Raw genomic sequence first — 57,400 nt, 5'->3', positions numbered from 1 at the left:
GTTCGTCTCGCGCGACGGCCGCACGACCTTCGCGCTCGTCGCGATCCCCCCGACAGGCGGCGTCGACCCCGGCCAGGCCGAGGCACGCGCGGCGCAGGCCGCGGTCGACGGCATGACGGTCGGCGGGGCGCCGGTGCGCGTCACCGGCCTCGACGCGCTGCGGGCGGACGCGGCGCACGGCGGGAAGAGCGGGGGCGCGAGCATGGCCGTCGAGGCGCTCATCGCCGGCGTCGGCGCGCTCGTCGTCCTCGGGCTGGTCTTCGCCTCGTGGATGGCGATCGTCCCGATGCTGATGGCGCTCGTCGCCATCCCCACGACGTTCCTCGCCGTCTGGCCGCTCGCCTCCGCGACCGACGTCTCGGTGATCGTGAAGTTCCTCATCGCGCTCGTCGGCCTCGCGATCGCGATCGACTACGCGCTGCTGGTCGTCGTCCGCTGGCGTGAGGAGCGGCAGCGCGGCGCGGCGCCGGAGGCCGCGGTCGTCAAGGCGATGGAGCACGCCGGCCGGGCCGTCGTCTTCAGCGGCACCACCGTCGGCATCTCGCTGCTCGCGCTCGTCGCGCTGCCGGTGCCGTTCCTACGGAGCATCGGCATCGCCGGGATGCTCATCCCGCTCATCAGCGTCGCCGTGGCGATCACGCTGCTGCCCGTCGTCCTCGCCACGATCGGCCCGCGCCTCGACCGCCGCCACGCGCGGCGCGAGGACCACGCCAGCCGCGGCTGGTCGGCGTGGGCGCGTCTCGTCGTACGCCATCGCGTGGCCGCTGCCGTGCTGTCGACCGCGGTCCTCGCCGGCCTCGTCTTCGCGGCCTCGACGATCCAGCTCGGCGACCCGCGGGCCGAATCGCTCGCCCAGTCCGGTCCGGCGCGCACCGCGCTCCAGCAGCTCGAGCGGTCGGGGATCGGCACCGGCGCGCTGTCGCCGTTCGACACGCTCGTCACCGCGGACAGCGCGGCGCGCAGGGCCGCGGCGATCGAGCGCGTCGACGGCGTGAGCGGCGTCGTCGCACCGTCCGACTGGCGGCGCGACGGCACGTCGCTGCTCGCGGTCATCCCGGCCGAGGACGGCAACTCGCCGGCCGGCCGCGCGACGCTCGACCGCGTCCGCGCCGCGGCCGGGCACGATGCCCTCACCGGCGGCGCCGCCGCGCAGAGCGCCGACTTCCTCGACGCCGTCTACGGCAACTTCGTCCTCGTCATCGCGCTCATCGCGGGCCTCACGTTCCTGCTGCTCGCGCGCGCGTTCCGGTCGATCATCATCCCGCTCAAGGCGGTCCTCCTGAACCTGCTGTCCGTCGGCGCGGCCTGGGGGCTGCTCGTGCTGGTCTGGCAGCACGGCTTCGGCTCGGACGCCGTCTGGGGCATCGAGGCGACGAACGCGATCAACGTCGAGATGCCGATCGTCGTCTTCGCGTTCCTGTTCGGCATCTCGATGGACTATCAGGTGTTCATCCTCAGCCGGATGCGCGAGGCGTACGACCGGACCGGCTCGACCGACGCCGCCGTCGTCGAGGGCATCGGCCGGACGGGCCGCCTCGTGACGAGCGCCGCGCTCATACTCGGCCTCGCGTTCGTCGCGATGAGCGCCGGCCCCGGCACGGAGGCGAAGATGTTCGCCACCGCGCTCGGCGGCGGGATCCTGCTCGACGCCACGCTCATCCGCGGCGTCCTGGCCCCCGCCGTCGTGGCCCTGCTCGGCCGGTGGAACTGGTGGATGCCGCGCCGCGCCGCCCGCGCGCTGAGAGTCAGCGAAGGTGACGCGTTGGCGCTCACTGGAGCGAACGCGACTTCCGGGTAGCTCTCCATCCGTCGCCCGGGGGATATCTCCCCTGTAGTCATCTCGTGGGGTGGGGGAGCATCGGCGCTCCCCCTGGCCAAGGAGCCCTTGGATGCAAGCCAGTCTGCCCTCCCGTCTCCAGCTTGCGGCGACGCTCGAGCTGGATCGCCTTCACCACCGCGAGCGGCGCCTCGAGCTGGTCGTGCGCGAGCTGCGTGCCCGCGCCGAGGCCCGCCGCGCGCAGTCGGGGAAGGTTCCGGGGCCGCTCGGCATGGCGCTCGAGCAGTTCGAGGCGGAGCTCCGAAGCGTGCGGGTCCGGCTGGGGCCGCGGCACACGAACATCGCGGCCTGATCGCCGGGTGTCACCCTTGGTGGGTGCCCGATGACATCACGACCTTCGCCGGCCTAGGGCTCGTCCCCGAGCTGCTCGAGGCGCTCGGCGCCCTGGGCTACGAAGAGCCCACGCCGATCCAGCGCGAGGCCATCCCGCCGCTGCTCGAGGGGCGCGACCTCCTCGGGCAGGCGGCCACCGGCACGGGCAAGACCGCCGCGTTCGCCCTGCCGATGCTGCAGCGGCTCGCCGCCGAGCCGGTCGCCGCCGCGGCGCCACGGGGCCTGGTGCTCGTGCCGACGCGCGAGCTCGCCGTGCAGGTGTCCGAGGCCATCCACAAGTACGGCCGCGCGCTGGGCACGCGCGTGCTGCCGATCTACGGCGGTCAGCCGATCGGCCGCCAGTTCAAGGCGCTCGAGCGCGGCGTCGACGTCGTCGTCGCCACGCCGGGCCGCGCAGCCGACCACGCCGGCCGGGGGAGCCTCGATCTCGCGCAGCTGAGCGTCGTCGTTCTCGACGAGGCCGACGAGATGATGGACATGGGCTTCGCCGAGGACATCGAGGCGGTGCTCGAGCGGGCGCCGAAGGAACGGCAGTCGGTGCTCTTCAGCGCGACGATGCCGCCGCGCATCGCGCGGCTCGCCGACGCCTACCTCGACGAGCCGGTCCGGATCGAGCTCGGCCGCGCGACGACCGAGCGCGGCGAGGAGCCGCTCGTGCGCCAGAGCGCCTACATCGTCCCCCGTGGGCAGCGCACGGCCGCGCTCGGGCGCGTGCTCGACGTCGAGCAGCCCTCCGCCACGCTCATCTTCTGCCGCACGCGCGCCGACGTCGACCAGCTGACCGAGACGCTCAACGGCCGCGGCTATCGCGCCGAGGCGCTGCACGGCGGCATGGACCAGGCCCAGCGCGACCGCGTGATGGGCCGGCTGCGCAGCGGCGCCGCCGAGCTGCTCGTCGCGACCGACGTCGCGGCCCGCGGGCTCGACGTCGACACGCTGACCCACGTCGTCAACTTCGACGTGCCGTCGGCGCCGGAGACGTACGTGCACCGCATCGGCCGCGTCGGGCGGGCCGGACGCGAGGGGGTGGCGATCACGCTCGCGGGACCGCGCGAGCACCGGATGCTCAAGATGATCGAGCGCGTCACGAAGCAGCCGATCGCCATCGAGAAGATCCCGACGATCGCCGACCTCCGCGCGCGCCGGCTCGAGCTGACGCGCGCCGCCCTGCACGCGAGCCTCGTCGAGGACGAGCTCGAGCACTTCCGCGTCGTCGTCGAGACGCTGGCCGACGAGTTCGACGTCGTCGACATCGCGCTCGCGGCGGTGAAGCTCGCGCACGAGGCGACCGGCGCGGCCGCCGACGAGGAGGAGGAGATCCCGGACGTGCCCCTGCCGCGGGAGCGGCCCGACCGGCCGTCGCGCCCGAAGAAGACCGGGGGCCGTCCGGGGAGCGAGGGCACCACGCGGATCTTCGTCGGGGCAGGGCGCACCGCCGGCATCCGCCCACAGGACCTGGTGGGCGCGATCACCGGCGAGTCGCGCCTCGGCGGCCGTGACATCGGGGCGATCGAGATCGCCGACCGGTTCGCGCTCGTCGAGATCCCGGACGCCGCGGCCGATGAGGTCATCGCCGCGCTGCGCGGCACCACGCTCAAGGGCCGGCGCCCGACCGTGCGGCGCGAGCGGTTCGAGCGCCGCTGAGGGGGTACGATCCCGGCGTGGTTCGCGTCGGCGTCGTCGGCTGCGGGTTGATGGGCTCCGGCATCGCGGAGGTCGCCGGCCGCGCGGGCTGCGAGGTCTTCGTCGTGGAGTCCTCGCCGGAGGCCGCGGACGCCGGGCGGCAGCGGATCGAGAAGTCGCTGGGGCGCGCGGTGCGCAGCGGCAAGCTGAGCGACGACGACCACCGGGACGTGCTCGACCGCATCTCCGTCGGCACCGACTTCGACGCGCTCGCCGACCGCGAGCTCGTGGTCGAGGCGGTCATCGAGGACGAGGCGACGAAGGTCGAGGTCTTCTCGGCGCTCGACCGCATCGTGACGGCCGACGACGCCATCCTCGCCTCGAACACGTCCGCCATCCCGATCATGAAGCTCGCGATGGCCACGCAGCGCCCCGAGCAGGTGCTCGGCCTGCACTTCTTCAACCCGGTCCCGGTCCTGAAGCTCGTCGAGGTCATTTCGTCGCTCATGACCGCCGACGAGGTGCGCGACCGCGCCGAGGCGTTCGCGCGCGAGACGCTCGACAAGGTCGTCGTGCGCTCGCAGGACCGCGCGGGCTTCGTGGTCAACGCGCTGCTCATCCCGTACCTGCTGTCGGCGATCCGGATGCTCGAGTCCGGCTTCGCCTCGGCCGAGGACATCGACGCCGGGATGGTCGAGGGCTGCGCGCACCCGATGGGCCCGCTGCGCCTCACGGACCTGATCGGCCTCGACACGACGATGGCCGTCGCGCGATCGCTCTACGAGGAGTTCAAGGAGCCCCTCTACGCGCCGCCGCCGATGCTCAGCCGGATGGTCGAGGCGGGCCTCCTCGGCCGCAAGGCGGGCCGTGGCTTCTACTCGTACAGCGGCTAGGCGCGCAGGCCGTCATCCTCTGGTTCAACCGATCAGACGGTGCGCGTCAACCACCGCTGCGCCGAACATCGAACCACCCGATCGACGTTCAGCGTAGTTGGCGGTGGATCGGGGAAGCTCAGGGCTCATGCATCGTTCCCGCACCACGGTCTTCGTCGCGGACGACCATCCGGTCTTCCGCGAGGGGCTCGTGCGCGCGCTGAAGTCCCGCCCCGAGTTCGAGCTCGTGGGGGAGGCGTCCGACGGGCGCGAGGCGCTGGGCGCGATCAAGGACCTGACGCCGGCCGTCGCCCTGCTCGACGTCAAGATGCCCGGCCTGGACGGCGCGACGATCGCGCGCGCCCTGCGCCGCGACGGCGTCCCGACGCGCGTCGTGCTCATCTCGGCGCACGCCCCCAGCGAGCTGGTCTACCGGGCGATCTCGCTCGGCGCGGCCGCCTACCTCTCCAAGGAGGCCAGCCGCGACGAGATCTGCGACACGGTCGCGGCGGTGGCGCGCGGGGAGACGAGGCTGAGCCCGGAGATCCAGGGCGAGCTCGTCCGTCAGATCCAGATGCGCGCGGTCGGCGACCGGCCGGTGCTCTCCCAGCGCGAGCGCGAGGTGCTCGAGCTCATCGCAGAGGGCCTGTCGGCGCCGGACGTCGCCAAGCGGCTGCACCTCAGCCCGGCGACGATCAAGACGCATCTGCAGAGCCTGTACGAGAAGCTCGGCGTCTCCGACCGCGCCGCCGCCGTGGCGAGCGCGATGCGCAACGGCCTGCTCGAGTGACGCGGCCGGTCCCCGAGCTCGTCGTCAGGCTGCTCGACCAGGCGGGCGTCGGGGTCGCGGTGCTCGACGGCGAGCTGCGCTACCGGTACGTCAACGATCGCTTGGCGGCGATCAACGACGCGCCCGCGGCGGACCACTCCGGGCGGACGGTCCTAGACGTGCTCGAACCCGGCCTCGGCGATCGCGTCGCGTCCCTCGTGCGCGAGGTGCTCGAGACCGGCACACCGGTGCTCTCGACGCAGGAGCACGCCGCGCGCGCCGGGCGGCCGAGCGCCCTCGACGTCAGGTACCTGCCGTTCGACGTCGAAGGGGAGCGGCTCGTCGGCGTCGTCCTGCTCGACGTCACGGCCCGCCAGCGCGCGATCTCGACGGCCGAGCGGCGCCTGCGCCAGCAGGCCGCGCTCGCGGACCTCGCGCAGCTCGCGCTGCGCGAGACGGATCTCGAGAAGCTGCTCAACGCGACGACGGAGATGCTCGCGACGGAACTGGAGTCCGAGCGGGCCGGCGTCCTCCAGTTCGCGCCGGGGCGCGACCGCTTGCGGATGGTCGCCGGCACCGGCTTCCCGCCCGGTGCGATGGAGCGGATGAGCGCCGCGACCGGCGCGGGGTCGCAGGCCGGCTTCACGCTCGAGACGAACGCCGCCATCATCACCGACGACACCCTGAGCGAGACGCGGTTCACGTACACGGAGGGGCTCCTCCGGCTCGGGGTTCGCAGCGCGATCTCCGTGCCGATCCCGGCGGAGCTGGAGCCCTTCGGCGTGCTCGGCGTGCTCGCATCGCGGCCCGGGCACTTCGACGACAACGATGCGAGCGTCGTGCGCGCCGCGGCGAACATCCTCGGCGCAGCCGTCGTGCGGCTCGCGCAGTCCGCGGAGCTGGCGGAGCTCGCCGAGCAGCGCGGCCGGCTCGTCGCCCAGGCGCTCGACGCTGGCGACCGCGAGCGCCGGCAGGTCGCCGATGTCCTGCACGACGAGGTGCTGCAGCAGCTGCTCTTCGCCCGGCTCGAGCTCGACATGCTCGACGGCGACGACGACGCGAAGGAGCGCGTGCTCGGCTCGATCGAGACCGCGACGCGAACGCTGCGCGGCGTCGTCGGCGGGCTGCATCCGGTGACGCTCGCGCACGCCGGCCTGACCGCCGCGATCGAGAGCCTCGCCGCCGAGCACACCGCGCGCAGCGGCGTGCGGATCGAGACCGAGGTCGCGCCGTCGGCGGAGGGACCGGCCGACCGGCTCGTCTTCAGCATGGTCCGTGAGCTGCTGACGAACGTGCTCAAGCACGCGGAGGCGACGGCGGCGAAGGTCGTCGTGCGCGAGGCGCAGGACGCGCTTCGCGTCCAGGTCTCCGACGACGGGCGCGGCCTGCCGGACCACGCGCTCGAGGTCGCGCTCGCCGGCGGCAACGTCGGTCTGGCGAACATCCGCGAGCGCGTGGTCGCGGTCGGCGGATCGTTCACGACGTGCGCGGGGCTGGGCGGCCGCGGCACGTGCGTGTGCATCACCCTGCCGCGCGTCGCCGCCTCCGCGCGCTGAGCCTCTCACCTACCGGCTCAGCCGATCGGTGGATGGGAGCGGGCGCCCCGGCATCCGATCTTCCCGTGCGTGGACAAGATCCGCCAGCTTCCCGTGCCCGTCGCCGGCGCCTCGTTGGTGAACGCCGGCTGATGCGGCTCTTCATCGTCGACGACGTGGCGGCGGCCCGCGCGATTGTGCGCGCGGTGGCCGAGGAGCTCGGTTACGAGGTCGTCGGCGAGTCGGAGAACGGCGCCGACGCGTGCGACGTCATCCCGTCGGTCGGGCCCGACGTCGTCGTGATGGACTGGCAGATGCCACAGATGGACGGGCTGCAGGCGACGCGCTTCCTCGTCGACCGCCTGCCCCGAATGGCGGTCGTCGCCTACAGCGCCATCGACGGCGCCGGGATCGCCAAGCACTTCGAGGAGGCGGGCGCGATCGCGCACGTCGGGAAGGGCGACATCACGCTGCTGCGCAACGTCCTGCGCGACCTCCAGCTCTACTGAGCCGCGCGCGTCGTCGCCGGGCCGCGCGGCAGCTCGACCCGGATCCGGACGCCGGACTCCGAGGCATCGATCGTCAGCCGCCCGCCGATCGCCTCGACGCGCTCGCGGCTCGACGCGAGCCCGATGTGGCCGGCGCGCAGCGCCTCGGCCGGCCGGTCGGGCGCCATCCCGCGACCGTCGTCGGAGACCTCGAGCACGACGTCGTCGCCCTCGTCCGCCAGCCGCGCGACGACGAAGGTCGCGTCGGCGTGCTTGGCCGCGTTGTGGACGAACTCGCGCAGGAGCGAGAGCACGAGCTCGTCGACGTCGCTCGGCACGTGGTCGCCGATCACGAGCCGGTGCCCGAAGCCCGCGCGCTGCCCGCCCTGCTCGAGCACCGAGCGCATCCGCTCGGCGAGGTCCTGGGCCGCCGCCGCGGCGGGGTGCAGGTCGCTGACCGCGTCGCGCAGCCCGCGCATCGCGGCGTCGATCGCCGCGCGGGCGCGCGGCCCCGCCTCGGCGTCGAGGGTGAGCTGCTCGAGATCCAGGCGGGCGGCGTAGAGCTCCTGCAGCGCGTCGTCGTGCAGCGCGTCGGCGATCTGGCGGCGCATGCGCTCCTCGGCATGCAGCACCTCGACGAGCAGGAACCGGCGCGCCGCCGCGAGCTGCTCGACCTCCTCCGCGCGCGAGCGCAGCTCCCGCTCCGTGCGCTTGCGCTCGCGCAGGTCGTGGTGGACGACCGCGGTGCCGATCGGCCGGCCGGTGAACGGGTGGCGGATCGTGAAGGCGTCCATCGAGACGGGGATCGCCTCCCCCGTGACGGCGTGGCGCAGGGTCGTCTCGCCCATGTAGCTGCCCTCGCGCCGGGTGGCCGGCCCGGAGACCGCGGTGAAGTGCTCGAGGCCCTCCTCGGTGAAGCAGTCCATGTACGTGCGCGTCCGCGCGTCGTCGACGCTGTCGAGGCCCAGCAGCCGCCGGCCGCCGCCGTTGAGGTACGCGATCCGGCCCTCGAGGTCGACGATCGCGATGAAGTCGTCGACGAGCTCAACGACCGTGGCCAGGCGCTCGTTCTCGATGAGCTGGCGGACGAGCTGGGTGCGGGCGTCGACGTTGGCGAGCGCGACGCCGCACAGCTCCGCGCAGCGCTCGACGCGGCGCCCGGCGTCGGGCGGCAGCGCGCTGCCCTTGTCGGCGGCGACGACGACGACGGCCCGCGGGTCGTGGCCGATGAGGATCGGCGCCGCCCACCAGACCTCGCGGTCGAGGATCACGCGGTCGACGGCGGGCGCGGTGGCGTCCGGGTCGCCCTGCTGGAGCAGGCCGCGGCGCCCGATCACCTCGGCGGCGAGCGCGAGCTCGGCGTCCGCGGTCGTCACGCCCTCGGGCCAGGTGCCCGCGACGCGCAGGCCGTCGTCCTCGAGGGCCACCACGGCGCCGGCCGCGGCTCCCACCACCTCGGCGCCGGCGCGCGCGATCATCGCGTAGACGGCGTCGGCGGGGGCCTGCTGCAGGACGAGCCGCGCGACGTCCATGAAGGCGGCCTGCTCGAGCGTCTGGGACTCGAGCTGCGAGCGGTCCTCGGCGCTCGCCACCGCGAGCGCGCACAAGTCGGCGAACGCGTCGATGCCGTGCTCGGAGCCGGGCGGCAGCCGGTCGGGATGGCTTGCGCCCGCATAGACGACGCCCCACAGCTTGCCCTCGAGGCGCACCGGCGCGCCGATCACGACCGCCATCCCGATCGCCTTGATGCGCCGGGCGGCGTCGCTCGGGTCGCTCTCGTACTCGGCGGCTCGCAGCGGGCGCGCGTGCTCACGGATGCCCGCCGCGAGCATCTGCGGCTCCACCTTGAACCGCGCGCCACGCAGGAACGTCTGGGCGCCCGGCACGCTGCTGCCGCCGACGACCACGATCTCGTCGCCGTCGAAGCGGAACACGGCGCTCGACTCGGCGCCGAGCACCTCGATGATCTCGTCGGCGATGGCGCCGGCGAGGTCGGCCGCAGGCGCGCCGTTCGCGGTCAGCACGGCGAGACGCCGCATGGCGCCGAGCAGCACGTCGTCGGGAACGCCCTTGTCCCCGCTGTGCGCGGTCGTCACGACGTCCCTCTCCGGTCGTGCACTCGGGGAAGGATCGTAGACGCGAGCGCGGCCGGTGCGGTCCGCAGTCCGGGGCGGAGGCCGGAGCTCCCCCGCCCCGGGACACGGAGCACCCCATCGAGGGGGTGTACGGAGTACCCGCCGCGCATGCTCCCCGCGGCGCCGGGCAACGCCAATCCACCGATCGGGGGGTCGTGCGGGTGACGAAGCACGTTGACAACGCATAACCGACCGGTAATGTGTTGCGCGTGTCCGCCGCCGCGTACGCCGCGATCGCCGAGCCGTCCCGCCGCCGGATCCTCGATCTGCTGCGCGAGCGCGAGCGGCCGGTGGGCGATCTCGTCGCCGACCTGCACCTGAGCCAGCCCGGCGTCTCGAAGCACCTGCGGGTGCTGCGCGAGGCCGGCCTGGTCGAGGCCCGCGCGGAGGGGCGGCAGCGGCTCTACGCGCTGCGCCCCGCGCCGCTCGCCGACGTGGACGCCTGGCTGGCGCCGTACCGCGAGCTGTGGGAGCGGCGCCTCGACGCTCTGGAAGCGCACCTGAAGGAGAACCCGTGATCGAGATCGAGCGGCATCTGCCGCACTCCGCCGAGCGCGTGTGGCGCGCCATCACCGAGCCCGAGGAGCTCGCGATGTGGTTCGTCGCGCCGGTGTCGTGGACGCCGGCGGTCGGCGAACGGATCGATGCCTTCGGCCAGTCGGGCGAGGTCACCGAGGTCGAGCCTCCGCGCGTGCTCGCGTGGACCTACGGCGTCGAGCGGTACCGGTTCGAGCTCGAGCCCGACGGCGATGACGCCTGCCGGCTGCGCTTCTTCCACCTCTCGGATCCGAAGATGGGCCCCGAGGAGCAGCATCGCAAGGGCTGGCTCATCTACTTCGGCCGGCTCGACGGCTGGCTGGGCGGTGCGCCGGTCGGCGAGGTCGAGGCGCACGTCGCGCTGCTGGAGGAGGGGCCGTCGGTGCGGCTCGAGCGGCATCTCGACGCGCCGGTCGAGCGCGTGTGGCGCGCGCTGACGGAGCCGGAGGAGCTCGCGCACTGGTTCCCCGACGGCAACGTGCCGGAGGTCGTCGTCAGCGATCCGCCGCGCATGATCGCCTGGGACTTCTCCGGCGATCGCGTGCGCGTCGACCTCGCGCCGGACGGCGACGGCTGCCTCCTGCGGCTGACGCACGCGTTCGACGAGCGCGAGGTCGCGGCGCGCAACGCCGCCGGCTGGGACCGCTGCCTCGCGCGCCTCAAGGCGCTGCTCGGCGGGACGCCGATGGACGAGGCCGCGTCGCTGCGCGACTGGCCCGCGGTCCACGAGCTGCTCGCCGACCGCTGGGGCCTCGATCCCGAGATCGGTCGCCGGGCCTTCGCGCAGCACCCCGCGACGTAGGACCCGCGCCGTACCCTCCCGCGGGTGCTCGGCGCGATCTTCCTCGGAGGCTTCGCCGGTGCGATCGCGCGGGCGGGACTGGTCGAGGCGCTGCCGCACGATCCCGGCGCATGGCCGTGGGCGACGTTCCTCGTGAACGTCGCCGGGGCGTTCCTGCTCGGCGCGCTCGCGACGCGCTGGCCCGCGTCGCGGTGGCGCCGGTCGCTGCTCGGGACGGGGCTCTGCGGCGCGTTGACGACGTTCTCGACGCTGCAGCTCGAGCTCCTGCGGATGCTCGACGACGGCGACGCCGGGCTGGCGGTGGGCTACGCCGCGGCGAGCATCGTCGCCGGGCTGCTCGCCGTCGTCGTCGCGGAGCGCTACGTCCCCGAGGAGCCGGTGCCCGCGTGAGCCCGGGCGTCCTCCTGCTCGTCGGGCTCGTCGGCGGCGCCGGGGCGTGCGGCCGGTTCCTCGTCGACGCCGCCGTCGCGCGACGCACCGGCGGCCGGCTGCCGGTCGGGATCTTCGTCGTCAACGTCACGGGCGCGTTCCTGCTGGGGGTGCTGTTCGGCGCGGCGGTCGACGGCGACGCATGGCGCGTCTTCGCCACCGGCCTGCTCGGCGCGTTCACCACCTTCAGCACGTGGATGCTCGAGTCGCATCTGCTCATCGCGGGCGGACGGCCGCGGGCCGGCGCGGCCAACCTGGTGGTCAGCCTGATCGCCGGCCTGCTCGCCGTCTGGCTCGGCCGCGAGCTGGGCGGCCTGCTGTGACGTTCAGCCTCCGTTGCGCTCCCGGGTGCTGACGAACACGTCGCCGGTCGGCGGCGCGCCCGGCGCGCGGCCGAAGTAGAGCGTCGTCCCGTCGCGCGACAGGGACGGGCGCGTCTCCGCCGCGGGCGTGTTCACCGCCGGACCGGCGTTCACCGGCGTGGACCAGGGGGCGGTCACCCGCTCGCGCGACGCGCTCCAGATGTCCTGGGTGCCGGCGCGGTTGGAGGCGAAGACGACCTCGAGGCCGTCGCGGCGCACGTTCGGCTGGATGTCGGCGGCGGCGCTGTTGAGCGCCGTCACCGGCGTGCCCGGACCGAACTCGCCGTTGCGCAGCTGATCGCTCACGACGATGTCGGGGCCGCTCGAGAAGTACAGCGACGGCCCGCCGGTCTCGAGGTACGACGGTCCCATCTCGTCGAGCGCGGTGTTCGGCCCTCCCTCGCCGGCGCACGGGAAGTGGCGCGGCGCGCCGTAACCGTGGACCGGGTGTTCGCGGGTGTAGTAGAGGTCGGCTCCGCCGCACACGCCGGTGCCCGCCCGCCGGCTGACGAAGAAGAGCCCGCCGGCTCGCACCGGCGTCGGGCAGAAGTCGTCGGCCGTCGAGTTGACCTCGTCGCCGAGGTTGCGCGGCGCGCCCCACGGGGCGTCACGGCTGTCGCGCTCCGCGACCCAGATGTCGATGTCGGTGCGCAGGTCACCCGCCGAGCGCGGGCGCGTCGACGCCAGGAAGAGGCTGAGGCCGTCGGGCGACTCGATCGGGCAGCCGTCCTGCCGGTCGGAGTTGAGCGCGTCGCTCGTGCCGGGCACCGACTCGGCGTTGACCGCGGTCGACCACGGCCCGTAGGTGGGCGCCGCGGACGCCGCCGGCGCGGTCGCGCCCGCGAGCGCGAGCACGACCAGCGCGAAGGAGGCACGCTTCACGACGCACCGCCCGGGGTGTCGAGGCGGTGGTGGCGCGCGACGGTCAGCGCGGCGCCCGTGGCGAGCAGCACCATCGCGGCGGCGATCGCGGCGCCGATGACGGCCGAGCCCCAATCGAAGCCGGACTGCTCGTCCGCCTCGACGACGACCGACGGGGCGGCGACCCGGACGGGCTGCGACGCGCGCTCGGCGGCGGTCGGCGGCGGCGCGACCTCGATGACCTTCGGGTCGGACGGCGTCAGCGGGTAGTCCGGCATCGCGCTCGCGGCGGGCGCCGCGACGGCGGCGGCGACGAGAGCGATGGGAAGGAAGCGGGTGATGCGGCGGGTCATGACGACCTCCGTTCGATGGACGCCGCCGTTGTCTCGCAGCCCGGTCGAGGCCCGGTCTAGATCCGGTCTACCGCGAGGAATAGGGTCGGCTCTGCGGCATGGACGTCCACCTGCTTGGGCCTGTGGAAGTGCTGGTCGAGGACCAGCCGGTGACGCTCGGCGCGACGAAGCAGCGCGCGCTGCTGGCGATGCTCGCGCTCGAGGCGGAGCACACGGTGCCCGCCGACCGGCTCGTCGAGGGGCTGTGGGGGGAACGGGTCCCGCCGAGCGCCCACAAGATGGTCCAGCACTACGTCTCGCAGCTGCGGCGCGTGCTCGGCGGCAACGGCGCGGCGATCGTGACCCACGGCCGCGGGTACGAGCTGCGCCTCGGCGGCGGCGTGCTGGACGTCGCGCGGTTCGAGGACCTCCTCGACCGCCGCGACCCGCGCGGGGCGCTCGGGCTGTGGCGCGGCCCGCCGCTCGCCGACGTCGCGGACGAGCCGTTCGCGGCCGACGAGATCCGCCGCCTCGAGGACCTGCACGACCGGGCGATCGAGCTGGCGCTGGAGGCCGACCTCGAGGCGGGCCGCCATCGCGAGGCGCTGCCCCAGATCGACGCGCAGCTGCGGCACGTGCCGCTGTCGGAGCGCCTGCACGCACTGCGGATGCTCGCGCTGTACCGGTCGGGCCGGCAAGCCGACGCGCTCGAGGCCTACCGCGCGGCGCGCCGCGCGCTAGTCGAGGAGGCCGGCGTCGAGCCGGGCGCCGCGCTGCGCGACCTGCACGAGCGGATGCTCCGCCAGGACCCGGCGCTCGATGCGCCCGCGGAGCGGGTCGTGGTGGAGACGCCCGGTGCGGTGGCGCCCGCGCAGCGGGTCGTGGTGGAGAGGCCCGCGGAGGTGGCGCCGGCGGAGAGCGGCCGCGGGTGGCGGCGGCGCCCCGTCCTCTTGGCCGTCGCGGCCGCGTTCCTCCTCCTCGTCGCCGCGGTCGCCATCGTCGTCCGGTCGTCGGGTGACGACGGTCTCGAGCGGATCGGTGCGGACCGGGTCGGGCGGATCGGCGGCGACGGGCGGATCGAGGCGCGCTACGCCGCCGGCCGCGATCCCGGCCCGGCCGTCGCCGGCGGCGGGTCGGTGTGGGTCACCAGCGAGGCCGACCGCGCGGTGACGCGCATCGACCGCGCCGCCGACCGCGTGGTGACGATCCCGCTCGAGGCGCAGCCGGTGTCGCTCGCGTACAGCGCAGGCGCCGTCTGGGTCGCCGACGGCAGCGCGCGGCAGGTGCTCCAGATCGACGCGCGGACCGATCGCGTCGCCCGCACGTTCGAGCTGGCGAACGTCCCGCGCGCCGTCGCGACGGGGTTCGGCGCCGTGTGGGTGGCGACCGCGGTCGACGGCGGCCTCGCCCGCATCGATCCGAAGCGCGGCGTCGTCGGCCGGTCGTTGCGAATCGGTGGCAGCCCGACGGCGCTCGCTGCCGGCGCCGGAGCTCTGTGGGCCACGAGCGAGGCCGGCGGCAGCCTGACGCAGGTCGATCCCACGACCGGCGCCGCGCTGCGCCGCATCGCCGTCGGCGGCTCGCCCGTCGCGGTCGTCGTGGGCGCCGGTGCCGTGTGGGTGGCGAATCGCGACGACGGCACGGTGAGCCGCATCGACCCGGCGCGGGGCGCCGTCACCGAGACCGTCCGGGTGGGCCGCGAGCCGTCGGCGCTCGCGGTGTCCGGCGACGGCATCTGGGTCGCCAACCGTGGCGATGGGACCGTCTCGCGCATCGACGCCGCGAACCGGCAGGTCACGCGAACCGTCGCCGTCGGCGGCGGGCCGGACGGTCTTGCGGCTGACGGCAGCGGCGGCGGACTGTGGGTCTCGGCCGCCGGCGACGCCGCCGCCCACCGGGGCGGGACGCTGCGCGTGGCGCTGACCGACGAAGACGAGCCGGTGGAGTTCGATCCGGCGTCGCCCGCCACCTACATGCCGACGAGCTACCCGTTCGTCTCGCTGGTCTACGACGGCCTCGTCGCCTACCGCCGCACCGGCGGCGTCAGCGGGTCCGAGTTGGTCGCCGATCTCGCCGAGAGCGTGCCGGCGCCCGCCGGCGACGGCCGGACGTACGCCTTCCGGCTACGGGCCGGCCTGCGGTACGCCGACGGCACACCGGTCCGCGCCGGCGACGTCCGCGCGTCGCTCGAGCGCACGATCGCGCGCAACCGCGTGATCCCGCCGCTGTACGACCGGATCCGGGGCGCCGCGGCTTGTCGCAGCCACCCCGGCGACTGCGACCTCTCCGAGGGCATCGCAACCGACGACCGGACGCGGACGGTCGTCATCCGCCTGGTGCGACCCGACGCCGAGCTGCTGCACAAGCTCGCACTGCCGTTCGGCTCCGTCCTGCCGAGCAGCGCGCGGACGGCGCGCCCGGGCTCTCCGATCCCCGGCACCGGGCCGTACCGCGTCGCGCGGATCGACGCGCAGCGTGGCGCGCTGCTCGTCCGCAACCCGCGGTTCCGCTCGTGGTCGCCCGCGGCCCGCCCGCCGGCGCTGCCCGACGCGATCCAGCTCGGCAGGGGACGCGATGCAAGCGACGCGGACGTGCAGTTCGGCTACCTCTCGCAGGACGCCGCCGAGCTCGGCCGGCTGACGGCGCGGTACGGCGGGCGGGTGCGGTCCGAGCCGCTGCAGGCCACCCAGTACCTGTTCCTCAACACGAGGACGCCGCCCTTCGACGACGTGCGCGTCCGCCGCGCCGTCAACTTCGCGATCGACCGCCGCTACGTGCAGTCGCTCGTCGGCGGTGACGTCGCCGCGGCGATCACCTGCCGGATCCTGCCGCCCGGTCTGCCGGGCCACCGGCCGTCGTGTCCCTTCACGCGCGATGCGACGCCCGCCGGGGCGTGGACCGCTCCCGATCTCGAGCGCGCGCGCCGGCTCGTCGCGGCGTCGGGGACGCGCGGCGCCGCGGTGGCGGTGTGGACGTCGCCGACCTTCGGCCGGATCGGACCGTACGTCCGGGACGTGCTGCGCGAGCTCGGCTACCGGGCGCGGCTGCGCGACGTCCGCGACCAGGGCAAGTACTTCGAGGCGATCACCGGGGGGCGGCAGGACCCGCAGGTCGGCATCACCGTCTGGTTCGCCGACTCCCTGTCGCCGTCGAACTTCATCGACCCGAACTTCACGTGCTCGGGCGGAATGGCCAACCTCTCGCGCCTGTGCGATCGCCGGCTGGACGGGCTCGCCGCCCGCGCCCGGGACGCGGTGGACCCGGCCGCGGCCGACGCGCGGTGGGGCGCAGTCGAGCGCCGGCTGGAGCGGCTGGCCCCGGCCGTGCCGCTTCTGCACACCCGCCAGCTGACCATCCTCGGCGAGCGAACGGGCAACTTCCGCAACCACCCGCTCTGGGGGCCGCTGCTCGATCAGCTGACCGTGCGCTAGTGGTGGTGCGGGCCGCCGCCGTGCAGCTCGACGTCCTGCTCCCAGAGCTCGACCGACATCACGTTCTCGCTGTCGCGGACGATCGCGAGCGCGACCGCCCTCGCGGGCTCGTCGGTCGAGAACGTGCCCGACTCGTCGTCCAGGCCGGTGCGGATCATCCAGCGGCCGTTCTCGTACGGCGGCTCCTCCGCGGCGCTGCGCGCGTCCTCACCCGCGCGGCCCGACGCCATCGCGACGGTGTCGCCCGGCCCGTTCTGGAAGAGCCAGATCTGCATGGAGACGACGGTCGCGCCGTCGTCGATCGGACCGCGACCACAGGGGCCGGCGCGAAGACCGGCCACGGGCGCCTCATGCTCCGGGTCCATGAGGTGCAGAACCTCGTCGAACCGCGACACCATCTCGGTGCCGATGCTCTCAGACCCGCGGGCGCGGAGCAAGGTGCTCGGCCGCGCGCGCGGCGGCGACGACGTTGCCCTTGCGCTCGTAGCGCCTGATCGCCTCCGCGAGGAGCTCCTCGACGCCGTGCGTGCGGCCGCTCTCGCGCAGCACGCGCGCGAGGTCGAGGAGCGCGTCGGCCTGGTAGGAGAGGAAGTCGGTGCGCTCGAGGATCGCGACCGCCTCGCGGGCGAGCGTCTCGGCCTCGGCGCCGCGCTTGCCGCACGCCGCGAGGCTGCGCGCGCGGACCTGCCGCCACAGCGCCTCGGTCACGAGGTCGTCGGGCGAGGCGCGGTCGCGGCTCGCATTCGCGTGCTCCGCGGCCTGCTCGTGCCGGCCGAGCGCGAGCAGCGCCTGGCCGAGCATCGCCTCCGTCGTCGAGACCAGCGCGGTGTCGCCCATGGCCTCGAGCGTCGCGAGCCCGGTGCGGAGGTGGGCTTCGGCCGCCGCTGGATCGCCGGCGAGCAGCTCCACCATCGCGGTGTGGTGCGACACTGCCGAGTGCAGGCCGAGGCCGAGCTCGTGCAGGAGCGCGTCGCGGCGGGCGACGAGCGCGCGGGCCTCGTCGATGTGGCCGCACATCGCATGCAGTCCGGCCAGCGGCTCGAGCAGGCCGGCCTCCGCCTCGGGGCTGTCGCCCGCCTCCTCGGCGAGCTCCGCGCAGCGCCGAATCCCCTCGGCGGCCGGCGTCGGGCCGAAGAAGAGCGACGAGGCGAGCCACGCGACCATCTCGATGTGGTCGTGCTGCGAGCCGGCGCGCGCCGCGTGGTCGGCCGCCGGCCTCCATGCCTCCGCGGCGGCCTCCGCGTGCGCCTCGATCCAGTGCCGCCAGCCGCGCAGCCGCCAGGCGCTGCACAGCCCGAGCTCGTCGCCCGCGCGGGTGAAGACCGGGATCACGCGGCCGACCACGGCGTCGGCCTCGGCCACCCCGGCGCCGTCGTTGAGCTGCAGCGCGAGGAACACGCGCTGCACGTCGGCGTGCGCGGCCGCGACCTCGTCGCCGGCCGCCGCGGCGACCGCCGCCGCCTCGGTCAGAACCTGCGCGGCCCGCGGCAGCTCGCCCGCCTCGAACAGCGCGCCGCCGAGCACGGGGAGAAGCGGGGCGCGCGTCGCCGCGTCGTCGCCGCGCAGCGCGATCGCGCGGTCGAGCAGCCCGATCGCCGCGCGCCGGTCCCCGCGGCCGAGCGCCCGCCGGCCCGCCGAGGCCAGCCGCTCGGCGGCCCGCGCGGCCGGGTCCGCCGCCGGCTCGCCCAGCTGCGTGAGCAGCCCGGCCGCGCTCTCGAGGTGGTAGCCGACGATCTCCTCGAACTCGGCGACGCGATCGCGCGCGGTGTCCGTCAGCCAGTCGGCGAAGCGCTCGTGCAGCTCCGCGCGGGTCGCCTTCGGCAGCGAGCCGTACGCGGCATCGCGGATGAGCATGTGGCGGAACCGGAAGGCGTCGTCGTCGGCGAAGCTCGACCGGTCCGGGCGGATGACGTCGCGACGCTCGAGCCGCGCGAGGCAGCGGTCGACGTCGCCCGCGAGCGCGGCGGGCGCCAGCGCGTGCATCGCGCCGCGGTGGAACGCAGCGCCCTCGACGGAGACGCGCGTGAGCAGCGCGCGCTCGTCGTCCGGCAGCTGCTCGAGCCGCGCCGCCACGAGCGCGTGGATCGACGGCGGGACCGGCAGCGCATCCTCTGCCGCCACCGCGGAGTCATCGCCGGCGAGCATCGCGACGAGCTCCTCCGCGAAGAGAGGGTTCCCCTCGCTCGCCGCCGCGACCCGCGCGGCCAGAGACCGCGGCGCCGCGCCGCTCCCGTCTGCGGGCGCGGCCGGCGACCTCGGCACCCCCGCGTCTTCGAGCAGCGTCGCGGCGAGGCGCTCGGTGATCGCGGCGGGGAGGGGCTCGAGGTGGATGGTCGTGGCGGTGCGGCGGCCGCCGCCCCATCCGGCGCGGCGGTCGAGCAGCTCGGTGCGGGCCATGCAGACGAGGAGGAGCGGGGCGTCGCTGGTGAGGTCGGCGACGTGCTCGACGAGGTCGAGGAAGGTCGGCTCGGCCCAGTGGAGGTCGTCGAGGACCACGACGACGGGGCGGTGGCGCGCGAGCGCCTCGAGCAGGCGGCGAACGGCGCGGGCGATCGCCTCGGCCGAGCTGCTCGGCGCCTCGCCCAGCGCGGCGGCGACGTCGGCGGCGATCCGGGCGGCGTGCGGCTCGCCGGGCAGCGCGGCGGCGAGCGCCTCCGCCGGGTCGGCGTCGCTGCCGACCAGGTCGCGGACCAGTTCGGCGACCGGCCAGTACGTGATCCCCTCGCCGTAGGGCAGGCAGCGCCCGCGCAGCACGAGCGGATCGCCCCCGAACGCGTTCAGCGCCTCTTCGACGAGCCGCGACTTCCCGACTCCAGCGCTGCCGAGCACGGTGACGAGGTGGCAGCAGCGCTCGGCGACCGCGCCTTCGTGCGCGAGCGTCAAGGTCGCCAGAGGGCGCTCGCGGCCGAGCAGCGGGGCGTCGTGGCGCGTCACGCGCAGCCCGCGGCTCTCCCGCACCCCGGTCACCCGGATCCCCGCCGCGGTGCGCTGCACGTCGACCGCGTCGCGCACCAGCCGGTGGGTTCGCTCGTCGACGAGCACCTCGCCCGCGCCCGCGACGGCCTCGAGTCGCTTCGCCGTCGTGACCGGGTCGCCGGTGGTGAGCGTCGCGCCCGCCGACGTCCGCTCGGCGAGCACCTCGCCGGTGGAGATGCCGGCGCGGGCGACCCCTCCGCTCACCGCTTCGCGGATCTCCGCCGCCCCGCGGACGGCGCGCGCGGCGTCGTCCTCGTGGACGACCGGGACGCCGAAGACGGCCATCAGCGCGTCGCCCGGGTAGGCCTCGACGGTCGCGCCGTGGCGTTCGAGGACGGCCTGCATCTCCTCGAGCGCCGCGACGGTCGCGCGGCGGCGGACCTCGGGGTCGGCGTCGCCGCCGGGCGGCGCGGCGAGGCCGGCGAAGAGGACCGTGACCGTCTTGCGCTGCGCGCCCGCGCTCGGCGGGGCGGCGCGGAGCCGGAAGACGTGCTCGGGGCGGGCGAGACCGCGCAGGGCGCGCTCACCAAGGTCGACGAGCTCCGTTCCGGCGGGCATCCGCTCGCGGACGATGTCGGCCGTCGCGCGCGACAGGACGACCTCGCCGCCGGCCGCGAGGCTGCGCAGGCGCGCCGCCCGGTTGACCGCCGGGCCGTAGAAGTCGCCGTCGCGCTCCTGCGCCTCGCCGGTGTGCAGGGCGACGCGCACGCGCAGCGCCGCACCGGCCGGCCACCGGGTGCTCGCGATCCCCTCCTGCAGCGCCGCCGCGGCCCTCACCGCGGCGGACGCGCGCGGGAAGACCGTGAACGTCGAGTCGCCCTCGCCCTTGGCCTTCAGCAGCCGCCCCCCGTGCGCGGCGGCGACCTCGGCGACGAGCGCGTCGTGCCGCTCGAGCGCCTCCTCCATCGCCGCCGGTTGGGCCTCCCACAGCGCCGACGAGCCCTCGACGTCGGTGAGGAGGAACGTCACGACGCCGGTCGGCAAGTCGGGCGCAGCGGACACGCCGCGACCCGCCGGGCCGGTGGCCGCCGAGGGCGCAGACGCTTCGGCGGGTGCCTCCGCCGGGGCGGGCTCGGCCAGGAGCAGCGCGGGATCCTGGGCGAGGATCGCGGCCTCGAGGTCGCGCAGCCGCTGCCCCGGCTCGATCCCGAGCTCCTCGACCAGCCGGTGCCGCGCGTCCTGGTAGGCCTGCAGCGCCTCGGCCTGCCGGTCGGACCGGTAGAGCGCGAGCATGAGCTGGCCCCGCAGGCGCTCGCGGTACGGGTGCTCGGCGATGAGCGCCTCGAGCGGCCCGATCACCTCGGCGTGCCGGCCGACGGCGAGCCGCGCCTCGACGAGCTGCTCGTGGACGCCGGCGCGCAGCTCCTCCAGCCGCGCGATCGCCTGCTGGGCGAACGGCTCGTAGGCGACGTCGGCCAGCGGCGGCCCGCGCCACAGCGCCAGCGCCTCCTCCAGCAGCGCCTCGCCGCGGGCCGACTCGCCGGCGGCGAGCGCCCGCCCGCCCTCCTCGGCGAGCCGCTCGAACCGGTGCGCGTCGATGCGCTCCGGGTCGAGCCGCAGCGTGTAGCCGTGGTCGTGCGTGACGACCGGCGACGCGGCGCCGCCCAGCGCCTTCCGCAGCCGCGAGACCGTGACGTGCAGCGTCTTCGCGGTCCCCGGCCGCGGGCCCTCGCGCCACAGCTCCTCGAGCAGGCGGTCGGTGCTGACCGGCTCGTTGACGTGCAGCAGCAGGAACGCGAGCAGCGCGCGCTGCCGGCCGCCCGCGGGCAGCACCGGCCGGCCTCCGGCGAGGACGTCCAGCGGGCCGAGGATGCGGAACTCCACATGCGCAGTGTCAGCGCGCTGTAGCCGCGGTGCAACCACCCGGGCGCACGATGCGAACCGTGTCGATCACCACCCCCACGGAGGAAGTCATGAGCGCCTCGATCCCCAAGCAGCACCCGGCCGTCGTCCTGCGGTCGCAGTACCAGCACATGCGGGCCTTCCTCGGGCTCGCGCTCGTCCTCGTCGTCGCACTCGCCGGGACCGTCACGGTCCTCGCCGTCAACGACGACGACCCGGTCGTCAGCAAGAGCGAGCCGGCCGCGGCGCTCGGCGTCGGTCCGACCGGCGCCCCCGGCGCCACCACGAGCCCGCGCAAGGAGATCGCCCTGCGCCGCAGCACCGTGCGCATCCCCGTGACCGCCACGCCGCGGTACGACGGCGGCCCCGACGAGGGCACCCGCGGCCCCGGTCACTGAAGGAGCCCAAGCGCACCCGGCGCGCTTCAGCCGATCGGCTCGAAGCGCGCCGTGAAGTGCCGGAGCACCGGAGGCTCGTCCACGATCCGGTACCCCGGCAGCTCCGGCGCCCGCGCCGCCACCCGCTCGCAGACCTCGATGACGTAGTCGATGTGGCTCTGCGTGTAGGTGCGGCGCGGGATCGCCAGGCGGACGAGGTCCATCGGCGCCGGATGCTCGCTCCCGTCGGGCCGGCGGCCGAACATCACCGTCCCGATCTCGCAGGACCGGATCCCGCCCGTCTCGTACAGCGCGACGGCCAGCGCCTGACCGGGATACGACAGCGGATCCAGGTGGCCGAGCAGCGCCCGCGCGTCGAGGTACACGGCGTGGCCCCCGATCGGCGTCACCACCGGGATCCCCGCGCTCTCCAGCGCCTCGCCCAGGTAGCCGGTCGACCGGATCCGGTAGCGCAGGTAGTCGTGGTCGACCACCTCGCGCAGCCCCTGCGCCAGCGCCTCGAGATCACGGCCCGCGAGGCCGCCGTAGGTCGGGAAGCCCTCGGTGAGGATGAGCATCGTGCGGCACTCCTGCGCGAGGGCGTCGTCGTCCAGCGCGAGCCAGCCGCCGATGTTGCCCATCGGGTCCTTCTTCGCGCTCATCGTCATGCCGTCCGCGAGCGCCGCCATGTCGCGCACGATGTCCGCGACGTCGCGCTCGCCCTGGCCCTCCTCGCGCGAGCGGATGAACCACGCGTTCTCCGCGAAGCGGCACGCGTCCAGGAAGAGCGGCTTGCCGTGCGCGTCGCACACCGCCCGGACCGCGCGCAGGTTCTCCAGCGACACCGGCTGCCCGCCGCCGCTGTTGTTCGTCACGGTGACCATGACGCACGGCACGTCGCCGCCGCGCGTGCGCAGCAGCTCGTCCAGCGCGCCGACGTCCATGTTCCCCTTGAACGGGTGGGCGCTGCGCGGGTCGTGCGCCTCGGCGATCACGAGGTCGACCGCCTCGGCGCCGGTGAACTCGATGTTCGCGCGCGTGGTGTCGAAGTGGGTGTTGTTCGGGACGACCTTGCCCGGCCCGCCCAGCACGCCGAACAGGATCCGCTCCGCCGCGCGGCCCTGGTGGGTTGGGATGACGTGCTCGAACGGGAACAGCTCGCGCACCGCGTCGCGGAACACGAAGTAGGACGGCGACCCGGCGTAGGACTCGTCCCCACGCTGGATCGCCGCCCACTGGTCGCGGCTCATCGCCCCCGTGCCGGAGTCGGTCAGGAGGTCGATGAGCACGTCCTCCGCGCGCAGCTGGAACAGGTTGAACCCGGCCTCACGCACGGCTCGGCGCCGTTGCGCCGGCGTCGTCATGACGAGCGGTTCGACCGCGTGGATGCGGAAGGGCTCGATGACGGTGCGGAACGGGGGCTCGCTCATGCTCAGCAGCCTGACACGGCAGGGCGCGTCGCACCCAGAGCGCGCCGACCAGCGCGACCGCACCGGCGACCGCGAGGGCGATGCCGAGCGCGGCGGTGAACGCGGCCGGGTCCTCCGCGGCGGTCGCGTCGGGCGACGCGTCGTAGAGCGTCGTCACCAGCGACCCGATGACCGCGGTGCCGAGCGCGCCGGCGACCTGGCGGGTGACGTCGTTCATCGCCGACGCGACACCGGACTTCTCCTCCGTCACCGCGCCCATCACCGACGCGGTGCACGGCCCCGCGATCCAGCCCATGAACAGCGCTATCGCGAAGAGGTTCACGCCAACCGGCCAGTACGGCATGCCGTCGCTCCAAGCCAGCGTCGACGCCAGCGCGACGCCGAGCCCCACCATGCCGGCGGTGACGATCCGCGCGGTGCCCGCCCGCTCGACGAGCTTGGTGCTGGACCCGGCGCCGAGCAGCAGCCCGAACGCGAGCGGGATCATCTGCACGCCGGCGGTGAGCGCCGACGCCCCCCGCGCGTCCTGGAGGAACTGGGTCATCGCGAACGACGCGCCGAACAGGGCGAACGACGACAGCGCGATCGCGGCGGCCGCGACGCCGAAGCGCGGCTCGCGCAGCAGCTTGAGGTCGAGCATCGGCTCGGCGCGCCGCAGCTCGACGGCGACGAACCCGGCCGCGCAGGCGAGGCCGGCGGCGAAGCAGCCGAGGACGAGCGGATCGGTCCAGCCGCGCTCGGGCGCCTCGATGATCCCGTAGACCGCCACGAACAGCGCGGCGGCCGACAGCGCCATCCCCGCGAGATCGAACGAGCCGGGGCGTGGGTCCCGGCTCTCGGGAACGAGCCGCATGCCGAGCACGAACGCGACCGCGACGATCGGGACGTTGAACAAGAACACGGCGTGCCAGTCGAACCACTCGAGCAGCAGGCCGCCGAACAGCGGCCCCAGGCCGACGCCGATCGAGGCCATGGCGGCCCAGATGCCGATCGCCTTCGCGCGCTCCTCCTTGGGGAACACGTTGGCGATGATCGACAGGGTCGCGGGCATGATCGTCGCGCCGCCGACGCCCATCAACGCGCGGACGGCGATGAGCTGGCCGGAGCTGTCGACCAGCAGCGCTGCGAGGCTTGCGGCGCCGAACAGCAGGAGGCCGGCCTGCAGCAGGAGCTTGCGCCCGAAGCGGTCGCCCAGCACGCCGACGGCGAGCAGCAGCCCGGCGTAGACGAGCAGGTACGCGTCGACGATCCACTGCAGCGTCGAGCTCGACGCGCCGAACGCCTCCTGGAGGCTCGGCAGGGCGACGTTGAGGATCGTGTTGTCGAGCCCGATGACGACCAGGCTCAACGAGAGGACGGCGAGGATCTTCCAGCGCCGTGCGTGGATGGCGGGATCGGTGGTCATGGCAGTTTCGGGTCTCGAACCGCGCGAAGGCGGGGCCGCCGGCTCGGCCGGCGACCCCGCCGCTCGCGATGCGCTCAGGACGACACGCCCTCCTGGAAGCCGTCGTAGAACGCCTGCGTGACCTCGGGGGCCGACGACCGGAAGTCGCTCGCCTGCGACTCGAGGTCGTTCAGCGCCTCGTCGAGCTCGTACTCGTAGAGCTCCTGGTCCCACTCGTCGTCCGTCGAGACGGACCCGGCGAACCCGTTCAGCGCGTGCGAGAGGGCGTCGCCCTGCTCGGTGATCTGCTCGTCGAGCTCGTCGCTCGCGTGGTCCTTGGCGTCGTTGGTGGCGTGGCGGACCTCGGTCAGCGCGTCGTCGACCTCGTAGTACGACTCGGCGTCGCGCAGCTGGACGACGGCCTCGCCGAGGCGCTCGCCGTCGGCGCGGGCGGTGTCTGCCGCTGACGCCGGCCACACCGCGACGGTGACGGCGGCGACGGCGGCCAGCCCGATGACGAGGGCGATGACACGGCGGCTGAGGGTGTTGAACATGGACATGGAGGGATCTCCTTGTGGGGTGGTTGGACTGCGGATGGGTTCTGGGGTGGGGCGCTCAGGCCGCGTGCGGCGAGGGCGCGGCATCGGTGGGGCGTTGGGCCCCCTCGACATCGAGGTGCGGCAGGATGCGGTCCAGCCGCTTCGGCAGCCACCAGGTGAGGCGGCCGCAGAGGAGCATCACGGCGGGCAGGAGGAGGCAGACCATGCTCCCGGCGATGAGGATCGCCGAGGCCAGGCCGACGCCGAACTCCTTGACGGTCGGGTCGCCGCTGAGCACGAAGCTCGCGAAGACCGCGACCATGATCGCCGCCGCCGACGCGATGACCTTGCCGGTGCCGGCGAGGCCGTCGATGACCGCCCGGCGCGGCGACTTGCCCGCGTCGAGCTCCTCGCGAACCCGGCTGACGAGGAAGACCTGGTAGTCCATCGCCAGCCCGAAGAGGATCGCGAACATCATCATCGGGACGTAGGAGACGATCGGGATCGCGCCGTCGAGGCCGATCGCGGTCGCGCCGGTGCCCTCCTGGAACACCGCGGTCACGACGCCGTACGCCGCGCCGACGGACAGGAGGTTCACGAACGCGGCCTGCAGCGGCACGAGGACCGAGCGGAACGCGATGAGCAGGAGCACCATGCTCAGCCCGACGACGACCGCGATGATGAGCGGCAGCCGCTCGGCGATGCGCTCTGCGAGGTCCAGCTGCTGCGCCGTCGAGCCGCCCACGTGGGCGTCCAGGCCGGTCGCCGGCAGCGTCGTCGTGCGGTACTCGTCGACGAGGTCCTTCGTGACGTCGCTGGTGGGCGACCCCTCGGGGATGACGTTGACGAGCAGCGCCGTGCGGTCCTCGGACACCTGCGGCGTCCCGACCGACTGCACGCCGTCCGCCGAGGCGAGCGACTTCTGCAGCTCGGCGATCCGCGGATCGTCCTCGCTGGTCACCTTCTCGTCACCGAGGTCGGCGGTCACGAGCAGCGGGCCGTTGACGCCCGCGCCGAACTCGTCGGTCAGGCGGTCGTAGGCCTGCCGGACCGTCGTCTCCTTCGGTGCGTTCGACTGGTCGGTGAGGCCGAGCTCGAGCTTGGCCACCGGCAGCGTGCACACGACCAGCAGCAGCGTCGAGACCAGCGCGAGGCGGCCGGGGCGCTTGGCGAGCCACGTGCCCCAGCGCTCCCAGCGGGCGCTGTGCCCGAGCGAGCTGCGGCGGTCCGGCCCGATGCGCAGCCGCTCGATCCCGTCGCCGCACAGCGACAGCAGGGCGGGCAGCAGCGTCGCCGACGCGAGGACCGCGACGATCACGACGATGGCGGCCGCCTGGCCGAGCATCGTGATGAGCGACAGGCCGGACACGGCAAGCGACAGGAGCGCGATGACGACCGTCGCCCCGGCGAACGCGACTGCGGCGCCGGACGTGCCGGCGGCGTGGCCGATCGCGTCACGCACCGACCGGCCCTCGTGGCGTGCGGACCGTGCGCGGGTGACGATGAACAGCGAGTAGTCGATGCCGACGCCGAGGCCGATCATCGTCCCGAGCGTCGGGGCGACGTCCGGCACAGGAGCGACGTGGCCGAACAGCGACACGAGGCTCAGGCCCGCGATCAGGCCGGCGATCGCCGCGGCGATCGGCAGCGCCATCGCGGTGACGGTCCCGAAGACGAGGACGAGGATGAGCATCGCGGCGGCGATGCCGATGAGCTCGCTCGACCGGGTCTCGGCCTTCGAGAGCTTGGTTCCGAGCTGGCCGCCGGCGTCGACCTCGACGCCCGCCTTGGCCGCCTGGTCCTCGGCGGTGGTCAGGATCTGCTCGGCCTCCTGCTCGGAGACGTCGCCGAGCGCCTTCGACGGCACGACGGTCGCGTAGGCGGTCTTGCCGTCCTCCGAGATCGTGCCGGACTCGTACGGGTTGGAGACGCCCTCGACGAGGGGGTCCTCGGAGACTGCCTTCAACGCGTCGCCGACGGCTGCCTTGTGGGCGTCGTCGGTGAGGGTTCCCTCCTCGGTGTGGAACACGAGGGGGCTTGCGTCGGAGAGCTCGCTGGAGAACGAGCGCCCCATCACGTCGGTCGCCGCCGCGCTGTCCGAGCCGGACACGGTGACCGAGCTCTGGTACGTGCTGCCCGCCATCGTGCTCCCGACGGCGAGGCCGACGACGGCCACGAGCCAGACGGAGATGACGAGCAGGCGACGGCGTGCGGAGAACGTCGCGATGCGGGTGAGCAGAGCGGACATGCGCTGCTCCCTATGCCGCGGCCAGCGCGCGGCGGACGACGACGATCTCGAGGCCGAGGCGGTCGAGCCCGTCGAGGACTGCGAAGAGCTTCGCCTGGTCGGCGATCTCGCCGTGCAGCACGGTGTGCGCCGGCGAGCTGTGGGCGCGGAGACCCTCGAAGGAGCTGACGAGCCCCTCGCCGAGGCGTCCGCGGACGATGATCTCGTAGTGGTTGGGCTTCATGGCCGGGAAGGCTCCGGCCGACCCGTATGACGGGTCATCGCACGATGGGTGTGAAGCGTGTGAGGCGCCGTCTCAGGCGGCGCGGCGCGGGGGTGCGAGCAGCCCGAACGCGCGTCCCCGCTGCACGGCCTCGCCGCGCGTGTGGGCGTCGAGCTTCGCGTACAGCTTGCGCATGTGCGTCTTGACGGTGTGCACCGACAGGTAGAGCTCGCTGCCGATCTCCGCGGCCGACAGGTTCGTCGGCAGCAGGCGCAGGACGGCGAGCTCGCGGTCGGTGAGCGGCTCGCTGATCGGGGCCGGCGCCGTCGTGGGCTCGGCGCCGCCGAGGAGGTCGAGCAGGTCGCGCAGGAACGAGCCGTGGACGGAGCGGTGCGGCGGCTGGGCGGCGAGCACCTCGCGCGCGCCCGGCACGGTGGTCGTGATCCACATGCGGCCCTGCGGCTCGCACAGCGCGAGCGCGCGCTCGACCGACGTCATCGCCCCCTCGCGCTCGCCGGTCCGCGACCGCGCGACGGCGTCGAGCAGCAGCGCCTCGACGACCATGTTCACCTGCCAGGCCGGCGCGCTTCCGTCCAGCGACGGGGCGACCGCGGCGACCGCAGCCTCGGGATCGCCGTCGCTCAGCGCGACGCGGGCGGCGAGGTTGCACCAGATCGCGAACGGCTTCGCTTCGGCGAGCGCCTCGCGCACCGCGTCGACGTCGCCGGCGGCGAGCGTCGCCCTGAGCACCCACTGGCGCTCGACGCTCGCGAGGAAGTGGGCCTCGCGCAGGCTGACCGCCTGGCGCGCTCCGTCGCTGAACGCGGCGATCGCCGCACGCGCGTCGCCCGCCGCGATCGCGAGCATGCCGCGGGCGTGGTGGAGGCCGACGAGCGCGGCCGGCTCGGCGGAGCCGTCGAGGCGCGGGGCGGCGCGGTCCAGCCACTGCTCGCCCTCGGCGAAGCGGCCGCGCTCGACGAGCGTGACGCCGAGGTTGAGCGCGGCCACCGCGGTGACGGGATGCGTCGACCAGCCGACGCGCTCGCTGACGGCGAGGACGCTGCGCAGGCGGTCCTCCGCCTCGCCGAGGCGGTCGGTCACGAGCAGCACGGTGCCGAGCGCCGAGACGCAGGCGACCTCGACGAACGGGCGCCCGAGCCGGCGGCCGAGCGACAGCGCCTCCTCGAGGTGGCGCTCGCCGTCGTCGAGGCGCAGGCTCCACGACTCGCCGATCCCGAGGTTCATGAGCGCGAGCGCGCGGAGCTCGTCGCCGGCGTCCTCGTCGACCGTGACCGTCGTGACGCCGCCGAGCCGCCGCGCCCGGAGCAGCCGCACCGCGCCGACGGCCGTGCGCGCACGGGCGCGCCGGCTCTCCGGCACGTCGTCGAGGCGGGCCTCGGCGCGGTCGATGAGGCGGTCGGCGTCGGTCCAGCGCGCCTGCCAGAGGCGGTCGGCGGCGGCGATCGCCGACAGCTCGGCGTCGGCGGCGACGACCTCCTCGGGGATGCCCTCGAGCAGCGCGCCGAGCGTGGCGTCCTGGCCGTCGAGGACGAGCCCGACCCAGAGGTCGCCGAGCAGGTCGGCCACGAGCGCCCAGTCGCCGCCGCGCGCGGCGTGGCGGGCCGCCTCGACGCGCTGCCCGTCCTTCGCGAGCCACGTGGCGGCGCGGCGGTGCAGCTCGTCCACCTCCTCGCCGGCCGTCTCGCGGCGCAGCTCCAGCCGCAGCAGGTCCGCGAGCAGGTGGTGGTAGCGGAACCACGTGCGGCCGACGTCCGTCGCGACGACGAGCGCGTTGGCCTCCTCGAGCGCGAGCAGCAGCCGGCCGCTGTCCGTGCGGCCGGTCAGCGCGTCGGCGAGCGGGCCGCAGACGCGGTCGAGGATCGCGGTGCGCAGCAGCAGGTCGCGGACCTCGGGCGGCTGCGTCGCGAGGACCTCGCTGACGAGGTAGTCGGCGATCGTCCGCTCGCTGCCGGAGAACTCGTCGACGAAGCGGTCCGGATCGGCGTGGCGCTCGAGCGAGAGCGCCGCCAGCCGCAGCCCGGCCGCCCAGCCCTCGGTGCGCTCGTGCAGCCGCTCCGCGTCCTGCTCGCTCACCCGGACGCCCGCGCCCGCCAGCAGCTCGGCCGCCTCGTCGCGCGTGAAGCCGAGGTCGGCGTCGCGGATCTCGACGAGCCGTCCCTCGAGGCGCAGGCGGTGCAGGCCGACGCGCGGCTCGCGGCGGCTCACGAGGAACCAGCGGACGTTCTCCGGCGTGCTCGCGAGCAGGCGCTCGATGCCGGCCAGCGCCTCGTCGGAGCGCAGCTGGTGGACGTCGTCGAGGACGACGTCCAGCGGCGTCCGCAGCGCGGCGAGGCCGTCGCCGACGCGGTCGAGGAACTCCGCCCACGCGCCGTGCGCGGCGGGCACGAGCGTTCCGAGCGCGTCGTCCGGCCCCACCGCTCCCGACGCGCGCAGAGCCTCCATCACCGCCGACCAGAACCGCGTCGCGTCGACCTCGTCGCGCTCGATCGCGACGCGGGCGACCCGGGCGACGTCGCCGCGCTCCTGCAGCCACGCCGACAGCAGCGTGCTCTTCCCGCTTCCCGCGGGCCCGCACACGAGGGTCACGCTGCCCGGCCCGCCGCGATCGAGGAGCTCGAGCAGGCGTGGCCGTTGCACTGCGACGACCACGACCTGACCCTACCTCCGCGTCCGAAGCTCTTGCATCCGGTGCCGCGACGAGCGTACGGTCGGCACGCATCTCGTCCCGCAGGCCCCCGAGAGGAGAACGGATGAAGGCCGACGAGAAGATCCAGCACGGAGCGCAGCCCTACCTCGAGGACGGCGAGCAGGTGCTCGCGGCGTTCGTCGCCCGGCCGCGCGGCTGGACGCAGACGAACGCAGGCGCCATGCACCTCGGGATCCACCAGCAGTCGAAGTCCCGCGAGGGCGCCGGCGAGGCCGGGTTCGAGCTCGCGAGCCCGATGGCGCTGGCGATCACGCCGCGCCGGTTGCTCTCACTGGAGCTCGGAGCGGCGAAGACCGGCGTGGGGGCGGGCGACGTCAAGCGCCTCGTTGCCGCCGTGCCGCTGAGCGAGGTCGAGGAGCTCAAGGTCAAGCGGCTGCTCGTGGGCCGCGTCACCACGCTCAAGATCAACGGTCACGAGTTCAAGCTCGAGTCGGGCGCGGGCGCGAACGTCAAGGGCGTCCAGGAGGCGTTCGAGCAGCACCGCGGCGCGCTCGCCTAGCGCCGCCGGTCGTCCGCCGCGTCGGCGAGCAGGGCGCCGACGGAGGCGGACACGCGGTCCGCGTCGCCGGTCGCGAGGAGGTCCAGCAGGCCGCCGCGCAGGACGGCGAGCACGCGGGTCGCGGCATCGCCGCCGCCGAGCAGCGCGAGCCAGTCCTCGACGGTGCACCGCGCGAAGTCCGCCCACGGGCCGTCGGGCTCGACGAGCGACCTGGCGTACGCCTCGACCCAGAGGATGAGCAGCCGTCGATGCTTCGGCGCGGCCAGCCAGCGCCAGAGCTCGGCCGCGAGCGATGCGAGGTCGTCGCCGCCGTCGTCGCGGATGCGTGCCAGCGCGCTCAGCTCGTCCGCGCGGGCGCGGGCGAGCAGTGCGCGGACGAGGTCGTCCTTGCTGCCGAAGAGGAAGAGCAGCACGCGCGGACTGCTGCCGATCTCGGCAGCGAGCGGCCGCAGCGAGACACCGCTCAGCCCATGCTCCAGAGCGTGCTGGTAGGCACGTTCGAGCAGCTCTTCGCGGCGCGCGGAGGAGACCGGAACCGGTGGCACGATGCCATGGTACGGTGGAACTGAAACGACCGTTTCAGTGACTCGATGACCGCGTCGACCATCCGCTCGCTCGGGAGGCCCGGAGACCTCGGATGGGTGGTCATGGCCCACGGCGAGCTCTACGCCGCCGAGCACGGGTGGTCGACGGAGTTCGAGGCGCTGGTGGCGCGGATCGTGGCCGACTTCGCGGAGGCGCCGGCCGACGGGCGGTCGGCGGCGTGGATCGCGGAGCGCGACGGCGAGCGGGTCGGGTGCGTGTTCTGCGTTCCCGACCCCGACGATGCCGGCGTGGCGAAGCTGCGGCTCCTGCTCGTGCACCCGGATGCGCGCGGCGAGGGCCTCGGCGGCCGCCTCGTCGACGCATGCCTGGACCATGCGGCGGCGACCGGCGCGGCGAAGGTGCGCCTGTGGACGAACCACCCGCTCGTGGCGGCGCGGCGGGTCTACCTGGCTCGCGGGTTCGTCCTCACCGGCGAGGAGGCGCACCGCAGCTTCGGTGCGGACCTCATCGGTCAGACGTACGAGGTCGCTCTGCGCGCACCTGGTAGACCGACGTGAAGCCCGTCCGGAAGCCGTTGCGCGCCGCGCGGAGGTAGAGCCGCCAGACGCGGACGCGCTCGCCGCCGGCGAGCTTCTCGGCCTCGCCGAGGTTCGCGTCGAGGCGCTCGATCCAGTGCGTTAGCGTCTCCGCGTAGTCGGACGCGAAGCCCTCGACGTGGTTCGTCGCGAAGCCGGCGCGCTCCAGCGCGAACTGGATCCGCGACAGGTGCAGCGGGGCGGCGTCGGGGAAGACGTAGCGCTCGGAGAACGGGCCCGCCTCGGGGTCCGTGTGGCGCAGGCGGGCGATGCCGTGGTTCAGCACTTGGCCGCCGGGTTTGAGCAGGTCGAACAGGCAGCGGGCGTAGACGTCGATCTGCGCGACGCCGACGTGCTCGACCATGCCGATGCTCGCGATCTTGTCGAACGGCTCCGCCTGCAGGGCGCGGTAGTCGGCGACCTGCACGTCGACGCGATCCTGGAGGCCGGCCTCGGCGACGCGGCGGCGGGCGATCTCCGCCTGCGGCGGCGACAGCGTGATCGCGGTGACGTCGACGCCGTGGTGCTTGGCGGCGTGCAGCGCGAACGAGCCCCAGCCGCAGCCGACGTCGAGCAGCCGCTCGCCGGCCTTGAGCCCGAGCTTCGTGCACACGAGCTCCAGCTTCGTCTCCTGCGCCTCCTCGAGCGTCTTGGCGCCGCGCGAGAAGATCGCGCAGCTGTACGTCATGGAGTCGTCGAGGAAGAGGCGGAAGAACTCCGGCGGGAGGTCGTAGTGGTGGCGCACCGCGCGGGCGTCGCGCTCGGGGCTGTGGCGGCGGCCCTTGGGCTTGAGCTCCGACTGCGGGACGGGCGGGGGCTTGCGCACACCCATCGCGCGGATCGCGGCGAGCACCAGCCGCCGCTTCGCCGGGGCGTCGATCGGCGGCGCCTGCCAGCCGTCGAGCAGCGCCATGACCTCGTCGAGGTCGTCGACCGCGAGCGCCCCGCTGACGTAGGCTCGGCCGAGGCCGAGCTGGCCGGGCGCGCGCAGCACGTGCCCGATCGCGTCGGGCGTCCGCGCGCTGAAGGTGGGGCCTCCGCCGTTCGTGGCGGGAACGCTGGAGCCGTCCCACAGCTCGATGTTGAACGGGCGATCGGGGAGAGCGGTCGTCAGCTCGCGTCGCAGCGCCGTGGTGCTCATGCCGCGCAGTATCCCCACAGGACCGACGTCGTGATCAACTGCGGCGATGCGAACACTGGAGATCACCTGGGACGACCCGCAGCAGCTCGCGCAGGCGGGCATGGCGTCGGCCGGTCGTGCGTTCCTGCAGCAGATCGCGGACGGGACGCTCCCGCCGGCGCCGATCCAGCGCCTGCTCGGGATGGATCTCGTCGAGGTGGGCGAGGGGCGCACCGTCTTCACGCTGCGGCCGGGCGAGCAGCACTACAACCCGATCGGCGTCGTCCACGGCGGGATCGCGGGGACGATGCTCGACAGCGCGATGGGCGCGGCGGTGCACTCGACGCTCGAGGCGGGGAGCGGCTACACGACGCTCGAGACCTCGTTCAACCTCGTCGCGCCGATCACCGCGGCGATGGGCGAGATCCGGTGCGAGGGCTCGGTCGTGCACAGGGGCAAGCGCGTCGCGACCGCCGAGGGGCGGGTGCTCTCCGAGGACGGGCGGCTGCTCGCGCACGGCACGTCGACGTGCCTGGTGCTCGGCAGCCGCCCCTGACCGCGGGTCGTTCGCAGGACTAGCGGCCGGCGAACGGCCCGCGTGTGCCCTCATCCGGCCCGCCGTCGTAGCGGGTGTCGGAGCGGTAGATGGCGGCGCTGCCCTCCTCGGGCCCGCCGTCGTAGCGCACGCCGGGGGCCGCGGACGACTGCTCGACGAACGCCGGCTGCGCCGGGTCGTCGTCGACGAGCGCGACCGTGGCGATCGTCGCCCCGGACGCGACGAGCGCGCCCGTGGCCAGGACGACAGCCGCGCGCCGGCTGTGGAACCGCGGCGCGGGGACGCTGATCGGGTGATGCACGATGGAACGCATGACGGCCTCCTGAGGGACCTTGGATGAGAGCTCCGTCACCGTCGCCGAGCCCGCTTGCAGAACGCCTGCAGCGCGCTTGCAACGTGGTTGATCCCCGGTCCGTGCCGGTTGTAGGGTCGCTGCGAGGGACCCGATGCAGTTCGACGTCCTCGGCCCGTTGCAGGCCCGCGATGGCGACCGGGCGGTCGCGCTCGGCGGCGCGAAGCAGCGCGCGCTCCTCGCGATCCTGCTGCTGCACGCCAACGAGCCGGTGTCCGTCGACCGCCTCGTGGACGTGCTCTGGCCCGGGCGCGGACGCGACGACGGGGGACGGGCGCTCCAGGTGGCGATCTCGCGGCTGCGCCGTGCGCTCAACGGCGCCAGCCTGGTCACTCGCCCGCCCGGCTACGAGCTGCGCGTCGAGGCCGGCCAGCTCGACGCCGAGTGCTTCGAGGCGAGCGTCGCGGACGCGCGCCGCGCGCTCGCCCGCGGCGACCCGCGGGCGGCGGCGGCGCGGATCCGTGAGGCGCTCGCGCTGTGGCGCGGGCCGCCGCTGGCCGACCTCGGCTACCACGACGCGTGCCGCTCGGAGATCGAGCGCCTCGAGGAGCTGCGGCTCGAGGCCCTCGAGCTGCTGCACGAGGCGCAGCTGGGCGCCGGCCTTCACGCGAGCGCGGTCGCGCCGCTCGAGCGGCTGGTCCTCGAGCATCCGCTGCGCGAGCGCCTCCGCGCGCAGCTCATGCTCGCGCTGTACCGATCGGGGAGGCAGGCCGACGCGCTCGAGGCCTTCCGCGCCGGCCGCGCGATCCTGGTCGAGGAGCTCGGCATCGAACCGGGCCGCGAGCTGCGCGACCTGCATGCGGCGATCCTCGATCAGGACCCGGAACTCGACGCTCCGCGCTCCGCGACCCCGTCATCCGGGGAGGCGGACGATGCCGGCGCCGGCGGCTTCGTCGGGCGCAGCGCCGAGCTTGCGGCGATCGATGCCGCGCTCGCCCGCGCGGATGAGGGCAGCGGCATGCTGCTGCTCGTGCGCGGGGAGGCGGGCATCGGCAAGAGCCGGCTCGCCGAGGAGGCGGCTCGCCGTGCGGCGGCGTCTGGCGCCGAGGTCCTGTGGGGCCGCTGCTGGGAGGCCGGCGGGGCCCCGGCCTACTGGCCGTGGGTCCAGGCGCTGCGCGGGCATGCGCGGTCGGCGCCGCCCGGCCGCGTGCGCGAGGAGCTGGGCGCGCGCGGCGCCGACGTCGCGGCGATGCTGCCGGAGCTGGCGGACCTGCTCGGCGACGCCGAGCCGCCGGGCCCGGCCGATCCCGAGACCGCGCGGTTCCGGTTGTTCGATGCCACGGCCCAGTGGCTGCGCGCGGCGGGCGATCACCGCCCGCTGCTCGTCGTGCTCGACGACCTCCACGTCGCGGACGCGCCGTCGCTCGTGCTGCTGCGCTTCGTCGCCCGCGAGCTGCGGGACATGCGTGTCGTGGTCCTGGCCGCGGCGCGCGACGAGTCGGAGCTGCCGATCGACGAGCTCGAGCGGGAGCCGGCGACCCGGGTGCTGCGGCTCGGCGGCCTCGACGCGGACGCGACCCGGCGCTGCGTCGAGGGGGTCGTCGGCGCGGATGCGCCCGCGGCGCTCACGACGGTGATCCAGGAGCGCAGCGAGGGCAACCCGCTCTTCGCCGTCGAGCTGGCGCGCCTGCTCACGGCGCCGGCGCGGGGAGCGGAGCCGCCGGCGGCCGCCCTCCCGGAGGGGATCCGCGGCGTGATCGAGCAGCGCCTCGAGCGCATCTCGGGCCCGGCGCGAGCGCTGCTCGGGCCTGCGGCGGTGCTGGGTCGCAGCTTCCGGCGCGACGTTCTCGCGCAGCTGAGCGGGCGACCTGCCGACGAGGTGCTCGACCTCCTCGACGAGGCGATCGCCGCGGGCATCGTGCAGCCGGGAGCGGCACGCGGAGCCGAGCTGCGCTTCACGCACGTCCTCCTGCGCGACGCCGTCTACGGCGCGCTGCCGACGCGCGATCGCCTGCGCCTGCACGCACGCGCCGGGACGGTCCTCGAGCGGCACTACGCCGCCGATCCCGACCCGCACCTCGCCGAGCTCGCCCACCACTTCCTGGAGGCGAGCCCCGCCGGCGGCGCGGACATCGCGGTCGCGTACGCGCGCCGCGCGGGCGACCGGGCGGAGGCGCTGCTCGCCCACGAGGAGGCGGCGCGCCTCTACGAGATGGCGCTCGACGCGCTCGACGCCGCGGGGGTTCCGGGCGGGACGGTGCGGTGCGAGCTGCTGCTCGCGGCGGGCGAGGCGCTCGCCCGCGGCGGAGAGCTGCCGGCGGCGAAGGCGACGTTCGCCGACGCCGCCGACGAGGCCGCTCGCGTGCATGGTCGCGGCGACCTGGTGGCGCGGGCGGCCATCGGCTACGCGGGGGCGTTCGTGTGGGCGCGGGCGGGGCGCGACGAGCGGCTCGTGCCGCTGATCGAGCAGGCGCTCGCCGCGCTGCCGGCGGACGGGGACGCGCTTCGCGCCCGGCTGCTTGCGCGGCTGGCCGGCGCGCTGCGCGATCGCGCCCCGCGTGCCGACCGTGCCGCCCTCGCCCGCGATGCGGTGGCCGCCGCCCGGCGGTGTGGCGACGCCGCTTCGCTGGCGTGGGCGCTGGAGGCCGTCGCCGGGACGCTGACGTTGCCGCGCGATGTGGGGGAGCTGGAGGCGCTCGCCGGCGAGCTCACGTCGGTGGCCACCGACTCCGCGGCGATCCATCGCGTACTCGCGGGCCATCACTACGCGTTCGGCACGGCCATGCTGCGCGGGGACGTCTCGGCGGCTGAGAACGCGGTCGCGGCCATGCGCCGCATCACCGGGGACCTGCGCGAGCCGGCGCAGCAGTGGGCGTCGGCGCCACCCGAGGCGACGCTCGCGCTGTTCAAGGGGCGGCTCGACGAGGCGGAGAGGCTGATCGACGCGCTGGCCGGCGGCTCCGCATGGCGCGGGGTCCGCGGCCATCGCGTCCGGGACGACACGACGTTCCGCCACGTCCTCGCCGTGCAGCACTGGGCGTTGCAGCGAGAGCGCGGCGATCCTGCGTCGGCGCTCGACGCCGTTGCCGCCTACGTCGAGGAGCACCCCGAGGTCTTCGTCACGCGCTGCCTGCTCGCGCACGTGCACTGCGCCGCCGGCGCCCGCGACCGCGCGCTGGACGAGCTCCGGCAGCTGCTGACCGGACCCGAGCCGCTCGAGGACCGGGTCGATTGGTTCCTCGGCGCGGCCGTGCTCGCCGAGGTCGCCGCGGACCTGGAGGACACCGCCGCGGCCGCCCTGCTCCACGCGGCCTTGGCCCCGTACGGGTCGTACGTGGTGTACACGCATCCCGAGATCGCGCTCGGCTCGGCCGAGCGGCCGCTCGCGCTGCTGGCCGCCACGCTCGGCCGGCGTGAGGAGGCCGAGCGGCGGCTTGCCGCGGCGGCGGTCGCGAACGAGCGCATGGGCGCCGTGCCGGCGTTGCTGCGGACGCGCGAGGACGCGCGCCGGATCGCCGGGCGCTGAGCCGCTCAGTGCGCCCGGAGGCGGTCGCGCAGCCCGGACGCGCGCTGCGCGGGACGGGCGATCGCGGCGCGGATCGTGTCCTCGGTCCCGACGACGACGAGCTCCTTCTGCGCGCGGGTGATCGCGGTGTAGAGCAGCTCGCGGGTGAGGATCGGCGACGTCGGCGGCGGGAGCAGGACCGCGGCGGTCCCGAACTGCGAGCCCTGGCTCTTGTGGATCGTCATCGCGTAGACGCTCTCGATCGCCTCGAGCCGGCCCGGCCGGAGCCGCACGATGTCCCCGCCGCGGTCGAACGCCGCGGCGACCTCGCCTTCGCCCGTCGCGACGACGACGCCGGTGTCGCCGTTGAACAGCCGCAGCCCGTGGTCGTTCTCGGTGACGAGCAGCGGCCGGCCGACGTACCACCGCTCGTCGGTGCTGAACCGGTCGAGTTCCTCGGCGAGCCACGATTCGATCCGCCCCGTCCACGTCGAGACGCCGTGCGGCCCGCGCCGGTGCGCGCAGAGCAGCCGGAAGTCCCCGAGGGCGTCAAGCGCCGCCCGCGCCGCATCGACCCGCGCGGCCTCCACGACCGCCCGCACCGTCCCGACCACCCGCCGCCTGAGCATCGCCAGCGCGTCCCCCGCCGCCGTATCCGTGACGTCGACGTCGAGCCACCGCACCTCGTCCGCCGGGCCGCGGAGAGCGGAGATCGCCGCATCGGCGTCCCCGGCGCGGATGGCATCCGAGAGCGTCGCGATCGCCCCGCCGTAGCGATGGACGCGGTCGAGCACGACGATCGCCGGCATCTCCGCGCCGACGATGTCTCCGAGCACGACGCCGGCCTCGATGGAGGTGAGCTGCCCGGGGTCGCCGACGAGGACGAGTCGCGCGTCGCTGCGGACCGCCTCGACGAGACGCGCCATGAGGGAGAGGGAGACCATCGAGGTCTCGTCGACGAGCACGACGTCATGCGGCAGGCGGTTGCCGCGCGCGTGGCGGAAGCGGCTGTGGCTGCCGGGCTTCCAGCCGAGCAGCCGGTGCAGCGTCGAGGCGCCGAGGCCGAGGAGGTGCCCGCGGACCTCGTCGGCGACGTCCATCTGCCCGGCCGCCTCATGGACGGCCTCCTTCAGTCGCGCGGCGGCCTTCCCGGTCGGCGCGGCGAGCGCGACGAGCGGCGGCGCCTCGCCGCGGGCGGACGCCTGCTCGGAGAGCAGCGCGACGATGCGCGCGACGGTCGTCGTCTTCCCGGTTCCCGGCCCACCCGCGACGACCGCGAGCCGGCTCCGCACCGCGGCCGCGGCGGCCGCCGCCTGCTTCCCGCCGACCTCGTCGCCGAAGAGCCGCGCGAGCCCCTCCGACAGCACGCCCTCGTCGACCACGACCTCGCCGCCGGCGAGCGCCAGGAGATCCCGTGCGACCTGCCGCTCCTCGCGCCAGTACCGATCGAGGTACAGGGCCGCGCCCTCGAGCCGAAGAGGCCGCGCAACAGAGGGGTCAGGCACCGTGCGTGCATCGACCTCGCCTGCACGCACGGTGCCTGACCCCGTTGTTGCAAGGGGACAGGTCCGGACCTTCTCCAGCCAGCTCTCCGGCTCGGGCCACGGGAGGGCCGCGACGTCGATCGTCTCGTCGGCGTCGACCGCCGCGGTGTCGTGGATCGTCGTGAGGTCGACGCGGACGTGGCCGAGGCGGGGGCCGCGGACGGCGAGGGCGATCGCGAGGAGGACGTCCTCGTCGTCGATGCGGCCGATCGTTCCGAGGGCGGTCGCGACGTGGATGTCGGCGGCCGTGAGGACGCCGGCCTCGTTGAACGCCGCGAGGACCCCGCGGGCGGAGAGCGCGCGGTCGGCGTCGAGCGGATCGATGTCGGGCAGCGCGCTCACGACGCTCCCTCGTCGAGCAGGTCGCTGAGCGCCACGACCGCCGCGTCGGGCGGCCGCCACGCGAAGACGCCGCACGGCGTGCCGTCGATGACGGGCGTGTCCGGCCCGGTCATGCCGCGCACGAAGAGGTAGAGGACGCCGGCGAGGTGGGTCGCCGGGTCGTATCCGGGCAGCCGCCAGCGCAGGAAGCGGTGCAGCGCGACGGTGTAGAGCAGCGCCTGGAGGACGTAGTGAGAGCGCTGCATCTCGTCGGCGAGCGCGGACGGCCGGTGGTGCCACGCCGTGAGCTCCTCCTCCGGCGCCCCCAGCCGGTTCGTCTTGTAGTCGACGATCGCGAACCGCGGCACGTCGCCGGGCACGCGCAGGACGAGGTCGATGCTGCCGGTCAGGTAGCCGCGAACCGCGTGCCGCAGCGTCGGATCGGCGAGCCGGTCGGCGTACGCGTGAAGAGGGTCGCCCTTCGGGAGATGGCGCTTGAGCACCGCCCCGATCGCCGGAGGCGTCACCGACCCCACCGCCCGGTCACCGCCGGCGAGGGGGAGCTCGAAGACGAGCTCGTCGAGACGGTCGCCGCGCGGGACGTCGCGGAGACGGAGGGGGGCGGCGGGCGAAGACGCGGCGGGGGCGACGAGCGCTCCGAGGGGCGTCTCGATGGCGGCCTTCAGGCCGGCGACGAGGACGGCGGGGTCGCCGACGTCGACGGACCGGCGGGTGACGGCTCGGGTGACGTGCTCGGTGAGCTCGGCGACGAGGTCGGGGGCGGTGAAGTCGGTCGCTTCGAAGACGTCGTGGACGACCGTGCCGAAGCGGACGCCGCCGGGCATCGAGCTGAGCAGCGTCGGGACGTCGTGGAGGAGCGCTTCCTCGAGCGTGCCCGCGCCGGCACCGGTGGCGGAGCTCTCCTCGGGCTCATCGCCGAGCAGCGTCTCCTCCGGCTCGCTCGCCACCTGCGCCTCGTGCGATCGCGCGGTGAGGTCGCTGTAGGACGTGCGCCGCCAGTCGCGGTCGAGCGTGCGGTCGAAGGACGACGCCGACAGCGCGCCGGGGTCCTCGCGCGGCGGCTCCCACCGTGCGGCGGGGTCGGGCGCGGTGCGCTCGACCGCGAAGCGGCCGGGCGCCCGCGCCGCGAGCTCCTCGAAGCGCTCGATCGCCCGGTCGTCGCGAGGCGTGTGGTCGCCGCCGTCGAGCACGGCGCCGTCCTCGCTGCGGAAGAACACGAGCCGGCCCAGCGGAGAGAACCGGGAGTCCTTCGTGCCCGCCCACCACACGACCGCCTGATGTCGCGCGCGGGTCAAGGCCACGTAGAGCAGCCGCAGGTCCTCGCCGCGCTGCTCGGAGATCGACCGCGCCCGGTGGCGGTTGTAGTCCGGCCCGACGAGCCCGACGTCGACCTTGCGCCGGTCCTCGTCGGCCGCGTCGTGGAAGGTCAGCGGCTCACCGGCCTTCGTGACCGGCGACGGATGCCACGCGAACGGCAGGTAGACGATCGGGAACTCGAGGCCCTTGCTGCGGTGGATCGTCAGCACCTGCACCGCGGCGGCGTCGGACTCCAGGCGGCGGGACCGCTCCTCGTTGCCGAGCTCGCGCGCCGCGTCGGTGATGCGCCGCCGCAGCCAGCTCGTCAGCGCGCTGATCCCCAGCCCCTCCTCCATCGCCGCGGCATGCAGCAGCTCGCCGACGTGGCGCAGGTCGGTCAGCCGGCGCTCGCCGTCCGTCGTCGCGAGCACACGCCCCGGCACGCGCTCGACGAGCATGATCCGCTCGGCCAGCGCGGCGACGCCGCGCTCGCGCAGGATCCGCGCCCAGCGGTGCAGCCGGCCGTGCACGCTCTCCCACGCCTCGTCGCCCGCCCCGGCGACCCGCTCGGCGGTCCACCCCAGGAACGGCGTCAGCGCCGCGGCGTGCGCGCGCGCCGGCGACGTCGGCCGCTCGAGCGCCTCGAGCAGCCGCAGCCACGCGTCCGCAGCCGCGGTGTCGAAGACGCTGCCCGCGCCGTTCAGCACGGCCGGCACCTTCGCGTCGGCGAGCGCGTCGCGGACGAGCTCGGCGTCGCGGTTGCGCCGCACGAGCACCGCGACGTCGCCGGGCGCGACCGTCCGCGTCGTGCGCACCGCGCCGTCCTCGTCGCGGTCCTCGATCGTCGCGTTCGACCGCAGCAGCCGCACGACGTCGGCCGCGAGGTCGCGCGCGATGTGCTCGCGGGCCGGGTCGGCGGCGACGTAGCCGCCCGTCCGCGTCAGCCCGACGCCGGTCGCCGCCCGGTCGAGCACGCGCACCCGCAGCGCCGCGTCCGACGGCACGCCCGCCAGCCGCGGCGCGACGTTCGCGTCCGCCGCGCGCACCCGCCGGTAGACGATCCCCTCGTGCCCGAGCTGCACGTCGCCGAACAGCGCGTCGTACGCGTCGAGCAGCGCCTGGTCGCTGCGCCAGTTGACGTTGAGCTGCTCGCGCTTGCCCGCCGAGCGCGCAGCGGCGAGGTAGGCGTAGACGTCCGCGCCGCGGAACGCGTAGATCGCCTGCTTCGGGTCGCCGATGAGCACGAGCTTCGTCTTGCCGCCGCCGAACGCGCGGTCGACGATCCGCCACTGGATCGGGTCGGTGTCCTGGAACTCGTCGACGAGCACGACCTCCCAGCGATCGCGCAGCCGCTGCGCGACCTCGTCGCCGCTCGGGCCGTGCAGCGCGTCGTCCAGGCGCGTGAGCAGGTCGTCGTAGTCCATGACGCCGAGCCGCCGCTTGCGGTCGTCGAGCTCCTTGCGCACCGCCTCGGCGAGCCGCCGCCGGCGGCCGGGGAGCGACGCGGGATCGGCGCCGGCCGGCTCGAGCGGGGCGCCGGGGTTGCGCACCGCCTCCCTCGCGATCGCCGACGCCTGCGCGTAGTCGATCGCCGCCTCGTCGGCGCGATGGAACGCGCGCACGTAGAGGTCCGCCAGGACCTCGTCGCGCAGGTCGTCGTTCTCCTCGACGAACGTCACGCCGGGCTCGAGGTCCCCGGCGATCCCGAGGCTGCCGAGCACCTCCTGGCAGAAGCCGTGGGTCGTCGTGATCGTCGCCGCGTCGAAGTCCGCGACCGCAGCGGCCAGGCGCTCGCGGCGCAGCGCGACCTCCTCCCGCGTGCCGTCGGCGAGCAGCGCCACCACGCGGTCGTCACCGGACGGCGTCGCGCCCGCCAGCACGCGGTCGAGCTGCTGCTCCGCGCGGACGAGCCGCTCGCGCACGCGGTCGCGCAGCTCGGCCGTCGCCATGCGCGTGAACGTCACGATGAGCATCCGCTCGAGCGGCACGCCGTCGGCGACGTACCGAGCCGCCAGGCCGGCGATCGTGAACGTCTTGCCGGTACCCGCGCTCGCCTCGAGCACGGTGACGCCCTCCGGCTTCTCGCCGCACAGGTCGAACGGCGGCTGGTCGAGCTCCAGGCTCACTCGGCCGCCCTCCGCTCCGCCTCGAGCAGCGGCGCCCACAGCCGCACCGCGAGGCGCCCGAACCGCGACGGCTCCTCGAGGTCCCAGCCGGGGCCGCGCTCGTGCTCGGTCGGCGGCTCGCCGCGCAGGTCGTCGTACGTGCGCCGGCCGCCGAACGCCATCACGTGCCGCGCGTCGGCCTGCTCGCCGTCCCAGTTCCAGCCGCCTTCCCACTTGCCGCGCGCCGCCAGGTCGGCCCGGTCGCGGTCGCCGTCGGCCACCGCCATCGCGTACACCCCGCTCGTGTCGCAGGCGAGCGGCAGCGGCTCGCACAGCGCCCGGTCGAAGAGCCGCACCAGCACGTCGAGCTCGGCGAGCGCCGCCTGCCGCAGCGACGCGGGATCGCCGGCGAGCGGCGCGATCCGCTTCACGGTCACCCCGTCGCCCGACGGCGCCTTGCCGATCGTGACCGCCGTCCGCGGCCGGTCGGGCTGCGCGGCGTTCAGCGCGAGGAAGCGCACCCAGGCGGCGAGCCGGTGCTTGGGCCCGACGCGCGAGTACGTGACCGCCTCGAGCGTCTCGTCGCGCACACCGGTCACCGTCCCGGTCAGCGTCCGCCCGTCGAGCAGCTGCACCCGCACGTCGGCCGACGCGGCGACGCCGTCGCCGAGCACCGCGTGGGCGGCGGCGACGATCTCCTCGACGGTCGGCAGGACGGCGTCGATGACCGGCTTGCCGAGCGTGCCCGGCGGCAGCTGGCCGCGCGCGATCTCGGCGAGGCACGCGCTGCGCGCATCCGAGCCGTCGAGGCGCGCCCTCAGCAGCCGGTCGCCGACCTGCCAGCGCTCGAGCCCGTCAAGCGCGACGGACAGCGCGTCGTCGACGTCCGTCGCGAGGTCGCCGAGCCGCACGCCCAGCCGCCCGCGGAGGAACGCCCGCACCGGGTGGGCAACGAAGTCGATCAGCTCGTCGAGCTCGACGACCGGGCCGGGCTCCGTGTCCAGCGGAGCAGCGAGGAACGGCGGCGGCTCGGGCCGGTCGCGGACGACGGCGCACGCGCCCTCGAGCGTCACGCGGTCGAAGCTCCACGGCGCGTCGCGCGCGAGCTCCCCGCCGCGGAAGTTCTTCGCGTCGAACGGCTGCAGAGGGTGCCGGACGACCACCGCGTCGCGCGCCGGGTCTCCGCTCTCGGTCCGCACCGTGCGGTCGACGACGTCCAGCAGCTCGCCGACCGGGACCGCCGGCGGCCGCTCGGCGTTCGTGCGCTCGTCGTTGCCCGTGTACGTGATCAGCAGCCGCTCGCCCGCCGCCATCACCGCGTCGAGCAGCAGCTGGCGGTCCTCTGCGCGCGGGTCGCGCTCGCCGATCCGCGGATCCTCGAGCCGCAGGTCGTCGCCGTCGCGCGGCGCCTTGCGCGGGAACACCGCGTCGTCGAGGCCGAGCAGGCACACGACGCGGTGCGGCACCGACCGCATCGGCACGAGCGTGCAGAACGTCAGGTGCCCGGTCCGGAAGTTCGCGCGCGTCGGGCGGCCCTGCAGCCGGTCGGCCAGCAGCGCCCGCACCTCGGCGAGTGCCAGCGGCGTCCCCGCCTCGGCCGCCTCCTGGGCGAGGTCGTCGAGCAGGCGCTGCAGCTCCGCCCGCTGCCAGCCCTCGCGCTCGGCGGTCGCGCACAGCAGGTCGGCGGCGCGCGCGAGCGACGCGGCCCACGCGCCGACCGGCTTCGGCACCACGAGGTCGGCGAGCACGCTGCGCAGCCGGTCGACGAGCTCGGCCATCCGCCCCGCGAGCGCGATCGCGCCGCTGTCCACGTCGTCCAGCGGCAGCACGCCGTCGACCAGCCGGCGCTCGTCCTCGGTCATCGTCACGCCGACGAGGACGCGCCGCACGCCGAAGGCCCACGTCCCGTAGTCGAGCGCCCCGAGCTTGTACGCGTCGCGGCTCGGGGCGTCGAGGCCCCAGCGCACGCCGCTGTCGGTCACCCACTCCTCCAGCCGCGCCAGGTCGTCGTCGCCGAGATGGAACCGCCGCCGCACCGGCTCGCGCCCCGCGAGGTCCAGCACCTGCGAGGCGGTGACGCGCGCGCCCGCGAGGTCGAGCAGCTGGGCGACGACGCCGAGCACCGGGTTCGTCTGGCGCAGCGCGCGGTCGGCGAGCCGCACGCGCAGGTCCGGCGGGCGCACGTCCTCGGGGAGCGCGTCGTCCTCGTCGTCCTCGGCCGGCGCCGCGGCCCCGAACGTCGCGTGCACGAGCGGCGCGAACGTCTCGATGTCCGGGCACATGACGATGACGTCGCGCGGCTCCAGCGTCGGGTCCTCGCGCAGCAGATGCAGCACGGCGTCGCGCAGCACCTCGACCTGCCGCGCGCGACCGTGGCACGCGTGGACCTCGACGCTGCGGTCGCCGCGGGCGAGCAGCGGGCGCGCGTCGTCGCGGCCGTCGAGCGGCTCGCCCGGCGGCGCCTCGTCCGCGCGAACCGCCGCCTGGATCCGGGTGAGCAGCGTGCCGTCCGCGTGGGGGACGGGATGGTGGTGGTCGGCGCGCTCGGCGCTGCCGGCCTGCAGCACCAGCTGCATCTCGCGCGCGTCGCGTCCCCACGAGGCGAGCAGCCGGTTTCGCGGCAGCGCGGCGGTCGGGTCCTCCCGGCGGTCGGTGACGTCGCCGATCCCGGTGAGGCGGTCCCACAGCGCGGGGGACGGGTGGAGCAGGAGCAGGTGGACGTCGCGGCGGGCGGCCAGCGCGTCGAGCACGTCGCGCTCCCCGGCCGGGAGGCGCGTCAGCCCGAAGAGCGCGACGCGCTGCGGCAGGTCGATCGCGCCCGGGTCCTCGCGCAGGCGCGCGGTGGCGGTGGCGAGCCGCTCGGCCGGCCCCGGCTGCCCGATCCGCTCTCGCAGGCGCCGCCACAGCCGCGCCTGCCAGTGGTCGCCCGCCCCGCCGGCCCAGCCCCGGACGACGTCGGGGCGGTGCAGCGCGTAGCCGTCGTACAGCCCGGCGAGGTGGCGCACGGTGGCGAAGCGGCGCGACCGGCGCACCGGGTCCCCGCCTTCGCCATCGCCGCCGAGGTGCGCGCAGAGCAGCGCCAGCCACGGCTCGCCGAGGCTGTCCTCGACGACCTCCAGCAGCGGCCACACCGCACGCTCGGGCAGCCATGGGTCGCTGTCCGGGTCGACGCCGCACGCCGCCGCGATCGCGTCGCCGATGAGCCGGCGAGGCGAGGGGAAGAGCACGTTCGCACACACGCCGTCGCCCCGGCCGGCGCCGGCGCCGAGCGATGCCGACAGGCGCTGCGACAGCCAGCGCTCCATCCCCCGCGTCGGCACGCAGACGACATCCGGCGCGAACGGGTCGGCGGGCGGCTCGGCGAGCAGGGCGGCCAGCGCGCCGACCAGCCCGTCAGCGCGAGCTGACCGATGCAGGTGGAGCATCCGGCCTGAGCCTAGAGCCGTGCATGCACGGCAAGTCGCGCGGTTCGCGGCGGATCTGACGCGAAGGCCCGGCACGAAGCCGGGCCGTCAGCTCAGGGACGCTTGATGTTCGTGTACAGGAGGGCAGCCCCCTGCGCGGCGAACGCAAGCCAACCGATCGTGCGAAGCATGCGAACCCCTCTGGAAAGCCGGTCCATGGCCGGGTGATCGGCCGGACAACGTAATTCCCGCAACTTGCGTTGACTATGCTTCGAACAAAAGGACGCCAACTCCGCCGTCTTTTTCACAAGGTCTTGACAAACCACGAGCGGTGGTGAGAGGGTCCGAAGCGTGGCGAAGACCGAGTACGGGTCACTCGAGTCGCTGCGAGACCACAACCGCCGGCGCGTCCTGGACGCGCTCCGCCGGCGTGGGACCGCGAGCAGAGCCGAGCTCGCACGGGCGACCGGCCTGAGCCGCTCGACGATCTCCAACGTCGTCAGCGAGCTGCAGACCGGCGGCCTCGTCGTCGAGCGCGAGCCGGGCGCCGTCGGGCGCCAGGGCCGCCCGCCCGTCCTGCTGACGATCGACCCCACCGCGGGCACCGTCCTCGGCATCGACTTCGGCCACAGCGACGTCCGCGTCGCCCTCGGCGACCTGTCGCGTACGATCCTCGCCGAGCGCGTCGCCACCGCCGACGTCGACCACGCCGGCCTCGAGGCGCTCGACACCGCCGCCGAGCTCGTCGAGGAGGTCCTCGCCGACGCCGGCGTGCCGCGCAACCGCGTGCTCGCCGCCGGCGTCGCGCTGTCGGGCCCGATCGACCACGCGGCCGACACCGTCCACCGCGCGACGATCCTCCCGAGCTGGGTCGACATCCGCCCAGCCTTCGAGATGGAGCGCCGCCTCGGCGTCCCCGTCTTCGTCGAGAACGACGCGAACCTCGGCGCGCTCGCCGAGTCGCAGCTCGGCGCCGCGGTCGGCGCCGGGCACGTCGTCTACCTCATGATCGGCTCGGGCATCGGAGCCGGAGTGGTCATCGACGGGCGAGTAGTGCAAGGATCCGGTGGCATCGCCGGTGAGATCGGCCACATGCTCGTCGACCCGAACGGCCCCATCTGCCGCTGCGGCAACCGCGGCTGCCTCGAGACGTTCGCGGCCGGCCCGGCGATCGTCGACCTGCTCAACCGCACCCACGGCCCCGACCTCACCCTCGATGGCGTCATCGCCCTCGTCCGCGGAGGCGAGCCGGGCGTCGTGCGCGCCGTCCAGGACGTCGGCTCCGTCGTCGGGACCTGCCTGGCGGCGGTCTGCAACGTGCTCAACCCCGAGCTGATCGTGATCGGCGGCGAGCTCAGTGCCGCCGGCGACGTGCTGCTCGACCCGATCCGCGCGGCGATCGACCGCCACGCGATCCGGCCCGCGGCCGAAGACGTCGAGGTCGTCCAGGCCTCGGTCAACGAGCGCCCCGAGGTCCTCGGCGCGCTCATCCACGCCGCGCAGCGCGCGGAGCTCCCCCACATCCCGTCAACCCCCTAGACCCCCCATGTCACCACTGTCCCTGGAGGAGGGAACCCACATGCAGCACCCCAGCGAGCACCGCCGTCGCGGCGGGCTCTTCATCGTGATGGCGATCGTCGCCGCCCTGGCCCTGTTCGTGGCCGCGTGCGGTGATGACGACGAAGGCGACTCGGGCTCGAGCGGCGGCGCGTCGACCGAGAGCTCGGGCGGCGGCGGAGGCGGCGGCAAGAAGGTCGCCCTGCTCCTCCCCGAGTCGAAGACCGCGCGTTACGAAGCGGCGGATCGTCCGCTCTTCACCGCAAAGTTGAAGGCTGACTGCCCGGACTGCGAGCTCATCTACTCGAACGCCGACCAGGACGCGGCCAAGCAGCAGCAGCAGGCCGAGGCCGCGATCACCAAGGGCGCCAACGTCCTCGTCCTCGACCCGGTCGACAGCGCGAGCGCGGCGAGCATCGTCACGCGTGCGAAGCAGTCGAAGATCCCCGTCGTCTCGTACGACCGGCTCATCCTCAACGCCGACATCGACTTCTACGTCTCGTTCCAGAACGAGCAGGTCGGCAAGCTGCAGGGCCAGAGCCTGCTTGACGCGATGGGCTCGCCGGACGGCAAGCAGATCGTGATGATCAACGGCGCCCCGACGGACAACAACGCCGCCGGCTTCAAGAAGGGCGCGCACTCGGTCCTCGACCCGAGCGGCGTGAAGATCGGCAAGGAGTACGACACGCCCGACTGGTCGCCCGACAAGGCGCAGTCGCAGATGGAGCAGGCCATCACGTCGCTCGGCAAGGGCAACATCGACGGTGTCTACGCCGCCAACGACGGCACGGCCGGCGGCGCGATCGCGGCGATGAAGGGCGCTGGCATCGACCCCAAGAAGGTCCCGGTCACCGGCCAGGACGCCGAGGTCGCGGGCATCCAGCGCATCCTCACCGGCGAGCAGTACATGACGGTCTACAAGCCCGTCAAGCCGGAGGCCGAGGCGGCCGCGACGGCCGCGATCGCGCTGGCCCAGGGCAAGCCGCTCCCGGACGGCCTGGTCAACCAGCAGGTCGACAACAAGATGAAGCAGGTCCCGTCGACGATCCTCGATCCGATCGCCGTGACGAAGGACAAGGTGGCCGACACCGTCATCAAGGACGAGTACGTCAAGGTCTCGGACGTCTGCACCGGCGAGTTCAAGTCCGTCTGCACGGAACTCGGGATCGGCTAGCAGCCATGACCGTCACGGCCCCCAAGACCGCCACGGGCACCCCGATCCTCTCGATCCGGGGCGCCACGAAGCGGTTCGGCGCCGTCCAGGCGCTCGCCGGCGTGGACTTCGACGTCCACGCCGGCGAGGTGGTCGCCCTCGTAGGCGACAACGGTGCCGGCAAGTCGACGCTGATCAAGGCCATCTCCGGCGTGGGCCCGATGGACGAGGGCACGATGACCTGGGAAGGCAGCGAGGTCACCATCAGCAGCCCGCGTGAGTCGGACCGGCTGGGCATCTCCGTCATCTACCAGGACCTCGCGCTCTGCGACAACCTCGACGTCGTGGCCAACCTCTTCCTCGGCCACGAGCAGACGCGCGGCACGGCGCCGCTCGCGCCGCTCGACGACTTCACGATGGAACACAAGGCCCGCGAGCTCCTCGACTCGCTCGCCGTCCGCACGCTGAAGTCGGTGAAGACCGAAGTCGGCTCGCTCTCCGGCGGTCAGCGGCAGACCGTTGCCATCGCCCGCGGCATGCTCGGCGACCCGAGGGTCGTGCTCCTCGACGAGCCGACCGCCGCCCTTGGCGTCTCGCAGACCGAGCAGGTGCTGCAGCTCGTCGCCCGGCTGCGTGACCGCGGCCTCGGCGTCGTGCTCATCTCGCACAACCTCGGTGACGTCTTCCGCGTCGCCGATCGGATCGTCGTCCTGCGGCTCGGTCGCAACGGCGGCGAGTTCGTGACGGCCGATACGAGCCGAGAGGCGGTCGTCGCCGCCATCACCGGCGCCGACGGCAGCGGTCCGGCAACGGAGGAGCTGGCATGAGCGCTTCGACCACCGCCCAGCCCACCACCGTCTCCGAGGCCTTCAGCCCGCGGCAGACGCTGAGGCGCCTCGCCGAGGGTGAGCTCGGCTCCGTCCGCGTGATCCTGATGATCGCCCTCATCTGGGCGATCTTCCAGATCGCCGAGGACCGGTTCCTCACCGCGGCGAACCTCACGAACCTCATGCTGCAGATCGCAGCCGTGGGGTGCATCTCCGTCGGCGTCGTCCTCGTGCTGCTGCTCGGCGAGATCGACCTGTCGGTCGGAGCGGTCTCGGGCCTGTGCGGCGCGATCATGGCCGTGCTCATCGAGAAGAAGGGATGGGCCGCCGTGCCGGCGGTCGTCCTGACGATCCTCGCCGGGACGGCGATCGGGTTCGCTCAGGGATCGATCTCCACGCTGCTCGTCATCCCCTCGTTCATCGTGACCCTCGCGGGGTCGCTGGCCTGGCAGGGCGCGCAGCTCAAGGTGCTCGGCGACACCGGCACGGTCAACATCACGAACCAGCACATCATCGACCTGACGGGCACGTTCTTCTCCGACAGCGTCGGCTGGATCATCGCGTTGGCCTGCATCGCGGGGATCGTCGGATCGGCGCTCGCCCGCGCCCGTCGCCGTAAGGCAGCCGGCCTCGAGGCGGAGCCCATGGTGAGCCTCGCGATCCGGACGATCGCCGCCTCCGCGGCGATCATCGCCGCGGTCGCGATCTGCAACCAGGACCGGGGACTGCCGCTTGCCGCGGTGATCCTCGTCGCGTTCGTGGTGATCTTCCAGGCCCTCACGCAGCGGACGAAGTTCGGCCGGTACATCTACGCGGTCGGCGGCAACGCAGAGGCCGCGCGGCGCGCGGGCATCAACGTCGGCCGGATCCGGATCGTCGTCTTCATGCTCGCGTCGACCATGGCCGCCGTCGGCGGCGTCCTCGCCGCGTCGCGCCTGCTGGCGGCGAACCAGTCGTCCGGCGGCGGCGACCTGCTGCTGCTCGCCATCGCGGGCCCGGTCGTGGCGGGCGTCAGCCTGTTCGGCGGCCGCGGCAACGTGTGGGCGGCGCTGCTCGGCGCCCTGGTGATCGGCTCGATCTCCAACGGCATGGACCTCATCGGCCTCACCTCGGCCGTGAAGTACATGATCACCGGCGCGGTCCTGCTGACCGCGGTCGTGATCGACGCCCTGTCCCGGCGCCAGCGCGCCGCGGTACGAAGTGCCTGAGGGCGCGCCGTTGCAGGGGCGGCGCGCCCTCGTGACCGGTGCGAGCCGCGGCGTGGGCGCCGCGGTCTCGCGCCGGCTCGCCGAGGGCGGGGCGCGGGTCGCACTCGCGTCCCGCTCCGGCGACGACCTCGGGCTGGAGGGTGCGCTCGGGGTCACGTGCGACGTCACCGACGCGGCCGCCGTCGATGCGGCCGTCGCCGAGGCGGTGTCGGCGTTCGGCGGTCTCGATCTCGTCGTGGCGAACGCGGGGGTGGGCGCCTACGGCCCGTTCCTCGAGCTCGATCCGGCCCACATCGAGGCGATGATCGACATCAACCTCAAGGGCACGCTCTACACGGCGCGCGCGGCGCTGCCGCACCTGGTCGAGGCGGGCGGCGGCGACTTCGTCGCGCTCGCGTCGGTCGCGGGCCTGCGCGGGTTCCCCGGCGAGACCGTCTACAACGCGTCGAAGTTCGGGCAGGTCGGGTTCGTGCGGTCGCTCGATCACGAGATGCGCGAGCACGGCGTGCGTTGCACGAACGTCTGCCCCGGCGGGGTCGACACCGACTTCGCGATGGGGACCGGGCGGGAGCCCGGCGACACCGAGGGGATGATGAGCGCCGACGAGGCCGCCGAGGCGGTCATCTTCTGCGTCACCCGGCCGCGGACGTATCGAATGCTGACCGTCTCCTACCGGCCGATGAGCGAGGGATCCTGGGGCTGATGACAGTGCCAGCGGAGCCGATGAACGAAGGGTCCCGGGGCTGAGCCTGCGCGTCGGCATCGCCGGATACGGCCTCGCGGGGGAGGTGTTCCATGCTCCTCTCATCGCCGCCTCCAGGGGGCTGGATGTGGCGGCGATCGTGACCGGCGATCCCGGACGCGCGCAGCGAGCGCGCGCGGCGTTCCCCGCCGCGCGCGTCGTCGCTGCCGTCGACGACGCGTGGGACGCGATCGACGTCCTCGTGGTCGCGGCGCCGAACCGCGCGCACGTGCCGCTGGCGCTCGCGGCGATCGAGCGGGGCGTTCGCGTCGTCGTCGACAAGCCGCTCGCCACGACCTCCGCGGAGGCCGCGCGCGTCGCCGAGGCGGCGCGGGCGGCGGGCGTCCCGCTGACCGTCTTCCACAACCGGCGCTGGGACGGCGACTTCCTCACCGCCCGGCGGCTCGTCGAGTCGGGCGCGCTGGGCGACGTCGTCCGCTTCGAGTCGCGGTTCGAGCGCTTTCGCCCGGCGATCAAGGAGGGCTGGCGCGAGCTCGGTGACCCGGGCGAGGGCGGCGGGCAGCTGCTCGACCTCGGCAGCCACCTCGTCGACCAGGCCCGCGTCCTCTTCGGCCATCCCGTTCGCGTGTACGCGGAGGTCGAGCGGCGGCGCGAGGGCGCGCAGGTCGACGACGACGTCTTCGTCGCCCTCGAGCATCCCGGCGGCGTGCGGTCGCACCTGTGGATGGGCGCGGTCGCGCCGCTGCACGGGCCGCGCCTCTCGGTCAGCGGCCTGCGCGGCGGGTTCGCCGTCGACGGCCTCGACCCGCAGGAGCCCCAGCTGCGCGACGGCCTGCGCCCCGGCGACGCCGGCTTCGGCGTCCGCGACGCGCCGGGCCGGCTCGTGACCGAGGAGGGCGAGCGCCGGGAGCCGATCGCGCCCGGCGACTACCTCGCGTTCTACGAGGCGGTCGGCCGCGGCGAGATCCCGGTCGACCCGGCCGACGCCGTCGCGGTCCTCGAGATCCTCGAGGCCGCCCGCGCCAGCGCGGAGACGCGCGCGGTGATGTCCCTCCGCGAAGCGAGACCCTCGGGGCCGGCGCCGGGCGGCGACGCCCCGCGATGATCTCCGCGGTCGTCTTCGACCTCGACGGCGTCCTCCTCGATTCCGAGCAGCTCTGGGACGAGGCGAAGCAGGGCCTCGCCGCGGACCACGGGCGGCCGTGGCCGGCGGAGGCGAGCACCGCGATGCTCGGGATGAGCTCGCCCGAGTGGACGAAGTACCTCGCCGAGACCGTCGGCATCCCGCTGGCGCCCCAGGCGATCAACGCCGACGTCGTCGCCCGCATGCACGCGGCCTACGAGGGCGAGCTGCCGCTGCTGCCCGGCGCCGTCGAGGCGATCGAGCGGCTCGCCGCGCGCTGGCCGCTCGGCCTCGCGTCGTCGTCGAACCGCGAGCTCATCGACCACGTCCTCGAGCGCATGGGCGTCGCCGATCGCTTCGAGGCGACGGTCTCCTCCGAGGAGGTCGCGCGCGGCAAGCCCGCGCCCGACGTCTACCTCGAGGTCCTGCGCCGGCTCCACGCAGACCCGGCGGCCGCGGCGGCGATCGAGGATTCGGGCAGCGGGATCCGCTCGGCGCACGGCGCCGGCCTGAAGGTCATCGCGATCCCGAACCCGCACTACCCGCCCGGCGACGACGCGCTGGCGCTCGCCGACCGGGTCGCCGACGGCCTTGGCGACGTCACCGTCGCGGCCGTCGAAGCGCTCTAGCCGACCTTGAACCGCACGATCGGCCCTTCCTGCTGGCAATCCTCGAGGCTCGCCGAGCAGTCGATGCGGTGGGCCTGCCAGTAGTACGTGCCGGGCCGGTTCAGCCAGAAGCCGTCGTAGTCGTAGAACTTCGGCGTGAAGCGGTACTCGCCGCCGCGCTTGCGCGCCTGGCCGATCGACTCCCTGCTGCAGATCACGCCGTTCGAGTCGCGCTTGGCGCGCTTGCAGACGTGCACCCAGACGGCGCCCGGCCCCTTGACCTTCATGCGGAACGTCGGCGACTTGCCGGACGCCACCGTCGCGCCCGCCTTGGGGGCGACCGGCGTGATGCCGTTCTTCGTCGCGGCCAGCGCGGAGGCGGCGAACACGAGGCCGGCGATGAGGAGCGGAACCAGGATCTTGCGCATCGTGGTGCGACGCTACCGGGCCGCGCGCTCCGCGTCGACGCCGCACGTCACCGCGCCGCGACACCGGGGTGGCCAGGGGGAGACGAGCGTCACAGAAGCGCGGCGGAGAACCGAAGATGGGGCTGCGGAACGCTGCGGGGAGATTCGGGGGGTGGCATCGCTGTCGGCGGAGGCCGGGGCGCGGGATCGTGATGAGCACACCGCCCCGCCCAGACTCACCGAGGCCCCAAGTGCTCCACTCCATCGCCCACGTCATCCGCCACGCCGACGCCGCCGACGCCGTCGCGCTGCGCTACCTCGCCGCCCGCGACGGGAAGCCGCCGCTTGAGGGCGACGTGCTCGTCGGCGAGATCGCCGGCCGGCCGGCCGCCGCCATCTCGCTGCGCGACGGCCGGATCGTCGCCGACCCGTTCCAGATCACGAGCGAGCTCGCCGTGCTCCTCCGCGTCCGCGCCCGTGCGCTGCGGGCGGCTCAGGAGACCCCCTCGCTGCGGGACCGCATCCGCGACGGCGTCACCGTCGCGCCCGCCTCCCGCGCGGCGTAGCGCGCGAGAACCGGCGGTCGGGCTCCCTCCGACCGCCGGTGACCCGCTCCTCCCGCTGAGGCGTCACGTCATCCTGACGCGACGCCTCTCGCGCCTCGCTCTCGGCCCTGAGGGCCAGCGCCCGCTCGCGCAGGCGCATCTTGCTGCGTTCCCGCTTGCGCTGGCCCCACACGAGAACCAGCAGCACGAGGTCGATCGCGCCCAAGATGCACGCGAGCATGAACCCCAGATCCATGCGTTCCTTCCACCGTTGACGTACCCCTCTAGTTGGCGCGAACGCGCTGGCTCCGCGATGGTTGGCGAGTAGGGTCTGAAGTCGACCGATGCAGTCCACAACGCCACCGTCCATCAGGCGCGCCTACCTCGTGTGCGCGACGCCCCGCAGCGGAAGCACGCTGCTCTGCCAGATGCTCGCCGCCACCGGCGTCGCCGGCCGCCCCGAGGAGTTCTTCGAGGCGCTCCCCGAGACCGGCGAGCCCCGCCACGCCGCCGCCTGGTTCACCGACGCCGCCGGCACGGTCGAGCTCGGGCACGTCCCGCTGGAGGTCCCGGCCGGCCCGGACTACTCGTCGCTGCGCGGCATCGGCGACTACGCCGACCACCTCGCGCGCACGCTCGCCACCGGCACGACGGCCAACGGCGTCTTCGGCGCGAAGGTCATGTGGGGTCACCTCGACGACGCCGCGCGCCTCGCCGGGGAGCGGGATGTCGACGCGCTGCTCGTGCGCCTGCTCGGCGACGTGCCCGTGCGCTTCGTGTGGGTCCGCCGGTTCGACACGGCCCGCCAGGCCATCTCGCTGTGGAAGGCGATCCAGACGGGCGCCTGGCGCAAGGGCGGGGCGCCCGAGGATCGCCGGCCGCGCTATGACTTCGAGGCGATCGACCACCTCGTGCGGATGCTGCGCGCCCACGACGCCGAGTGGGGCAGGTGGTTCGCCGAGCGTGGGATCGATCCCCTGACCTTCCGTTACCGCCACATCGCCGGCGACCCGCTCGGGTCCACCCACGCCGTGCTCGCGCACCTCGGCATCGAGGAGGCGCCGCAGAAGGCCGAGCCGCCGCTCGAGCGCCAGGCCGACGAGCGCAGCGAGCGCTGGGTGGAGCGCTACAACGCCGAGGCCGGCGAGCCGCAGGAGGCGGCCTCATGAGACCCAACATCGTCTACCTCCACTCGCACGACACCGGCCGCTACGTCCAGCCGTACGGCCACCAGATCCCGACGCCGAACATCCAGCTGCTGGCCGACCAGGGCCTGCTCTTCCGCCAGGCGTTCAGCGCGGCGTCGAGCTGCTCGGGCAGCCGCGCCGCGCTCGCGACCGGCCAGATGCCGCACACCAACGGGATGATCGGCCTCGCCCACCGCGGCTTCCGCCTCAACGACCACGCGCACCACTTCCTCCACGAGCTGCGCAGGGTCGGCTACCACTCCGAGCTGATCGGCGAGCAGCACATCGCCGAAGACCCGCGCGCGGTCGGCTTCGACCGCGTCCACGACGTGGGCACGAACCACGTCCACGACATCGCGCCGGTGGCGGGGCACGTCATCCGCGAGGAGCTGCCCGAGCCGTTCTTCGTCTCCGTCGGCTTCTTCGAGACGCACCGCAACTACTTCGAGCCCAGCTCGGTGCGCGACACGCAGTACTCGCTGCCGCCGACGGGCCTGCCCGACCTGCCCGAGACGCGCCGCGACGTCGCCGCCTTCAAGCAGAGCGCGCGCCGCCTCGACCAGGGCGTCGGCACGGTGCTCGACGCGCTGTGGACGCGCGGCGTGCAGGACAACACGCTCATCATCTGCACGACCGACCACGGGCTCGCGTTCCCCGGCGCGAAGGCGACGCTGACCGACCGCGGGATCGGCGTGATGCTCATCATGCGCGGCCCCGGCTTCAGCGGCGGGCGCGTCGTCGACTCGCTCGTCTCGCAGGTCGACCTCCATCCGACGCTGTGCGAGCTGGCGGGCGTGCGCGTCCCCGACTACGTGCAGGGCCGGTCGCTGCTGCCGCTCGTGCGCGGCGAGGTCGACGCGATCCGGGACGAGGTGTTCGCCGAGCTGACCTACCACGTCGCCTACGAGCCCCAGCGCGCGATCCGCACCGACCGCTTCAAGTACATCCGCCGCTTCGGCGACGACCTGCGCCCCGCGCTGGCGAACGTCGACGACGGTCCCACGAAGGCCGCGCTCGTCGCGCGCGGGTGGGGTCGGGAGCCGCACGAGCCCGAGGAGCTCTACGACCTCGTGCTGGATCCCGGCGAGGTGCTCAACCGCGCGACCGACCCGCGGTACGCGGGCGAGATGGCGACGCTGCGCGAGCGGCTCGAGACGTGGATGCGCGAGACCGGGGACCCGCTGCTCGACGGCCCGGTGCCGGCGCCGCCCGGCGCGGAGGTCAACCGCCGCGAGGACCTCTCGCCCGACGATCCGCCGCTCGTCGTCGCGCCGTAGCATCGGCGCGGCATGAGCCTGACCGAGCTCACCGACGAGCAACGGGAGATCCGCGACCTCGCACGGCGCTTCGCCGACGAGGTCGTGGCGCCCAACGCGTCCCAGTGGGACCGCGACCACACGTTCCCGCGCGAGGTCTTCGCCCAGCTCGGCGAGCTCGGGCTCATGGGCGTCTGCGTCCCCGACCGCTGGGCCGGGGCGGGCGCGGACTACCTGTCGTACGCGCTCGTGCTGGAGGAGCTCTCGCGCGCCGACGCGGGCGTCGGCGTGACGCTGGCGGTGCACACCGGCGCGGGGACGCTGCCGATCGTGCAGCACGGCACCGACGACCAGCGCGACCGCTTCGTGCCGCCGCTGGCGCAGGGCCACGAGCTCGCCGCCTTCGCGCTGACGGAGTCCGGCAGCGGGTCGGACGCCGGGGCGATGCGCACGACGGTCGACGGCGACGGCCGGATCACCGGCACCAAGCAGTGGATCACGAACGGCTCGTACGCTCACACCTTCCTCGTCTTCGCGAAGGATGACGGCAAGCCGACCGCGTTCCTGGTCCGCCGCGGCGCCGACGGGTTCCGCGTCACGCGCGAGGAGGAGAAGATGGGGCTGAACTCCTCGTCGACCGCGGACCTCGCGTTCGACGGCACGCCCGGCGAGCGGATCGGGGCGCCCGGCGGCGGCATGCGTATCGCGCTGTCGACGCTCGACGGCGGGCGGATCGGGATCGCCGCGCAGGCGGTCGGGATCGCGCAGGCCGCGTTCGACGTCGCGTCGGCGTACGCGAAGGAGCGCACTGCCTTCGGCGGGCCGATCGGCCGCTTCCAGGCGATCGCCCACAAGCTCGCCGACATGCAGACCGAGATCGAGGCGGCGCGCGCGCTCGTCTGGCGAGCCGCGCGGCTCAAGGAGGCCGGCCGCCCTCACACGGTCGAGGGGGCCCAGGCCAAGCTCTTCG

The 57,400-nt window shown here is 74.5% G+C and carries 47 protein-coding genes (2 of these 47 cut by a window edge); 28 read left to right on the top strand and 19 right to left on the bottom strand.

Features of this window, described 5'->3' with window-relative positions; genetic code table 11:
* The 7 genes from AC1UE4_RS14020 to AC1UE4_RS13990 form a co-directional block, all read left to right on the top strand.
* Window positions 1-1,798 carry the 3' portion of an MMPL family transporter gene (locus AC1UE4_RS14020; protein ID WP_482917846.1) on the top strand. It extends 362 nt beyond the left edge of the window, so 1,798 of the gene's 2,160 nt are visible here — the last part of the coding sequence; its start codon lies off the left edge, out of view; its stop codon occupies window positions 1,796-1,798.
* A gap of 91 nt (window positions 1,799-1,889) precedes the next feature.
* Window positions 1,890-2,129: a hypothetical protein gene (locus AC1UE4_RS14015; protein WP_482917845.1), complete on the top strand. Its 240-nt coding sequence runs from the start codon at window positions 1,890-1,892 to the stop codon at window positions 2,127-2,129.
* Window positions 2,130-2,152: 23 nt separating this feature from the next.
* Entirely contained in the window at window positions 2,153-3,814 is a 1,662-nt protein-coding gene (locus AC1UE4_RS14010; protein ID WP_482917844.1) for a DEAD/DEAH box helicase, read from the top strand.
* 50 nt (window positions 3,815-3,864) lie between these two features.
* Window positions 3,865-4,686, top strand: a complete 822-nt coding sequence (locus AC1UE4_RS14005) for a 3-hydroxybutyryl-CoA dehydrogenase (protein WP_482918249.1) — start codon at window positions 3,865-3,867, stop codon at window positions 4,684-4,686.
* Between the two features lie 127 nt (window positions 4,687-4,813).
* Window positions 4,814-5,455 carry a response regulator transcription factor gene (locus AC1UE4_RS14000; RefSeq protein ID WP_482917843.1) on the top strand — a complete coding sequence of 214 codons (642 nt, stop codon included), beginning with the start codon at window positions 4,814-4,816 and terminating at the stop codon, window positions 5,453-5,455.
* Window positions 5,452-6,990, top strand: a complete 1,539-nt coding sequence (locus AC1UE4_RS13995; protein ID WP_482917842.1) for a PAS domain-containing protein — start codon at window positions 5,452-5,454, stop codon at window positions 6,988-6,990. The genes AC1UE4_RS14000 and AC1UE4_RS13995 overlap by 4 nt, the downstream gene beginning before the upstream one ends.
* Window positions 6,991-7,121: 131 nt before the next feature.
* A complete protein-coding gene (locus AC1UE4_RS13990; RefSeq protein ID WP_482917841.1) occupies window positions 7,122-7,478 on the top strand; it encodes a response regulator in 357 nt (118 codons plus the stop codon).
* Here the strand turns inward: AC1UE4_RS13990 and AC1UE4_RS13985 are convergent.
* Complete coding sequence (locus tag AC1UE4_RS13985) at window positions 7,472-9,553, bottom strand: ATP-binding protein (RefSeq protein ID WP_482917840.1); 2,082 nt, start codon at window positions 9,551-9,553, stop codon at window positions 7,472-7,474. The genes AC1UE4_RS13990 and AC1UE4_RS13985 overlap by 7 nt on opposite strands.
* 248 nt (window positions 9,554-9,801) lie before the next feature.
* Between AC1UE4_RS13985 and AC1UE4_RS13980 the strand changes: the two genes are divergently transcribed.
* Genes AC1UE4_RS13980 through crcB (AC1UE4_RS13965) form a run of 4 tightly spaced genes read left to right on the top strand, consistent with a single transcriptional unit; the run spans window position 9,802 to window position 11,683 of the window.
* Window positions 9,802-10,110, top strand: coding sequence for an ArsR/SmtB family transcription factor (locus AC1UE4_RS13980; protein WP_482917839.1), 309 nt, complete (start codon window positions 9,802-9,804; stop codon window positions 10,108-10,110).
* Window positions 10,107-10,931: an SRPBCC family protein gene (locus AC1UE4_RS13975; RefSeq protein ID WP_482917838.1), complete on the top strand. Its 825-nt coding sequence runs from the start codon at window positions 10,107-10,109 to the stop codon at window positions 10,929-10,931. The genes AC1UE4_RS13980 and AC1UE4_RS13975 overlap by 4 nt, the downstream gene beginning before the upstream one ends.
* A gap of 24 nt (window positions 10,932-10,955) precedes the next feature.
* Window positions 10,956-11,321: a fluoride efflux transporter CrcB gene (gene crcB / locus AC1UE4_RS13970; protein WP_482917837.1), complete on the top strand. Its 366-nt coding sequence runs from the start codon at window positions 10,956-10,958 to the stop codon at window positions 11,319-11,321.
* Window positions 11,318-11,683: a fluoride efflux transporter CrcB gene (crcB, locus tag AC1UE4_RS13965; protein WP_482917836.1), complete on the top strand. Its 366-nt coding sequence runs from the start codon at window positions 11,318-11,320 to the stop codon at window positions 11,681-11,683. The genes crcB (AC1UE4_RS13970) and crcB (AC1UE4_RS13965) overlap by 4 nt, the downstream gene beginning before the upstream one ends.
* Window positions 11,684-11,686: 3 nt before the next feature.
* Here crcB (AC1UE4_RS13965) and AC1UE4_RS13960 read toward each other — a convergent pair whose 3' ends face one another.
* Both AC1UE4_RS13960 and AC1UE4_RS13955 read right to left on the bottom strand, forming a co-directional pair.
* A complete protein-coding gene (locus AC1UE4_RS13960; protein ID WP_482917835.1) occupies window positions 11,687-12,604 on the bottom strand; it encodes a TolB-like translocation protein in 918 nt (305 codons plus the stop codon).
* Window positions 12,601-12,936, bottom strand: coding sequence for a hypothetical protein (locus AC1UE4_RS13955; protein WP_482917834.1), 336 nt, complete (start codon window positions 12,934-12,936; stop codon window positions 12,601-12,603). Before AC1UE4_RS13955 ends, AC1UE4_RS13960 begins: the two co-directional genes overlap by 4 nt.
* 122 nt (window positions 12,937-13,058) lie before the next feature.
* On the opposite strand from AC1UE4_RS13955, the gene AC1UE4_RS13950 reads away from it, so the two are divergent.
* Window positions 13,059-16,346 carry an ABC transporter substrate-binding protein gene (locus AC1UE4_RS13950; protein WP_482917833.1) on the top strand — a complete coding sequence of 1,096 codons (3,288 nt, stop codon included), beginning with the start codon at window positions 13,059-13,061 and terminating at the stop codon, window positions 16,344-16,346.
* On the opposite strand, the gene AC1UE4_RS13945 is transcribed toward AC1UE4_RS13950, so the two are convergent.
* A complete protein-coding gene (locus AC1UE4_RS13945; protein ID WP_482917832.1) occupies window positions 16,343-16,687 on the bottom strand; it encodes a hypothetical protein in 345 nt (114 codons plus the stop codon). The two genes, AC1UE4_RS13950 and AC1UE4_RS13945, sit on opposite strands and share 4 nt — an antisense overlap.
* Before the next feature lie 73 nt (window positions 16,688-16,760).
* Window positions 16,761-21,146 (bottom strand): BTAD domain-containing putative transcriptional regulator, encoded by a 4,386-nt coding sequence (locus tag AC1UE4_RS13940; protein WP_482917831.1) that lies wholly within the window; start codon window positions 21,144-21,146, stop codon window positions 16,761-16,763.
* An 89-nt stretch (window positions 21,147-21,235) separates the two neighbouring features.
* Here AC1UE4_RS13940 and AC1UE4_RS13935 point away from each other — a divergent pair, with 89 nt between their 5' ends.
* Window positions 21,236-21,562 (top strand): hypothetical protein, encoded by a 327-nt coding sequence (locus AC1UE4_RS13935; protein ID WP_482917830.1) that lies wholly within the window; start codon window positions 21,236-21,238, stop codon window positions 21,560-21,562.
* 26 nt (window positions 21,563-21,588) lie between these two features.
* Here the strand turns inward: AC1UE4_RS13935 and AC1UE4_RS13930 are convergent, their stop codons facing one another.
* The 6 genes from AC1UE4_RS13930 to AC1UE4_RS13905 all read right to left on the bottom strand — a co-directional run bounded on the left by AC1UE4_RS13930 (window position 21,589) and on the right by AC1UE4_RS13905 (window position 30,014).
* Window positions 21,589-22,971 (bottom strand): tryptophanase, encoded by a 1,383-nt coding sequence (locus AC1UE4_RS13930; protein WP_482917829.1) that lies wholly within the window; start codon window positions 22,969-22,971, stop codon window positions 21,589-21,591.
* A complete protein-coding gene (locus tag AC1UE4_RS13925; protein WP_482917828.1) occupies window positions 22,868-24,376 on the bottom strand; it encodes an MFS transporter in 1,509 nt (502 codons plus the stop codon). The genes AC1UE4_RS13930 and AC1UE4_RS13925 overlap by 104 nt, the downstream gene beginning before the upstream one ends.
* 74 nt (window positions 24,377-24,450) lie before the next feature.
* Window positions 24,451-24,915 (bottom strand): hypothetical protein, encoded by a 465-nt coding sequence (locus AC1UE4_RS13920; RefSeq protein WP_482917827.1) that lies wholly within the window; start codon window positions 24,913-24,915, stop codon window positions 24,451-24,453.
* Between the two features lie 55 nt (window positions 24,916-24,970).
* The gene (locus AC1UE4_RS13915) at window positions 24,971-27,142 is read right to left on the bottom strand and encodes an MMPL family transporter (RefSeq protein WP_482917826.1); all 2,172 of its coding nucleotides are present in this window, start codon (window positions 27,140-27,142) and stop codon (window positions 24,971-24,973) included.
* 10 nt (window positions 27,143-27,152) lie between these two features.
* The gene (locus AC1UE4_RS13910; RefSeq protein ID WP_482917825.1) at window positions 27,153-27,365 is read right to left on the bottom strand and encodes a DUF8691 family protein; all 213 of its coding nucleotides are present in this window, start codon (window positions 27,363-27,365) and stop codon (window positions 27,153-27,155) included.
* Window positions 27,366-27,437: 72 nt separating this feature from the next.
* Entirely contained in the window at window positions 27,438-30,014 is a 2,577-nt protein-coding gene (locus AC1UE4_RS13905; RefSeq protein ID WP_482917824.1) for a winged helix-turn-helix domain-containing protein, read from the bottom strand.
* Window positions 30,015-30,115: 101 nt separating this feature from the next.
* Here AC1UE4_RS13905 and AC1UE4_RS13900 point away from each other — a divergent pair, with 101 nt between their 5' ends.
* The gene (locus AC1UE4_RS13900) at window positions 30,116-30,571 is read left to right on the top strand and encodes a hypothetical protein (protein ID WP_482917823.1); all 456 of its coding nucleotides are present in this window, start codon (window positions 30,116-30,118) and stop codon (window positions 30,569-30,571) included.
* Here the strand turns inward: AC1UE4_RS13900 and AC1UE4_RS13895 are convergent.
* A complete protein-coding gene (locus tag AC1UE4_RS13895) occupies window positions 30,568-31,119 on the bottom strand; it encodes a TetR/AcrR family transcriptional regulator (protein WP_482918248.1) in 552 nt (183 codons plus the stop codon). The two genes, AC1UE4_RS13900 and AC1UE4_RS13895, sit on opposite strands and share 4 nt — an antisense overlap.
* A 42-nt stretch (window positions 31,120-31,161) precedes the next feature.
* On the opposite strand from AC1UE4_RS13895, the gene AC1UE4_RS13890 reads away from it, so the two are divergent.
* Complete coding sequence (locus tag AC1UE4_RS13890) at window positions 31,162-31,674, top strand: GNAT family N-acetyltransferase (RefSeq protein WP_482917822.1); 513 nt, start codon at window positions 31,162-31,164, stop codon at window positions 31,672-31,674.
* On the opposite strand, the gene AC1UE4_RS13885 is transcribed toward AC1UE4_RS13890, so the two are convergent.
* Window positions 31,622-32,833, bottom strand: a complete 1,212-nt coding sequence (locus AC1UE4_RS13885; protein WP_482917821.1) for a class I SAM-dependent methyltransferase — start codon at window positions 32,831-32,833, stop codon at window positions 31,622-31,624. The two genes, AC1UE4_RS13890 and AC1UE4_RS13885, sit on opposite strands and share 53 nt — an antisense overlap.
* Before the next feature lie 46 nt (window positions 32,834-32,879).
* Here AC1UE4_RS13885 and AC1UE4_RS13880 point away from each other — a divergent pair, with 46 nt between their 5' ends.
* Window positions 32,880-33,368 carry a PaaI family thioesterase gene (locus AC1UE4_RS13880; protein ID WP_482917820.1) on the top strand — a complete coding sequence of 163 codons (489 nt, stop codon included), beginning with the start codon at window positions 32,880-32,882 and terminating at the stop codon, window positions 33,366-33,368.
* 19 nt (window positions 33,369-33,387) lie between these two features.
* On the opposite strand, the gene AC1UE4_RS13875 is transcribed toward AC1UE4_RS13880, so the two are convergent.
* Window positions 33,388-33,681 carry a hypothetical protein gene (locus AC1UE4_RS13875; protein ID WP_482917819.1) on the bottom strand — a complete coding sequence of 98 codons (294 nt, stop codon included), beginning with the start codon at window positions 33,679-33,681 and terminating at the stop codon, window positions 33,388-33,390.
* A gap of 133 nt (window positions 33,682-33,814) precedes the next feature.
* On the opposite strand from AC1UE4_RS13875, the gene AC1UE4_RS13870 reads away from it, so the two are divergent.
* Window positions 33,815-37,186, top strand: coding sequence for an ATP-binding protein (locus tag AC1UE4_RS13870; protein ID WP_482917818.1), 3,372 nt, complete (start codon window positions 33,815-33,817; stop codon window positions 37,184-37,186).
* Between the two features lie 5 nt (window positions 37,187-37,191).
* On the opposite strand, the gene recD is transcribed toward AC1UE4_RS13870, so the two are convergent.
* From recD to recC, 3 genes are read right to left on the bottom strand one after another with little or no spacing between them, the layout of a single operon-like run.
* On the bottom strand, window positions 37,192-39,051 hold the full coding sequence (gene recD / locus AC1UE4_RS13865; RefSeq protein ID WP_482917817.1) for an exodeoxyribonuclease V subunit alpha: 1,860 nt from the start codon (window positions 39,049-39,051) through the stop codon (window positions 37,192-37,194).
* The gene (locus AC1UE4_RS13860; protein WP_482917816.1) at window positions 39,048-42,473 is read right to left on the bottom strand and encodes a UvrD-helicase domain-containing protein; all 3,426 of its coding nucleotides are present in this window, start codon (window positions 42,471-42,473) and stop codon (window positions 39,048-39,050) included. The genes recD and AC1UE4_RS13860 overlap by 4 nt, the downstream gene beginning before the upstream one ends.
* Window positions 42,470-45,877, bottom strand: coding sequence for an exodeoxyribonuclease V subunit gamma (recC, locus tag AC1UE4_RS13855; RefSeq protein WP_482917815.1), 3,408 nt, complete (start codon window positions 45,875-45,877; stop codon window positions 42,470-42,472). The genes AC1UE4_RS13860 and recC overlap by 4 nt, the downstream gene beginning before the upstream one ends.
* A 330-nt stretch (window positions 45,878-46,207) precedes the next feature.
* On the opposite strand from recC, the gene AC1UE4_RS13850 reads away from it, so the two are divergent.
* The 7 genes from AC1UE4_RS13850 to AC1UE4_RS13820 are packed head-to-tail and all read left to right on the top strand — an operon-like array spanning window position 46,208 to window position 53,056.
* Entirely contained in the window at window positions 46,208-47,395 is a 1,188-nt protein-coding gene (locus tag AC1UE4_RS13850; RefSeq protein WP_482917814.1) for an ROK family transcriptional regulator, read from the top strand.
* A 40-nt stretch (window positions 47,396-47,435) separates the two neighbouring features.
* Entirely contained in the window at window positions 47,436-48,587 is a 1,152-nt protein-coding gene (locus AC1UE4_RS13845; protein ID WP_482917813.1) for an ABC transporter substrate-binding protein, read from the top strand.
* Window positions 48,588-48,592: 5 nt separating this feature from the next.
* Complete coding sequence (locus AC1UE4_RS13840) at window positions 48,593-49,393, top strand: ATP-binding cassette domain-containing protein (RefSeq protein WP_482917812.1); 801 nt, start codon at window positions 48,593-48,595, stop codon at window positions 49,391-49,393.
* The gene (locus tag AC1UE4_RS13835) at window positions 49,390-50,601 is read left to right on the top strand and encodes a sugar ABC transporter permease (protein WP_482917811.1); all 1,212 of its coding nucleotides are present in this window, start codon (window positions 49,390-49,392) and stop codon (window positions 50,599-50,601) included. The genes AC1UE4_RS13840 and AC1UE4_RS13835 overlap by 4 nt, the downstream gene beginning before the upstream one ends.
* Window positions 50,594-51,304: an SDR family oxidoreductase gene (locus AC1UE4_RS13830; RefSeq protein WP_482917810.1), complete on the top strand. Its 711-nt coding sequence runs from the start codon at window positions 50,594-50,596 to the stop codon at window positions 51,302-51,304. Before AC1UE4_RS13835 ends, AC1UE4_RS13830 begins: the two co-directional genes overlap by 8 nt.
* Window positions 51,305-51,344: 40 nt before the next feature.
* On the top strand, window positions 51,345-52,409 hold the full coding sequence (locus AC1UE4_RS13825) for a Gfo/Idh/MocA family protein (RefSeq protein ID WP_482918247.1): 1,065 nt from the start codon (window positions 51,345-51,347) through the stop codon (window positions 52,407-52,409).
* Window positions 52,406-53,056, top strand: a complete 651-nt coding sequence (locus tag AC1UE4_RS13820; protein ID WP_482917809.1) for an HAD family hydrolase — start codon at window positions 52,406-52,408, stop codon at window positions 53,054-53,056. Before AC1UE4_RS13825 ends, AC1UE4_RS13820 begins: the two co-directional genes overlap by 4 nt.
* On the opposite strand, the gene AC1UE4_RS13815 is transcribed toward AC1UE4_RS13820, so the two are convergent.
* Window positions 53,053-53,463 (bottom strand): hypothetical protein, encoded by a 411-nt coding sequence (locus AC1UE4_RS13815; RefSeq protein ID WP_482917808.1) that lies wholly within the window; start codon window positions 53,461-53,463, stop codon window positions 53,053-53,055. The two genes, AC1UE4_RS13820 and AC1UE4_RS13815, sit on opposite strands and share 4 nt — an antisense overlap.
* Before the next feature lie 230 nt (window positions 53,464-53,693).
* Here AC1UE4_RS13815 and AC1UE4_RS13810 point away from each other — a divergent pair, with 230 nt between their 5' ends.
* A complete protein-coding gene (locus AC1UE4_RS13810) occupies window positions 53,694-54,008 on the top strand; it encodes a hypothetical protein (protein WP_482917807.1) in 315 nt (104 codons plus the stop codon).
* Here AC1UE4_RS13810 and AC1UE4_RS13805 read toward each other — a convergent pair.
* Window positions 53,977-54,243: a hypothetical protein gene (locus AC1UE4_RS13805; RefSeq protein ID WP_482917806.1), complete on the bottom strand. Its 267-nt coding sequence runs from the start codon at window positions 54,241-54,243 to the stop codon at window positions 53,977-53,979. The genes AC1UE4_RS13810 and AC1UE4_RS13805 overlap by 32 nt on opposite strands.
* A gap of 88 nt (window positions 54,244-54,331) precedes the next feature.
* Between AC1UE4_RS13805 and AC1UE4_RS13800 the strand changes: the two genes are divergently transcribed.
* The 3 genes in view from AC1UE4_RS13800 to AC1UE4_RS13790 are tightly spaced (at most 12 nt apart) and all read left to right on the top strand, a layout consistent with a single transcriptional unit that may run on beyond the window.
* Window positions 54,332-55,156: a Stf0 family sulfotransferase gene (locus AC1UE4_RS13800; RefSeq protein ID WP_482917805.1), complete on the top strand. Its 825-nt coding sequence runs from the start codon at window positions 54,332-54,334 to the stop codon at window positions 55,154-55,156.
* Window positions 55,153-56,451, top strand: coding sequence for a sulfatase family protein (locus tag AC1UE4_RS13795; protein ID WP_482917804.1), 1,299 nt, complete (start codon window positions 55,153-55,155; stop codon window positions 56,449-56,451). Before AC1UE4_RS13800 ends, AC1UE4_RS13795 begins: the two co-directional genes overlap by 4 nt.
* Window positions 56,452-56,463: 12 nt before the next feature.
* Window positions 56,464-57,400: the 5' portion of an acyl-CoA dehydrogenase family protein gene (locus AC1UE4_RS13790; RefSeq protein WP_482917803.1), read on the top strand. The gene runs 182 nt beyond the window's last position; only the first 937 of its 1,119 coding nucleotides appear in the window; it begins with the start codon at window positions 56,464-56,466; the stop codon falls past the right edge of the window.

It is taken from the genome of Parviterribacter kavangonensis (assembly GCF_056863335.1).
The sequence above is the reverse complement of the archived record's forward strand: the minus strand, read 5'-3'. Positions and strand labels throughout refer to the sequence as shown.

Excerpts from the sequence above, each read along its gene's own strand:
- AC1UE4_RS13930 (WP_482917829.1), bottom strand. The coding sequence starts at position 22,971 with ATGAGCGAGCCCCCGTTCCGCACCGTCATCGAGCCCTTCCGCATCCAC.
- AC1UE4_RS13925 (WP_482917828.1), bottom strand. The coding sequence starts at position 24,376 with ATGACCACCGATCCCGCCATCCACGCACGGCGCTGGAAGATCCTCGCC.
- AC1UE4_RS14000 (WP_482917843.1), top strand. The coding sequence starts at position 4,814 with ATGCATCGTTCCCGCACCACGGTCTTCGTCGCGGACGACCATCCGGTC.
- AC1UE4_RS13840 (WP_482917812.1), top strand. The coding sequence starts at position 48,593 with ATGACCGTCACGGCCCCCAAGACCGCCACGGGCACCCCGATCCTCTCG.
- AC1UE4_RS13900 (WP_482917823.1), top strand. The coding sequence starts at position 30,116 with ATGAAGGCCGACGAGAAGATCCAGCACGGAGCGCAGCCCTACCTCGAG.
- AC1UE4_RS14015 (WP_482917845.1), top strand. The coding sequence starts at position 1,890 with ATGCAAGCCAGTCTGCCCTCCCGTCTCCAGCTTGCGGCGACGCTCGAG.
- AC1UE4_RS13910 (WP_482917825.1), bottom strand. The coding sequence starts at position 27,365 with ATGAAGCCCAACCACTACGAGATCATCGTCCGCGGACGCCTCGGCGAG.
- AC1UE4_RS13955 (WP_482917834.1), bottom strand. The coding sequence starts at position 12,936 with ATGACCCGCCGCATCACCCGCTTCCTTCCCATCGCTCTCGTCGCCGCC.
- AC1UE4_RS13835 (WP_482917811.1), top strand. The coding sequence starts at position 49,390 with ATGAGCGCTTCGACCACCGCCCAGCCCACCACCGTCTCCGAGGCCTTC.
- recC (WP_482917815.1), bottom strand. The coding sequence starts at position 45,877 with ATGCTCCACCTGCATCGGTCAGCTCGCGCTGACGGGCTGGTCGGCGCG.
- AC1UE4_RS13870 (WP_482917818.1), top strand. The coding sequence starts at position 33,815 with ATGCAGTTCGACGTCCTCGGCCCGTTGCAGGCCCGCGATGGCGACCGG.
- AC1UE4_RS13990 (WP_482917841.1), top strand. The coding sequence starts at position 7,122 with ATGCGGCTCTTCATCGTCGACGACGTGGCGGCGGCCCGCGCGATTGTG.
- AC1UE4_RS13915 (WP_482917826.1), bottom strand. The coding sequence starts at position 27,142 with ATGTCCGCTCTGCTCACCCGCATCGCGACGTTCTCCGCACGCCGTCGC.
- AC1UE4_RS13805 (WP_482917806.1), bottom strand. The coding sequence starts at position 54,243 with ATGGATCTGGGGTTCATGCTCGCGTGCATCTTGGGCGCGATCGACCTC.
- AC1UE4_RS13815 (WP_482917808.1), bottom strand. The coding sequence starts at position 53,463 with ATGCGCAAGATCCTGGTTCCGCTCCTCATCGCCGGCCTCGTGTTCGCC.
- AC1UE4_RS13795 (WP_482917804.1), top strand. The coding sequence starts at position 55,153 with ATGAGACCCAACATCGTCTACCTCCACTCGCACGACACCGGCCGCTAC.
- AC1UE4_RS13920 (WP_482917827.1), bottom strand. The coding sequence starts at position 24,915 with ATGTCCATGTTCAACACCCTCAGCCGCCGTGTCATCGCCCTCGTCATC.
- AC1UE4_RS13890 (WP_482917822.1), top strand. The coding sequence starts at position 31,162 with ATGACCGCGTCGACCATCCGCTCGCTCGGGAGGCCCGGAGACCTCGGA.
- AC1UE4_RS13845 (WP_482917813.1), top strand. The coding sequence starts at position 47,436 with ATGCAGCACCCCAGCGAGCACCGCCGTCGCGGCGGGCTCTTCATCGTG.
- AC1UE4_RS13875 (WP_482917819.1), bottom strand. The coding sequence starts at position 33,681 with ATGCGTTCCATCGTGCATCACCCGATCAGCGTCCCCGCGCCGCGGTTC.
- AC1UE4_RS13935 (WP_482917830.1), top strand. The coding sequence starts at position 21,236 with ATGAGCGCCTCGATCCCCAAGCAGCACCCGGCCGTCGTCCTGCGGTCG.
- AC1UE4_RS14005 (WP_482918249.1), top strand. The coding sequence starts at position 3,865 with ATGGGCTCCGGCATCGCGGAGGTCGCCGGCCGCGCGGGCTGCGAGGTC.
- AC1UE4_RS13800 (WP_482917805.1), top strand. The coding sequence starts at position 54,332 with ATGCAGTCCACAACGCCACCGTCCATCAGGCGCGCCTACCTCGTGTGC.
- AC1UE4_RS13880 (WP_482917820.1), top strand. The coding sequence starts at position 32,880 with ATGCGAACACTGGAGATCACCTGGGACGACCCGCAGCAGCTCGCGCAG.
- AC1UE4_RS13820 (WP_482917809.1), top strand. The coding sequence starts at position 52,406 with ATGATCTCCGCGGTCGTCTTCGACCTCGACGGCGTCCTCCTCGATTCC.
- AC1UE4_RS13885 (WP_482917821.1), bottom strand. The coding sequence starts at position 32,833 with ATGAGCACCACGGCGCTGCGACGCGAGCTGACGACCGCTCTCCCCGAT.